Raw genomic sequence first — 54,846 nt, 5'->3', positions numbered from 1 at the left:
TAGCCACCAGCCCAGCCAAATCGGCGATCATATTCGAACCCAGCATTTGCGACGCGATCACGAAGTGAGTCAAATGGAACCATGTGCGGGTCTGGGAGCGTTTCACCAACAACCACGCGACCACCAGGTTTCACCACTCGAGAGAGTTCGCGTAGTGCCGCGTCTTGATCCGGAACCTCGCCGAGCACGGTCACCAAATAAGCAGCATCGAATGAGTCATCGTCGTATGGCAGGCGTCGTGCGTCACCCTGTTGGGCGGTGATATTCGTGATCTCCCGTTCGGTTGCCCGCTGTTCAAGACGAGCAAGCATTTTTCGTTGGATGTCGATTACGTCGAGCGTTCCATCGGGAGTGACCCACTCTGCAACATCAAGGGTATAGTACCCGATTCCTGGTCCGATCTCAAGAATCTGTTCGCCGGGCTGTGGTGCGAGCGCTCGTCGAAGTCGGCGCCGCGTTACGAACGGACGCGGCAATGAGAGAGCCAATCGTGCGTGATATGGGCAGGCTGATGGATTGCGACGAGATCGAACCGTGCGGAGACCAACGATGACGATTGCGAGACCCACAGCCGCAGCGATCAGCCGCGTGACTCGACAATCCGCTGCCCGGTTTTGCTGACCCATGACCGGCTATGTAGTCGGCTCGCATTGTGGGCTTTGTGATAGTAAACTCACATGTTGGTGGAATTTTCTCGGCGACGAGATCGTCGTGGCTGAAGCCGGCTAGGTAGATTCCCCACGCAAAACCATCCGCGACAATTAGACTATTGAGGCAGATTTCGAGGAGAATCGTACAGTAGAAATTCGCTTGCCTGACTTCAGACGAGGACGGCGACGACGCCCCCGCCCACGATCGCGAGCGCGCCCAGCCCGAAACAGACGAGCGGGAACGGAACGCGATCGACGACTCGCATCAGGGCGTCGATCGTCAGGTATCCCACCAGCGCGCTCACGACCAATGCCGTCGCCGCGGCGCCGGGGCTGACCCCGGGGAGGCCGCCGGCGCCGACGACCGTGAGCGCGGCGGCCCCGAGGCTCGCGGGGATCGAGAGCAAGAACGACAGCCGAAACGCGGCGGCCGGATCGTAGCTCCGGAACAACAGCGCGCTCGTCGTGACGCCCGATCGGGAGATCCCGGGCAGGATCGCGACGCCTTGAGCGATGCCGACCAGCGCGGAGTCGAGCAGGGTCGGCTGGTTGCGAAGCTCCGCCGAGACCGACTCGGAGGCGAGCTGGACGGCGCCGGTGAGTAGCAACAGGACGCCGATCGCGGCGATGAAGACGCCGCCGGACACTCGCCCCGCGAGATCGACCGCGAACAGGTAAAGCGGGATTCCGACCAGCCCGGTCAGCAGGCACGCGACGACGACGTACGACGTGACCGCGTTCTCGCCGCGGTACGCGCTGTCCGGTCGCCACCGCGGAAGCGATCGGAGCACGGTCGCGATGTCGTCGCGGTAGTACGTCGCCGCGGAGAGCGTCGTCCCGACCTGAAAGAACAGCGCGAGTTGGAGGGCGATCTCGGGGCTGACGCCCAAGACGGTCAGGGCGAGCGCGACGTTTCCCTGGCTCGAAACCGGCAGCCACTCGACGATCCCCTGGACGACACCAGCGATGACGGCGATGATGTACTCTTTCATCGGCGACCGCTATTGATGCCACGCTCACCGTCCGAACGTATTCGTGTTTATATTGCCTCTCGGGAGCGCTATATAGTCCGATACCGTCGGAGAGCGTCCGCGCCTGCGCGCCGCCCGGCTCGCCGATCCTCGCGTCCGGAAGCGGTCACTCGTCGTCCCACGCGGGCGGCCAGATCCCGGCCGCCCGCATTCCCGGCTCGTAATCCTGCTCCCGAAGCCGCTCTCGGAGGTCGACCTCGTCGATCGGCGGCACGTCGGCCGTCGAGAGTCCCCGTACGAGCAGCGCCGTCAGTATCGCGTGTTCGCGCAGGTTCCGCGGGTCGACTTTGTCTCGCGTGTCCGCGCCGGTGTGCCCCCAGCCGCGGCCGCGCTCGCGTCCCGCCGGCGGCTCGCTGTGCAGTTGCAGCGCGGGCACGCCGGCTCGGAGGGACGGCCAGTGGTCGCTGAACGGGTGCGGGTCGGGGTCGCGACCGAGCGGCTGGCCAGCCTCGTCGGCGACGCGGTCGGCGAGGTCCGCGAGGAACTCGGAGCCGTGCGAGAGCGCTCGCAGGTTTCGGAATCGTCCGGCGCCGTCGACGTTGACCACCGCGCCAATCGAGTCGAGATCGAGGTCATCCGCGAGCGCCTCGGCGCCCATGAGCCCGAGTTCCTCGCAGCCGACGGCGGCGATCCTGACCGGGCGCGCGAGATCGTCCTCGATCGCCGCGAGGATGCGCGCGGCGCCGACGACGGTCGCGACCCCGCAGCCGTTGTCGAGCGCGGCCTCGGAGATGTCGTGGCCGTCGTAGTGGGCTACCACGAGGATTTCTCCGTCGCCGCCGGATGCGTCGGTCCCCTCGTCGGCCGCGTCAGCGTCGCCCTCGTCGCTCGCACCCGCGCTCCGGGTTCGATCGGCCCCGATCGTCCCGATCACGTTCTGGCTCGATCCCTCCCTGGTATCGGCGTCGACGCGAAGCCGCGCGCGCGCGCCGCGATCGGCGTAGTCGGTGAGCCAGTCGTAGGTCTCGGCGCTGACGCCGACGCCGGGAATCGCCGCCTCGGCGTCGAACCGCAGCGCGCCCGTCGGCGGCAGCTGTCCGGGGACGTGGTTCCCGAAGATGAACGCCTTCGCGCCGGCGGCGACGGCGTGGCCGAACTTCTCCATCCGGTGGACGAACCGCTTTTCGGGGGGCGTCGTCGTGTTCGCGACCGCGATGGCGCCCTTGACACTGGTCTCGTCGATCTCTTCCGGCGTCCCGTAGCCGACGTCGACCAGCGGCCCCTCGACGTCACCCGCCGGCGAGTAGGGCAGCGCGATCGCCTCGAACGATCTATCGACGCCTCCGGACGCTGTGCCGGCGGAATCAGCATCCACCGCAGATACGTCGCTCAGGACGGCGAACTCGGCCGTTCCCCGCTCCCAATACTGCATCGGAAACTCCTCGAAGCGGACGTTCGCGACCCCCGCGTCAACGAGAGCGTCGCGAACGAGTTCCGCCGCCTGCCGTTCGAACGGCGAGCCTCCCATCCTGTGGGGGAGTTCGGTCAGGCGCGTCAGGAGGTTCCACGGGCGGTCGTCGGTCCACGCTCGACCGAGCGCGCGCTCGATGCTGACCAGTGATCCGCGGTCGTCCATACGTCCCCATTCACGTCCCGAGCGGCAAAAGCTCCGGTGTGACCGACGATCGGCGAGGCCGTTCCGCGTCGCCATCCCGGGCGACGTGCGCCGTCCGCGGTCAGCCTACGCTTCGTCGTAGAACCGGACGTATTCGACCTCCATGCGCTGGGGGAACGTCGTCGTCTGGTCCGGGTACCCCGGCCACTCGCCGCCGACGGCGACGTTCAGGAGGATGTAGAACGGCTTGTCGAAGACCCACGTGTTGCCGGCCCCTTCGATCTCGGCGCGGGTGACGGTGTGGTACTGCTCGCCGTCGACGAACCACGTGATCTCGTCGGGATCCCAGACGATCGAGAAGTCGTGGAAGCCGTCCGCGAACGTGCCGTTCTGGAGGGTGTAGCTACCGCTGATGCCACCCTCGCCCAGATACTCGGGACCGTGGACGGTGCCGTGGACGATCGAGGGCTCGTGGCCGACGAGTTCCGTGATGTCGATCTCGCCGCTGTCCGGCCACGTACCGGTGCTGCCGAGCGACCAGATCGCGGGCCAGATCCCCTGGCCCTGGGGGAGCCGGGCCCGAACGTCGATGCGGCCGTACTGTTTGTTCACGCCGTCCATCGTCTTCATTCGGGCCGAGGTGTAGTCGTAGCTGCCGTACTCGTCGGTGACGTGTTCCTCCCGGGCTTCGATGACAAGGCGATTATTTTCGATCCACGAGTTCTCGCGCTGGTAGTACTGCGATTCTTCGTTGCCCCACCCGGGGACGCCCACGGCCTGGCCGTTTCCGAGGTCGTACGACCAGACGGAGTCGTCGATGGATCCCTGGTCGAACTCGTCGCTCCACGTCAGGGTCCAAGACCGACCGTCGAGCTCGTCGTCGCCGTCGGCGCGGAACTCGAGCCAGTCGAGGTTCCACCCGGCGGCCTCCGAGTAGACCCGGATCACGTGTTCGCCCGCGGAGAAGTCGACGCTGCCCGCGTCGACCGTCGTCCACGCGTGCCAGTCGCCGGTCGCCCCGAAGCTGACGGGTCCCGTCGCGTTCGCCCCGTCCACCTCGACGTGGAACTGACCGCCCGACTCGAGGGACGCGACGCAGGCCGTGAGGTCGTACGTTCCCGACGACTGGACGTCGACGGTGTACTCGAGCCACTCATCGGGCTGGATCCAGCCGACGTTGTATCCGCCGTCGACCGACGGCTCGATATCGACGTGGTCGTCGCGGTACGCGCCGCCGGCGTTGCCGTCCGTGGTGTCGTAGTGCGTGGCGCCCTGACCGCCGGTGTCGTAGTTTTCGGCCTGGATGCGGCCGGGAATCTCGTTCGGCGCGTAGGGGGCTGCACTCGCGGTCGAAATCGCGAATCCGGTTCCGGCGACCGCGGCCGCCGCGCCCAGGAACCCGCGCCGCTGCAGCGAGTCGGCTGGTGCTCTCGATTCGTCATCGGTTTCGCTCGCCTCTCGATCGAGTCGTGGCATAACCGATCTCTCCCGGCCGCTACTCTCTCAGAAACTATTAATTTCCCTCAGAGATAGTTAATGTTTATATATAACTATACATATAGAACATCTCAGAATACGCGTCTCCGGCCACCGGCCGGTCGGAAACAGCAGTCTCACAGGTTCGGGATCGCCGAGACGAACCGCGATCCGATCGGCCGTCCCTCCGCCAGCACGCGCCTTGATGGCCCGGCCAGGCGGGCAACAACTGGCCGGGCGCTCCGAACGTTCCGCCGGTACGTCGCGCTCTATCGAGGCGTTGGGCCGCTTCGGCAAGCTTTACCACGTGCATTTCTAAACAACGGCCATGAGTTCCGTTCCCGAACGCTCCGAGATCGACGACGAATACACGTGGGATCTCGAGAGCATCTACGCGAGCGACGACGACTGGGAGGAGGCCTACGAGACCGCCGCCGATCGGATCGACGATCTCGCAGCCTTCGAGGGGCAGACGACGGACGACGCCGAGACCCTCCGCTCGGTGCTCGAGTTGCGCGACGAACTCATGCGCGAGGTGTCGACGGTCGTGGCCTACGCCCGGATGCGCAGCGACGAGGATACGACGGATCAGCACTATCAGGCGCTGAGCGCGCGGGCGCAGTCGCTCGCCGCCGACGCCCACTCCGCGGCCTCGTTCATCGAACCGGAGCTCCAGGAGCTGACTCGCGAGCAGTTCGAGGCGATGCTCGAGGCGGATCCTTCCCTCGAAACGTACGACCACTACGTCGACGACGTCCTGCGGATGAAACCCCACACCCGATCGGCCGAGGTCGAGGCGCTGCTCGCCGACCTGAGCGAGGTGACGGGCGCGACGGGCGAGGTGTACAACATGCTCTCCAACGCCGACATGGCGTTCCCGACGGTGGAGGATCCCTCCGGCGAGGCCGTCGAGATCACCCAGAGTAACTTCGTCAACCTGCTCAAACGGCCCGATCGCGACTTCCGGGAGCGAGTCTACGAGGGGTACTTCGACGAGTGGGAGTCAGTCCGGAACACGGTCGCCGCGTCCTACAAGAACAGCGTCAAGGCCGACGTGAAGATGGCCCGAGCGCGCAACTACGATACTGCGCGAGAAGCCGCGCTCGACGGCCCCAACGTTCCCGTCGAGGTGTACGATACCCTCGTCGAGACGGTTCACGACAACCTCGACAAGCTTCACCGCCACGCCGAACTCAAACGGGACGCGCTCGGCGTCGAGGAGCTTCGAATGTGGGACGTGTACATGCCGCTGACCGGTGACGAGGGACCCGAAGTCGAGTACGATCGGGTGACCGAGTACGTCGTCGACTCGCTGGCCCCGCTGGGGGAGGAGTACCAGTCCCGTGTGGCTGAGGGACTCGACTCCCAGTGGGTCGACGTCTACGAGAACGAGGGGAAACAGTCCGGCGCTTACTCCGGCGGCACGTACGACACCCAACCGTTCATCCTGATGAACTATCAGGACGACATCTCCTCGATGTACACGCTGGCCCACGAACTCGGTCACTCGATGCACTCCGAGTTGTCGAGGGAGGAACAGCCCTACGTCTACTCGGGCTACGAGATCTTCGTCGCCGAGGTCGCCAGCACGGTCAACGAGGCGCTGCTGACGAACCACCTCCTCGAGACGGTCGACGATCCGGAGTTCAAGAAACACGTCTTAAACGAGTTCCTCGAACGCGTCCGCTCGACGCTCTACCGCCAGACGCTGTTCGCCGAGTTCGAGCACGAGGCTCACCGTCTCGACGAGAACGGCGAACCGCTGACTGCCGATCGGCTCGACGACCTCTACCGCGGTCTCAAGGAGGACTACTACGAATCCGCCGCCGTCGACGATCGGATCGCCCGCGAGTGGATGCGCATCCCCCACTTCTACCGGGCGTTCTACGTCTATCAGTACGCCACCGGCATCTCGGCCGCGCTCGCGATCGTCGATCGCATCGGCGACGAGGGCGAGAAAGCCGCCGAGGACTACCTCGAGTTCCTCCGGCGCGGCTCCAGGGAGTACCCGCTCGAACTCCTCCGGATCGCCGGCGTCGACGTCAGTACGTCCGAGCCGATCGACCGGGCGCTTGCGACCTACGGCGACCGACTGGAGGAGATGGCGTCCCTGACCGACTGATCGATCGCGTCCCTACCGCGCTCTCCCTGCCCGTCGAGTCGACGAGTTCATCGAGGGGATGAACCGGCTTCCCGGTTCTCCCACCGAAAAAACGATGGTAGTTGGCCCTGAATTAACGGTCAAATGAAAGACGAAATAGTCGATGCGCTGCACCAACCGGAGTACACCGGAGAGAACCGGTGCGAAGCCTGTACGGTCGTCAACCTCGTCATCGCGGGCGTTCTCGGCGCCGTCGTCGCACGAAAGTCGAAACTCTCCGGCGCGATCGCCGTCGCGGCCTCGGTCGCGCTGATCTACCTCCGGGGCTACCTCGTTCCGGGGACGCCGACGCTAACCAAGCGGTATCTGCCGCCGGAGGTGCTGCGCTGGTTCGGCAAGGAACCATCTGAACCCGAGATCCGATCCGGTCTCGGAGCGATCGACTCGCCCGCCGCCGAACCGTCCCCGATCGACGGCGGGTCGGGCGCCGGTCGCCGGCCGGCCGCCGAAGACGATCGCGAACTGGCGTTCGACGAGGGCGGTCGCGAGAGCGGTGCCGACGAAGCCCGCGCCGAGACTGCGGCGGTCCAGATTTCGGACCCCGAGACGTACTTCCTCGATCACGACGTCGTCGAACCCTGCGACGACGTCGACGACCTCTGTCTCACCGAGGCGTTCGAGACGGTCTGGGCCGACGAGATCGACGCCGGCGACGCCGACGCGATCGACGCCGGCGACGCCGCGAGCGCGTTCGGCTTCGACGACTTCGAGGCCGCCGACGGCGAGGACGGCACCGAACCGGACTCGATCGACGACGCCTTCGAGATCGAGCGGTACGACGACGCCCGGGTGCTGAAACGGGACGGCATGGTCGTCGGCAAGTGGCCCTCGCAGGCCGCGCTCGTCGCCGACGTGACCGCCGCCCGAGCCCTCGAAGATCGCGACGACGACTGGGAGTCGTACGGCTCCGAGACGAAGGGGCAACTCCTGAACAGCCTCCGCCTGTTCCTCGAGACGTGCCCGACCTCCGGCGGCGAGGTCGTCATGAGCGAGGAGACGGTCGAATCCTGCTGTCAGTCGCACGACGTCGTCGCCGTCACGTGCGAGGACACGGGCGAGCGACTCTTCGAACACCGCGTCGACGCGATCGAGCAGTAACGTCCAGGTGGACGGCGCGTGGATAGTCGGAACCGGTCGCAATACCGCCGGAGAGCGGTCGAGCAGGCACCGTACCGGCGGCTGGTCTCGCGGATAGTTCTCGGATTTCCTCAGGAGGGAACCCGACCGTCGCCGCTATCGAACGGACGGCTACGAACCATCCGAGAACGGCCAGCAGAAACGTGGCGATTACTACCGCACCGAACGAGGCGGTCAAATCGGCGTCCGGAAGCCGGTCGCTCCAGCGGTAATCGACGAGGACGACTGCGGTAACAGGACACCGACGCCGATCACGAGAGGACGATGGTGGCGACTGCCCCCAGACCCACGCATCCGATCGCGGCGAGCGCGACGACGAGCAGCCGCGTTTTCGAGGGCTCGGCGTCGAGATCGAGGTGCGGCCCGTCGACCAGCGCCTGGTAGCTGAAAAAGAGCAGACTCGACGCGCCGAGAAGCGTCGCGACGCCCAGTCCCGGCGTCGAGTCGATCGTCGGGAGCGTCGTGACGACCAGTCCGATCGCGAGCAGCCCCGTCCCGACGGCGTACAGGTGACGCCAGCGCACCGTTCGACCGGCGATCCGGTACTCGTCGCGGGCGTACGAGGCGACGTCCGCCGCCCCTGCACCGGCGAGGAGAACCGCGCCGCTGATCGTCGACGGCCGAAGGCCATCGATCCCCGCAAACGCGACGAACCCGAAGACGGAGGCGAGAAGGCCGATTCCGAGGATCAGAGTAGCGCGGCGCTGAAACCGAGTCATATTTGTCATGTGTGCCGACGTACTATAATGATTTTCGAAATACACGAACTGGACGGAACCGCGGTTTACGCCGCCGAGGGACGGGTTTCGTCCCCCGCTGGTCGGCCGCTTCCGGTCGACCGATCGCCCGACCGATCGCGGAAAACCAACCGGGACCCAAAGGCACATTTATCGTCGGGGACTTATCCGTGCACGTCAGGATGTCTCGAAGCCCGTCTATCCCCGATCGACCACACCGTGATATCGATCCCGATCTTCCGGACGACGAGCGGCTCGAGGCGCTCCGGGGCCACTACGAGGATCTCGTCGAGATCAACGAGCAGCTGTCCGACCAACTCGACGACGCCACCGAACGCCGAAATCGCCTCCGCGAGCGAGTCGACCGCGTCGAACGCGAAAACGAGACGCTCAAAAGCTCGTCGCTGTACCTCGCGACCGTCGAGGACGTGATGGACGATGACGAGGTCATCGTCAAACAGCACGGCAACAACCAGGAAGTGCTCACCGACGTCTCCCCGCGCATCGTCGAGCGCGTCGACCCCGGCGATCGCGTCGCGGTCAACGATTCGTTCGCGATCCAGTCAGTGCTCTCCACCGAGACCGACGCGCGCGCACAGTCGATGGAGATCACCGAACGGCCCGACGTGAGCTACGAGGACATCGGCGGCATCGACGACCAGGTCCGCGAGGTGCGGGAAGCCGTCGAACAGCCGCTGTCCGAGCCGGAGATGTTCGAGGAGGTCGGCATCGACCCGCCGAGCGGCGTCCTGCTGTACGGCCCGCCGGGGACGGGCAAGACGATGCTCGCGAAGGCCGTCGCCAACCAGACCGACGCCACCTTCATCAAGATGGCCGGCTCCGAACTCGTCCGGAAGTTCATCGGCGAGGGCTCGCGCCTCGTCCGCGATCTCTTCGAGATGGCCCGCGGGCGCGAACCCGCCATCATCTTTATCGACGAGATCGACGCGATCGCGACCACCCGCACCGAATCCAAAACGTCGGGCGACGCAGAGGTTCAGCGGACGATGATGCAACTGCTCTCCGAGATGGACGGCTTCGAGGCCCGGGGCGAGATCCGCATCATCGCCGCGACCAACCGCTTCGACATGCTCGATCGCGCCATCCTCCGACCGGGCCGCTTCGATCGCCTCATCGAGGTGCCCGAACCCGACCGCGACGGCCGCGAGCAGATCCTTCAGATCCACACTCGAAACATGAGCGTCGACGACGACGTCGACTTCGACTCCCTCGCCGACGAAACCGAGGGCTACTCGGGCGCCGACATCGAGAGCCTCGCGACCGAGGCCGGCATGTTCGCCATCCGGAACGATCGAGACGAGGTCACCCACCACGACTTCGTCGATGCAGTGGAGAAACTCGAGGACGACGATTCGAGCGACGTGGTCTCCTCGGCGGGCTACTTCTATCAGTAAGCCAGTTTCCGTTTTCGGTTGTCGATCGCCGGTTCGTCGTCAGAGACCGGGACGACCGGAACCGCGCTCACGATCCGCTCCACGGCGGAATAATTAACCCATTGCAGAGTCGAATGATACCATCGAGTATGCCTCTCGCCTTCGCGTACCGACGAATCGAGGACTGGTTCGACGATCGCCCGTTCGCGCACGTTCTCGCAGTCGCGGCCGCCGTTGGGATGAGCTGGGCGTGTAGCTCGGCGGTAATCGGTGACGAGCCCTTCTCGGCGGCGGCGAAGTACGGTCTCGTCGCCGGGATATCCGGGTTCGTGGCTGCAGGTATCGTCGTGCTCGCCCGCCGATAGTGCGTGTCGCGCTGATTCGCGATCGGTTGCAGACGAATGACCGCGATCGACCGCCCGACTCGGTATCGATGGTCATCGCGTGAACATCGATCTCGTCCAGCCGATGTTTTCGGCGCACGTCGATCGTACGGATCGGCCCCACCGTCCGAAGACGACCGGTAAAATCGCAACCCCTTACGCCCTCCGTCCCCGAAGGCGAGTATGAGCACGATTCGAGTCGTCTGGGGGTCCGCGTCAGCGCCCACGGCGATGGCCTCCTACGACGCGGCCCTCGCCGAAGCCGGCGTCGAGAACTACAACCTCGTCTCCGTCTCTTCCGTGATCCCCGCCGACGTGAACGTCGAAGCCGTTGGCACCGCGCCCGACCTCGGGCCCGCCGGCGAGCGCCTGACGGTCGTCGAGGCCCGCGCCACGACCGCCGAACCCGGCCGCGTCAGCGCGGCGCTGGCCTGGTCGCAGTCGATCGACGGCGGTCCCGGACTGTTCTACGAGACGTCCGGCGAGGTGGACGGCACGGACGTCGAACGCCGCGTTCGCGAGGGACTGGACGCGGGACAGGACCTCAGGGACTGGCGGTTCGACGAGCCGAACGTCGTCGCCGAGAGCGCGCAAGCCGAGTCCGGGACGCACACGACGGCGCTCGTCCTCGCGGTGTACGGCGAGAGCGAACCGCTGCTCTAGCGTCGCCGCCGGTCGATTGCACGCCGATATGCCGATTGGCCCGGTCTTCCCGGTCGGAGATGCGAGCGTTCGGCGCGTTCCCGACCCGTTCCTCCCACGATCGACTCGGAGATTGTGCGATTCTTCTGAACCGAACCCTTTTGATCCGCGGGCGCTTTGGTAGCGGCACACACTTCTCATGAACGGAAATACGCCGTACGCAGGGTTGCCGGGAGAGACGGGCGCTGGGCAGCGTGCCACGGCGGACATTCCGAATATCTCGAGCGCCCAGAAACGGGTGCTCAACCGCGACGTCTCGCGGATCGCCGCCCGCACCCGCGAGTTTCTCCCGGACGAGTACGTCGTCGACGCGGACGTCTCCCGCGGCATCTCAGGCCCCGAGGTCACCGTCGCCGTCCGTCCGCCGATCGGCCACCCCGTCAGCGCCGGGTTTACGCCCGAACTCGAAGACGCGCCGGAGGAGGTCATCTCCGCGGACGAGCGAGACGAAGTCGCCCGCGGACTGGCCGCGAGCGCCGCGTTTCAGGTGAAACAGGCGATCAACGACAACGTGACGCCGACCGGAAAGTAGCGAGGTCGGATCTCGGCGTTCGAGCGGATCGAGTCTCGGAACTGATTTATTTCAGGAAAGTGGTGGTTGTCGTATGTCGACCAGCCAGATCAGCGACCGTTTCTCCACCCACCATGTGATCGCCCTCCTCGTCGTCCTGCTCGCGAGTTTCGCCTACTCCGTCCTACTGGCGCGAATTCTCCTGTGGGTGTGGGCGGTCGTCACGGTGTTCTCGATCATGCTCTCGCTGTTCGTCGTGTATCTCTTCTACCGATTAGTGCTCGCCGTTGAGCGGATGTCGTATCGGCTCTGAGTTCGGTGATCGCGGTCGGCGATCGCGACAGACAGGAGATCGGATCGGCCGGCTCAGTACAGCAGTTGTTCGAGCTGGTGCTGGCGCCGATCGAGGTCCATCGCCGGATCGACGGTTGGATCCGCACGGAGGCGATCGATCGCCAGCAGCGGATCGACGCCCTCGCGTTCGACTGCCTCGAGCAGCGACTCGATCGCGGTCCGGTTCGTGGCGAGCGACGAACACAGGTGGATCGCGAGCGCGAGCGGAATCGCCTGCCCCGTCCGAGTTGGGAAGGCGTCGCTGATGCGCGAAAAGTCGGGTTCGTCGGGGGCGTCGAGGTCGCGTCCGCCGCCCCTGGCGCGATCGACGGTGAGACAGCGCGGACAAATCGCGACCCTATCGGCGCGGTCTGGCGCATACTCGCGGTACTCGTCGGGGACAGCAGTTACGATCGGTGAGTCGGCGCCGCACTCGGAACAGGCCATCGGCTATCGGAATGCGATCGTCGTCAGTCGCCGCCCGGAACGCCACCCGCTGTCGACTGCTCCATCCCCCCTTCGTCCGGGGTCTCGTTCTCGGCGTCCGCCTCGTCGGCTTCCGCCTCCGCTTCCCGCTCGAGGCGTTCTTCCTTCTCCTCCTGTTCTTTCTTGTCCTTGATCTTCTTCAGCCGGAACGTCTCCTCGCGCTCCTGTTCTTCGAGTTTCTGCTCGATGTACTCCTGGCTCTCGTAGAGGTCGGGCAGCAGTTTGAACTCCAGGGCGTTAACGCGGCGCTTGGTGGTCTCGATCTCGCGGAGCATTTTTTTCATCGCCGTCTCGACTTCGGCGGCGAGGATGATGCTTTCGAGGAGGTCTTCGTACGCTTCCGCGGCTTCGTCGATTCGCGCGGAGGTGCCCATGATCCCGTAGCCGCGCTGGTCTAAGCTCTTGGAGACGCGCGAGGACTCGATCTGCGGGACGACGACGCCCATGATGTTCTTCGACTCGGTGGTGATCTCGGGGTGTTCTTGCAGCGCCGCCGCGGCCCCGCGAACCGCGACGTCGCCCTCCATGGCCCGGGCCATATTGATCTTCTTCTGGGCCTCCTCGTAGTCGTCGGCGAGGTCTCCGCGGACGTCCTGGGCCTTGTCCAGGATGTCCATGAACTCCATGATCAGCCCGTCCCGCTTCTTCTCTAAGGTCCCGTGCCCGCGCTCGGAGAGTTCGATGCGATCCTCGATCTCCATCAAATTCTTGCGGGTGGGTTTGACGTCCTTGGCCATCTTGTGGGACGCTTGCGCTCCCAGCCGGATAACTGTTTACAGTTTTGCCGGCCGTCCGGGGCGCGAACGGCGCTGTGTGCCGATTCAACCAAAGAAGAGATCGACCATGTCCCCCTTCGACTGCCCGCGGTAGAGTTCGGAGTAGCCGCAGTTCGTGCAACTGATCACCATGAACCGACGGTTCTGGATGTCGAACAGCTTCGACAGCCCCGTTCCGGTCGTCGAAATCTCATCGATCTCGGTTTCGGTGTGGTCGCACTTCGGGCAGCCGCGATCGTCGTCTTTCATATCTCTCCCTTCGTGTCACGCGATAAATTCTTTGTGCACTCGGACCGATGTATCGCCCACTGATGGCCGAAGCACTCGTCTTCCTGTTCCTCCTGTTCGCCGTCGGGATCCCGCTCGTGTTGTGGCTGGCGATCGAGAACGAAACGTCGGACCCGACCGTCGTCGATCGATCGGAGGCCGAGCGGATCGCGACGGAACGCGGCGGCCGGAGCGCCTCGCGTCGGCCCGGCGGTTCGACCCTCGACGAAACCGGTCGCGACGACCGCTCCGAGCGAACGAGAGGCGACGATCGGCCGCCGGAAACCGGATGGGATCGACGAAGGGAGTGGGGAGACCGGAGCGAAGAACGCGATCGACGGGACGACGAGTGGGGCGATCGCGATCGTCGTTAGCCGTCGACGTCGACGGCGTCTCGTACTCCTCGGCCGTGATCGTGTACCGGTGTTCGCCGACCACGTTGTCGTCCGTCGCCGACAAGTTCCGAAAGCGACCGTCGTACCGCCCGCCGTACTCGTCGACGTACCGTTCGACCGCTCGTCGGGAGTTCTCGTTGTCGTCCCGGTGGGCGATCTCGACGAGTTCGAGGGCCAGCCGATCGAACGCGAGTTTGACCAGCGCGCCCGCTCGCCCGAGTAGCCCCGGCCCCAGAATTTCAGGCGCAACCAGATGCCGAGCGATCCGGTCCGCCGTTCCCGGTCGACCTCGAGTTTCGTGTAGCCGGCGAGTTCTCCGGCTCCCAACTCGGGGTTCCGCGGCCGGATGAGATAGCGTGCAGCGGCGCCCTCCTCCCACTCCCGTTCGGCTCGATCGAGCAGATCGGCGGTCTCCTTCGGCGTCTCGTGGGGTCCCCACGGAAGGTGCTCGGCGATCGTCTCCATCTCGTCGCCCGATCGAATGCGGTAGAGTCCGTCGAGATCGACGCGCTCGCGACAGACCCGTTCGAGCAGGAGTCGATCGGTCACGAGGGTTTCGGGAAAGCGTTCGGCCACGAATCTGTCGGCGGACGGTCAGAATATAGCTGTGTCCAATCCGATTCGGCGGCGAAAACCAGGTTGTGCGTGTACCGGGCACAGAGTGCTGGATACATGCCGCTTTTCGGACGAATTGGGCGTTATACCGAAAGCGGAAAATCCGAAGGAGCGACCCCGATCAGTCGGCCTGGACGGCTTCGACTTCCTCTTCGCGGTAGTGTTCGGCGATCAGGTCCTCGCCGATGCGGTTGAGTTCCTCTTCGGGCAGCATCGAAAGGAGGTCCCAGCCGATTTCGAGGGTTTCCTCGATCGTGCGGTTCGTGTCGAAGCCCTGGTCGACGAACTCGCTCTCGAAGCGGTCGGCGAAGTCCAGGTACTTGTTGTCGCGCTCGGAGAGCGCCTCGCGGCCGACGATGTTCACGAGGTCGCGGAGGTCTTTCCCCTCCGCGTACGCGGCGAACAGCTGGTCGGCGACGTCGCCGTGGTCGCCGCGGGTCAGACCCTCGCCGATCCCGTCGTCCATCAGCCGCGAGAGGCTGGGCGAGACGTTGATCGGCGGCTCGAAGCCCTGCGAGTTGAGCGAGCGGTCCATCACGATCTGCCCCTCCGTGATGTAGCCGGTCAGGTCGGGGATCGGGTGCGTGTCGTCGTCGCCGGGCATCGAGAGGATCGGAATCTGGGTGACCGATCCCTCGCGGCCGTCGATCCGGCCCGCGCGCTCGTAGAGCTGGGCCAAGTCGGTGTACATGTACCCGGGGTAGCCGCGGCGACCCGGCACCTCCTCGCGCGCCGCACCGATCTCGCGCAGCGCTTCACAGTAGTTCGTGATGTCCGTAAGGATGACGAGGACGTGGTAGTCCTTCTCGAAGGCGAGGTACTCGGCCGTGGTGAGCGCGAGTCGCGGTGTGACCGTCCGCTCGACGGCGGGGTCGTCCGCGAGGTTCATGAAGACGACGGAGCGCTCGAGCGCGCCCGTGCGCTCGAAGTCCTGCATGAACTCGTTGGCCTCCTCCTGGGTGATCCCCATCGCGCCGAAGATGACCGCGAACTCCGAGCCCTCCTCGTCGTTGCCTTCCTCCTCTTCCGGCACTGTCGCCTGGCGGGCGATCTGCAGCGCCAGTTCGTTGTGTGGAAGTCCCGATCCAGAGAAGATCGGCAGCTTCTGGCCGCGAACCAGCGTGTTCATGCCGTCGATCGCCGACACGCCGGTCTGGATGAACTCTTCGGGGTACTCCCGGGAGTAGGGGTTGATCGCCTCGCCGACGATGTCGATGCGATCCTCGGGAACGATCTCCGGGCCGCCGTCGATCGGGTTCCCGGAACCGTCGAGGACCCGTCCGAGCAGATCCTCGGTGACGGGCATCTTCATCGTCTCGCCCAGGAAGCGAACGGACGCGTTGCGGTCGATGCCGCCGGTCCCTTCGAAGACCTGGATCGAGACGAGCCCTTCGCTCGATTCAAGCACCTGTCCGCGCAGGGTTCTGCCGTCCGGCGTTTCGATCTCGACGATCTCGTCGTAGCCAACGGGTTCGTCGACCTCGGCGAACACCAGCGGACCGCTGACTTCCGTGATTGTCTGGTACTCTTTCATTGTTAGTACAGCGCTCTGATCTGGTCTTTGAGGTCCGATTCGAGTTCGTCGATGAACTCGTGGTAGTCCTCGGCGGTACCCATCCGGTTGAGCCGCGGCGCGGCGTCGACGTCCGCGATCTCCTCGACCGGGACGCCGGCCTCGAGCGCCTCGAACGCCTCGTCGTTGAACGTCCGGATCGCGCCGAGCATCCGGTAGGTCTTCTCGGGTTCGCAGTAGGTGTCGACGTCGTGGAACGCGTTCTGCTGGAGCCACGCCTCGCGCAGGTAGCGCGCGACTTCGAGCGTGAGCTGCTGGTCCTCCGGCAGCGCGTCCTTGCCGACGAGCTGAACGATCTCCTGGAGTTCGTCCTCCTCGTCTAACACGTCGACCGCCCACTGGCGAACCTCGGGCCAGTCTTCCGCGACGTTCTCGCGGAACCACGGGTCGAGCTGCTGGCGGTACAGCGAGTACGACTCGTTCCAGTTAATCGACGGGAAGTGCCGACGCTCGGCGAGGTCGGCGTCCAGCGCCCAGAACGTCTTGACGATGCGCAGCGTGTTCTGGGTGACCGGCTCGGAGAAGTCGCCGCCCGGCGGCGAGACCGCGCCGATGACCGAGATCGATCCCTGGTCGCCGTTGATCAGCTGGAACAGACCGGCGCGCTCGTAGAATTCGGAGAGCGCGGCCGCCAGATACGCGGGATACCCTTCTTCGCCGGGCATCTCCTCGAGGCGGCTCGAGATCTCGCGCATGGCCTCCGCCCACCGTGAGGTGGAGTCGGCCATCAGTGCGACGTCGTAACCCATGTCGCGGTAGTACTCCGCGATCGTGATGCCCGTGTAAATGCAGGACTCGCGGGCGGCGACGGGCATGTTGGACGTGTTCGCGATGAGGCACGTCCGGGACATGAGCGGCTTCCCGGTCTTGGGGTCTTCCAGTTCCGGGAAGTCCTCGATGACCTCGGTCATCTCGTTGCCGCGCTCGCCGCAGCCGACGTAGACGACGATGTCCGCGTCGGCCCACTTCGCGAGCTGGTGCTGGGTGACCGTCTTCCCCGAGCCGAACGGGCCGGGGATCGCCGCGGTACCGCCCTTGGCGATCGGGAAGAGGCCGTCGAGGATCCGCTGGCCCGACACCAGGGGGATCGTTGGCGTCTCCTTCTCGGCCGCGGGACGGGCCTGGCGAACGGGCCATTCCTGGTACATCGTGATCTCCTCGCCGGAGTCGAGTTCGGTGACGACCTCCTCGACCGTGAACTCGCCTTCCTCGATCGACGTGATCTCGCCGCCCTCGTAGTCCGGCGGCACCATCACCTTGTGGGTGATGCTCTCGGTCTCTGGGACCTCGCCGATGACGTCGCCGGGTTCGACGGCGTCGCCCTCAGACGCGGTCGGGGTGAACTCCCACTCCTTCTCGAGGTCGATGCCCGGCGCGTCGACCCCGCGGTCTAAGAACGCGGACCCCATCTTCTCCTCGAGCTCGTCCAGCGGGCGCTGCACGCCGTCGTAGATGGAGTTCAGCATCCCGGGGCCGAGGTCGACGGAGAGGGGTTCGCCCGTGTTCTCGACGGGCTCGCCCGGGCCGACTCCGGAGGTCTCTTCGTACACCTGAATCGTGGTCAGGTTCCCTTCGATCTCGATGACCTCGCCCATCAGCCCTTCGTCGCCGACGTAGACGACGTCGTTCATCCGGGCGTCGAGGTCCGCGGCGGTCACGACGGGACCGCTCACGCTCTGAATTACACCGTCTCGATCGACGGTTTCGGTTTCTTCTGCCTGGCTCATAGTATCACTCGCTTTCCTCGTCCATCAGGTCGATACCGATCGCACGTTTGATCTGCTCGCGCAGGCCGCCGCCACCGGTGCCGCTGCCGATGGTGACGACGACTGGCTCGACGCTCGTCTCGACGGTCTGGCGCACGTTCCGCGACAGGTAGTCGAGGTCATCGTCGTGCATGATGACGATGCCGACGCCCTCGTCATCGAGCACCTCGGTGACGGCGTCGTCGAGTTCCGCGTCCTTGTCGGCGTCCCCGACGTTCTCGAACCGGCGCACGCCCGCGAGGCGGAAGCCGGTCGTGAACTCCGGACTGCCGACGACTGCGATTTCCTGGCTCATAGGATCACCAGTTCGTCTTCGATTTCGCTCTCCGAGAGCCCGACCTCCCGCCCGCGCGCGATCGCTCGGATGTTCTCGACCTCGCGTTCCTTCGCGAGGATGTACGAGAGCACGGCCGAGACGGAGACCGGGTAGATGTTCGCGAGCCGATCCGAGTACCGAAGCAACGCGGCGTCTAGTGCGTGCTCGAACTGGATAAGGCTGTCAGCTTCGCGGAGGCGATCCAGCGCGCCCGAGAGACGGTCGCCGTAGCGCTTGCTCTCGGCGATGTGGTCGACGAGCTCGTCGTAGTTGTTGACGAGCCGGCTCAGATCCTGCCTGTCGAACAGGACGCCACCCTCGATGTAGTAGGCCGCCGGATCGAGGTCGGCGCCGCTTCGCGCGAGTCGCAGTGCGTTCCGGGCGTTCCGGAAGTCGATCTCCGCCTGCAGGAACTCGATGAAGCGCGCTTCGGGTCCCTCCTGGGGCTCCGCGGCCGGCCCGCTGCTGACGTCCGCGAGCAGCCGTTCGTAGAACTCCCGGTCGAGGGCGTTCTCGAGCGGGACGAGCGCACCCGTTTCCTCGAACTCCTCGAACGCCTCGGTGAGCGGATCGTAGTACATCGTCCGGCCGAGCATGTCGATCGCGTCCTCGATCGTGTCGGCTTCGAGCAGCCGATCGATCGTCCGGTCGTCGAGTTCGCCGGCGCGGATGAGGTCGGTTCGGACGTCCTCGGGATCGGTGTCGGTGTAGATCCCGCGGAAGGCCGTCTTGATGTTCCAGACGTCGAACTTCCGGAGGTAGCGGGCGATGAGGTCGTACAGCCGCCCTTCCGACCAGTCGAGTAAGTCCTGGAAGTGCTTCGCGAGGTTTCGGTTCAGCGCGTGCTCGATCAGGTCGACGCCGGAAAAGCGCGCGCCGAGCGCGTTGATCTCCCGCTCGTACTCCGTCTCCTCCATGAACCGCGCGATCTCGCTCGGCCCCATCCGGACTAGCTTCCGATAGTCTTCGTCGGCGAACAACGAGGCTCGGCGCGATCGGACGCGACCGTTGACGTATTCGGGGTTCGAGGCGCCGAGTGACCCGCCCTCCGGATTTGAGCCACTGTAACTCATTGGTCGAAGAGTCGGTTACTGATCTCCCGGAGGTTGTCTTCCCACACGTCCTCGAGGACGGAGTCAAACGTGTTATTGACCCGGACCCGGGACTGCTCGCTCTCGACGACGACGCCGCCGAGACAGTCGTATTCGCCGGCGTACTCGTAGCCGTTGTAGTCGGCGAGGATCGACTCGAGCAGTTCCTCGTCGCCGGTGCGACCGTAGACGCTGACGTCGTCGCCGGCGTCGAACTCGTCGCTCGCGGCGTCGAGGAGGTCGCGGGTGAGGTCCTCGCGGGTATCTCCGCCGAGGGCCGCGAGTTCGTCCTCGACCTGCTCGCGGACATCGCCGAGGACGTCGCGGCGGGCCTCCAGGCGCTTCTGTTTCGCCTCCAGCTTGGCGCTGGAGAGGCGCTGTTCGCGCAGCTGCTCGATCTCGCGTTCAGCCTCCTGCTCGGCCTCCGCGACGATCTCCTCGGCGTCCTCCTCGGCCGCCGAGACGATCTCTTCGGCGCGCGTTTCGCCCTCGGCGCGGATGTCCTCCGCACGCGCGTGGGCCTCGTCTCGAATGTCTTCTACGACTGTATCCAAACTCATTGGTGAGAGAAGGGGGTGGTTATCCGACGATGAAGACGACGACCAGGGCGAGGATCACGAGCGTCTCCGGAAGGACGGTCATGATCAGGCCCGGGACGAACATGTCGTCGTCTTCGGCGATCGCGCCGACCGCGGCTGCGCCGATACCGCGTTCCGCGTAGCCCGATGCGAGGGCGGCGAGGCCGACCGCAATCGCCGCCGCGCCAGGGTCGTTGAGCGCCGGTCCGCCCGATCCTCCCGATTCTCCTGCTTGCAGTGCAAATTCCGCCAGTTCTGGTGCGAATTCAAGTACCATTGTTATTTAGTCCTCTGAGTGATTTCGATCGTGTCCGAACGGTTCGTAGTTCTCTCCACCGCCTTCATAAAACTTCCCAAAGAACTCGACGTATTCGAGACGCACAGCCTGTAAGCCGGCGCTTGTCACGCCAAGCACTAGCACCAAGAGGTGCCCGACGATGAGGATGACGATGCCGCCCAACAGGGCCGCGGTACCCGAATGCATGAGCCCGTCGAAGACGACGGTGGCTTCGCCGCCGTAGTGTTCGGCGACGTAGCTCGGCTCGTGGTTCCGGAGGAAGTGGAACTCGCCGTGGGGGTCCTCGTACGCTCCGAAGAACAGCAGGTTGACCACGAAGGCCATCCCGGCCTTCGCGAGCAACACCGCCGCCATCCGGGTGTACGAGAAGACGTTGACGACGACGTCGAGCGCCTCGACGACCTCCACGGCGTCCCCGATCGCGAGCAACACGAGCCCGACCAGTGCGACCAGCAGCGGGAGCGTGAACAGCGATCCACCGAGTAGCGGGATCACGTCGGGGAACGTGAACAGCCCCATCTCGGGGAACCCGTTGAATCCGATCGGGAACGGCCCGTCGGATCCGAAGGTCCTGAAGAGGAACTCCGGCTTCTGGCCCTTGGCGTGTTCCGAGAAGATCCAGATCCAGATCCCGTTTAACATCAGGATCCACGAGCCGCTGTGCGTGATGGCGTCTTTGACACCGTGGCTCAGGTTCTCGTAGAAGTCCACGATGTACCCGATGTTGAGGTGGACGATCCCGGCCAACACGCTGATGACCATCCAGCCGAGCGCGAAGTCGCCGGCCGCCGGCTCCAGCCCCTTGTTGAGCGGGAGCAGGTCGACGTGGAACAGGTCGTGCCACAGCACTTCGCCGAGCACGTGCAACCCGAAGATCTCGCCGTAGATCATCCCGAACAGGACCGTGAACGCGCCGGCCCAGATGGCCACGCCGCCGAGGCTGGCGATCCCTTCGCTGTCGAATCGAGAAGCCATGTAGTAACCGACGGCCATGTACATGATCCCGTACCCGACGTCGCCGATCATGAAGCCGAAGAACGCCGGAAACGTCAGGAACAGGAAGATCGTCGGATCCAGTTCGCTGTACTTCGGTCGGCTGACGGCCTTGACCAGCAGTTCGAACGGCTTCATCGACCCGGGGTTGTCCTGGACCGTGGGCGGCTCGTCGCCCATCGTCACCACGGACCCGCCGTCCGTGACGGCTTTCTCCGGCTCCTCGTCGGCTTCAGCGGCGCTCTCGTCCTCTTCGGCCGCCGACGGGGCGCCCTTCTGGATATCCTCGGTGTGGCTGTGTACGCCGTGGCGATCGTAGTCCGCCCGCTCCAGTTCTTCGATCTCGACGCTGTCACCGACGGCGTCGTTCAGCGACGAGACGAGCGCGTCGTAGTCGTCGGACGGAATCCAACCCTCGGCGATGAACGCCCGGTTCGTCGTCGCGAACTGCAGCGGCGCTTCCGCGCGCTGGACCTCGATCGTCAGTTCCTCCTCGACTCGCAGGAGGAACGATCCCTCCGTGCCCTTGATCTGTTCGAGTTCCGCGTCGATCTCGTCGAGCGACGACTCGAGCTCGCGCTTTCGCGACTCGAGTTCGTCCACGTACGCTTTCGGGCTCTTCTCGGTGTCGGGAACCTGGTGACGCGTGAACTCGACGCCGACGAGCGCATCGTCGATGACGCCCGCTTCGGCGCTCTCGGCGGGCGCGGCCACGATCGCCACGACGTCGCCCCCGGTAAAGGTCTCGAAGGCGCGGATGTCGTCCGACGCTTCGAGGGCGTCTTCGACCGCTCCGAGCGGCCCCTCGCCGACGAGCACTTCGACCGAGTCGTACCCCGACAGCAGGTCGAGATCGATCCCGAGCTCCGCGAACGGGGCGACGCGATCGATCCGCTCTCGGACCTGGCGCAGCTGTTCGCGGATCGCGCTTCGGTCGTCGTCGAGCTCGTTGACGCGCGTCCGGATCTCCTCGAGTCGCTCCTCCCAGTCGTCGCCGATCGTTCCCGGCGCCGTGTCGTCTTCGGAGAGATCGAGCGTACTCTCGAGCGCCCGGACGGTCACCAGCTTCTCGGAGGCGTTCTCGGCGCCCTCGATCGGGTTGCCGTTGTCGAACCCCTCCCAGGTGCCGTCGTAGTCGGACAGGTGCACCAGGTTCAGGTCGTGGATCGTCTCGATGACCGCGGGCATCACGCCCTTGGAGCCGGTCACCGAGACCTTGCTCATTCGTTCAGGTCTGAGCATGGACGTCCTCCTGGAACAGTTCGACGACGTACTCCGTCACCTCGTCGACCCGGTCTTGGGCGCGCTCGGCGAGCGCCTCGCGCTCCTGTTCGCCCTGCTCGAGGACGCGTTCACACTCCTCGTCGATCTCCTCGCGCGCCTCCTCGAGGCGGCGTTCCGTGAGATCTCGGGCCTCCTGTTCCGCTTCCGTGCGAATTTCCTCGGCGCGTTTCCGGGCCTCGGCGATTCGCTCGTCGCGGTCGTTCTCCGCCAATGCGACGATCTCGTCGGCCTCCTCTTCCACCGACTGTAGTCGTTCAAGAACCTCTGGCCTCGGCATACTCTAAGCAGTCGAAGTTTGCTAGAGCGCGTATATGGTAGTTGCGAAAGTGTCTCGGCGATCGACGCTCCAGAAGACGGTATTCGCCGATTACCCGCCGTCGGTGCGCCGCCGATAACAGCAGACATATCCCGGTTCAGTCGAAACTCACGTCCAATGGGAATTCTGGAGCACAAGGCTCGGGCCCGACTGTTCTACAAGTACCTCTCGAAGGTCTACGACCAGGTCAACCCCTTCATCTGGACCGAGGAGATGCGCGCCGACGCGCTCGCCCTGCTCGACCTCGAGACGGACATGACGGTGCTCGACGTCGGCTGTGGTACCGGGTTCGCGACCGAGGGACTGCTCGAACGCGTCGACGAGGTGTACGCGATCGACCAGAGCGAACACCAACTCGAGAAGGCCTACTCGAAGTTCGGGAAGCGCGGCCCGCCGGTGCACTTCCACCGCGGCGACGCCGAGCGGCTCCCGTTCGCGACGAACACGTTCGACGTCGTCTGGTCCTCCGGATCGATCGAGTACTGGCCGACCCCGATTCTCGCGTTGCGGGAGTTCCGCCGCGTGCTCAAACCCGGCGGGCAAGTGCTCGTGGTCGGGCCGAACTACCCCGACAGTTACCTCGCGCAGAAACTCGCCGACTCGATAATGCTCTTTTACGACGAGTACGAGGCCGATCGGATGTTCAAGACGGCCGGCTTCGAGGACGTCAAACACATGTTCCAGGGGCCGTCGTACGATCCCGACGTCGCGATCACGACGATCGCCCGCGCCCCGGAATCGGAGTGACGTCCTCGTCCGCCGTCGAGCGTCGATCCTCAGTCCGCGGTCGCCTCGAGCGAAGCCGCCGGCCGCCCGTCGACGCTGAGCGTGACCGCAATCGCGTTTCCCGTCTCGATTTCCGGCGCGTTCGTCTCGGCGACCGTCACGCCGGCCCGCTCGCCGGCCTCCCACGTCGAATCGCTCGCCGCGTTGAAAGGGCCGCGGGGCGCTCCGTCGAACCCGTTCGCGCCGACGAACGGGACCGGCGGCTGGTTCGCCAGTTCGGTCCCGTCGACGGTGATGACGACCGAGAGCGCCTCGACGTCGATCGGGTCGCCGGCGACGTGTTCGATCGTGATCGCCGATCGGTCGCCGTCGACGGTGAGGTCGAACGTCGCCATCGGCGCCCCCGATTCGATCGACCACGATCCGACGCCGACGGCGATGATAGCGCCCAGGCAGACGGTCACCGCGAGTACTGCGATGAGGCCGACGATCGGACTGGTCCCTCGCGGTCCGTCCTCGTTATCCGTCGGCGTCGTCCCGATACCGCTCACGCACGGTGTTGGCCGCTCGTTCCGATATAAAGGGTCGGCCGATCGAATCCGCCGCTTCCGTCTCCCGGCTATCCGGCGAAAATTCGCCTCCGTCAGTAATCCGGGACCGGAACCTCGATGCTACCGGAGTCCGTCTCGACCGTCAGCTGGTACTTGCCCGCGGTGGGAACGAACCGGAGCGTTCCGTCGGCGCGGGTTGTGCCGATTTCGAATCCGTCGACGGTGACGGTCGCCTGCACCGGTTCGCCGGTGTCGGCGTCGACGACGGTTACCTCGACCGGCCCGTCCAGCGGCGTCTCGTTGACCGTCAGATTGAGCCCGTTTTCGGACCAGACCGTCTGGGTTTCGGTCGGCAGTCGTCCGGGGCGCAACACCTGTACTTCGCGGTAGACGCTCCCCGTGCCGCCGTCGAGAAATACCTCGAGTCGACCCTGGTTGTGCGTGGTCTGGATCTGGTAGAGGTTTATCGACCCGCGTCCGGCTGCGCTCACCGGCGGACTGTCTTCGTACACCCGCGGGTACTGCTCTTTGGTGTATTCGAGTGCGTCCGTGACATCGTCGAACTGGCTGACGTGGTTCGGGACCCGGCGATTGTCGAACCGGGTCACCTCTCGGACGTAGTCGCTTCCGAGGTACGAGAGGACGTACCCATCGCTTGACGTTTCGACGACGATCCTGGCGTCGTCGGACTGACCGCGCGCGGCCGATTCCAGATGCGATCGAACCGGCGTCCGGTGCATCTCGAGCAGTGTCTGATTGGCATCGGCCGATAACGAGTACCCCGGGATGCGATTTGCCTGCTCCTCGAGCTCGTCGAGTGCGTCCGAGAGGGTCGCGGCGTCCCTGTGATTTTGCAGGAGCACCTGCAGCAGTTCGGCCGTCGACAGGCTGCCGCTGGCGTGTGCTTTCACGGCTCGCTTTTCTCGACTCTTGAGTTCCTTGATCCGCTCTTGAATCTGCCCGCGCACGCTCTCGACCATCTTCCGTCGCTCGTCGGTGTTCGCGTCCGCGAACTCCCGGTCAAGGTGAACGTACCGCGCGTGATCGGTCCGCAGTTCTACGTCGTGACTCGCCATGAGCGCCCCGAGGTCGTTTCCGTATGTCGCGCGTTCATGGCTCGTGTTCTCGCTATCAACGAGCGAAAGGCGGTTGGGAATCTCTTGAACTGCGGAATCGTCCGTCGTTCGATTCTCGATGACCGGCTGCACCTGATACGCCCCGTCTCCGGGGCCCGCCGCGACCGGAATCGCGACGAGCGAGCAGACGAGAAGTAACGCGAGGAGGGCGGGAGTCGCGTTGTTCATCGATCCACCGTATGAACTCCTGATACAAAAACTGGTCGCACTACTATATTGCAATATTCACGACGTTTTACTCCGACTTCTGCTCGTTTCGTTTCACTTCACAGACGCTCGAATCGGCGTCTGTCAGCCGAAAACCCTTCGAATTCCGCGGTAACGTTTTATTTTCCGATGGAAAGTGTTTTTTCCCCCGGGCTACCATCCTGTTGGTACGTATGCGGGTATCCACCGCTGTTACACTCGCCCTCGCAGCCCTCCTCACGACGTCTTTCGTCGGGGCGGTGGTCGCCGCGCCAGCATCATCGCAGCTCGCGCCCGAGCACGCGAGGATGGAGGACGGCGATCGGTCGATAGCAGAACCGTCTACCGCGACGATCTCACAGCCCTCCGCTGCTACTCCAGATCTCGCGACCGCACAGTCGTCACCCGACGCTGCCGAGCCGAAACAGGTGATCCGGATCTCCGTCGCCGAGAACGGCGACGCGACGTGGTCGATCGAGAGTCGGTTCCTCCTGCGCAATGACGACGAAGAGGACGCCTTTACCGACTACGCCAACGAGGTTCGCAACGGGAAACGGGACGTTCCGTTCGATCTGCAGCAGTTCGAAACGTTTCGACGGGCCGCACAGCAAGAAACCGGACGCGAAATGGCACTCGAAAACGCCAGTTGGGATGAACCGCGTATCGTTTCGCCTGAAGAGGCGGGCATCGAAGGAACTGACGAGGAAACCGACTCCGACCTCCGTGTCGGGATCATCTCCTATTCGTTTACCTGGACGAACTTCGCGGAGGTCGACGACGATCGGATCTACTTCGGTGACGCCTTCCGGAGCGACGATGACAGTTGGCTCTCGTTGACCGACGATCAGCGCCTGGTCATCGAATATCCGTCCGGCTACGCCCTTGAGACGGCGACCACGCTCAAGTGGGACGGCCCCTACCAGTTCAGCGAGGACGAAATCGAGATCGTTTTCGTCCGGAGTGCGTCTCCCTCGCCGCCCCCCGTTTCCGGAATACCGAACTGGTCGATCGCCGCCCTCGTCGCCCTCGTCTTCGCGGTCGGGGCAGTCAGCTACCTCTTCGCGCGACGACGATCGACCGCCGATTCGCCGCCGGCAGATCTCCTCCTGAACCGGTTGCGTCGGTTTCGATCGCGGCGCTTCGCGGAACACGATCAGGATGGCACCGGCGCGGCTGCCGCCGGCACCGATGGCGGTTCGGATCATGCGAGCCCCGCCCCGGCGGTGTCCGACGACGATCTCACGATCGAGTCCGGAACGCGCCTCGAGTTCGAGGAGGAGGAGGAGGTCGATCCCGAACTGCTGAGCGACGAGGAACGCGTCCACCGGCTGCTCGAACACAACGGCGGCCGGATGAAACAGGCGACGATCGTCAAGGAGACCGGCTGGTCGAACGCCAAGGTCTCCCAACTGCTCTCGAAGATGGACGACGACGGCGAGATCGAAAAGCTGCGGATCGGCCGCGAGAACCTGATCACGCTTCCCGAAGTCGATCCGACCGAAGTCGACTGACCGCCACGAGTCCTCGCGGTTCGATCGATCGGGCGACGTCAGGTCTCGTTCGTCTCCGAATCGTTGGTTTTCGAGTCGTCACCGTCGGCGTTCTGTTCTGAGTCGGCGTCCGGGTTGAAGTGGATTTTCGTCCCCACGGAATCGTAGATGTCGTCCCAGTCTTTGTCCTCGTCCATCAGGAATACCTCGACGGTCAGCGGGCCGTCGCCAAACTCTTCGATCCCGGCGGGTCGAACGTCGATGTGAAACGTGCCGTTCTCCGCCATCCGGACGTGTCCCGTGCGCTCGATGATCTTTCGGTTACCCGGCCCCTCGTTGATCTTGACGAAGAAGTACGGCTCGCCGATCACATTGCCGTGTTCCGGCGGATCGACGTTCTTCATGCTGGTGTTGGCGACGACCTCGAGGTTGAAGTTCGAGTACCCTTCGCCGTCCGCCGCCGGCTCCTTGTCGACGAATTCGACGCTCTCGATCCGGTCCTCCCGCTTGTCTTCCAGCGGACGGTTCGGTTCCTCCGGCGGGTACCACGCCGCGTCCGCCGTGTCGTCCTCGGGCTCCGTTTGCGTCTCGTTCTCGGACTCATTGCCGCCCTCGGAGCCCGGATCGTCGGCGTCAGCGTCGCTTCCGTTATCGGTTGCGGCGCCGTCTTCGGCTGCGGATTCGTTGGCGTCCGCCTCGTCGTCAGCGTTCGCGAGTTCGTCCGAATCCGTTTCGGTTTCGTTCGACGGGTCGTCCGCCTGCGATCCCCCCAAGGCGCTGCACCCCGAGGTGATCACGAGCAGTGCCACCGCGACGGCGGCGACGGTTCGGAATTGCATCTGTAGCCGCTCGTTCCGGACGGGACCTCATTACTACAGACTCGATAAGCGTCGCTCCACGATCGCCGCCGGATGACGCGGCGCCGAAACGGCCGTCGACGCACTGTTTCCGGTCTCGCAACGATCGTTATCAGGTCTCCAATCCGGACGGTGCCCGTCGGCCGCGGGTCCGGACTCCGTCGATCGTCGAGTATCTTTCATCGCGTTCACCGGACGCCGCGATCCGATTCCGACACGCCTCGAAGCCGCTCGTCGATCCTCGACGGCCCCGTTTTGGATCGTTTCATACGTTTCATTCCGTGACGCCCGCGGGTGATGCCGTTTCGTTCGCGTTGCTCGCTCGCGGTACGAGCGCGTCACACCAGCGGCGTCCGCTCGACGACCTGCCCGTCGTACGTCGGATACTGCTCGACGATTTCTCCGTCGTCGATATCTCCCTCCTCGATCATCTCCTCCAGGAGCCACCAGGCGACCTCGACGTGGTTGGTCTTGACGGTGTAGAACTCCTCGGGGACGCCGAGTTCCGCGAGCCGTTCCGGATCGGCGTACGTTTTTCCGTAGACGAGGGTGCCGTCGTCGGTAACGTCATCGAACTCCCGGCGGACGTTGCGGGCCATGCGCTTGAGACGGCGACGGTGCTGGGCGGCGTCCTTGAACACGGAGGTACAGAAGTAGACGCGCTCGTGGTCGCCCATCACGTCGAGGATCTCCTCGCGATCGCCGTCGACGGCGCTCATGTGGCCCTCCTTGAGTTCGAACCCCTGCTCTTGCATCCGACGGTAGTTCCCCTGGGACATCTCGAACTCGTTGACGTTACAGAAGTCGGCCGCGCCCTCGTCCAAGAACTCGAGGAACTCCTCTTCGGCGCGGATGCCGGGGATCTCGAACGCGGGGGTGAGCCCCTCCTCGCGGGCGACGTAGAGGATCTCCTCCCATTCGGTGCCGTGGAGGTCGCCCCACAGTTCGAGCGGCGGGTGAAAGCGGATCTCGTCGAGTCCCGCCTCCGAGAGGCGGCGCATGTTCTCGCGGCCGCCCGTGATCCCCGTGTAGAGGTGGGTGTGGTGGTCTTCGCCGAACTCGTCTTTCAGCAGCGAGAGGTAGTGGCAGGTCCGATCGAGCGCCTCCTGGGGCTCGCCGCCGGTGATCGACGTGCCGAGGGCGTCCATCCGCTCGGCCTCGGTGATGACGTCGTCGTCGCTCTCGACGAGGCGCTCGTTGGCGTAGACGTCGGTGACGTTCTTGCGGTTCTCGCCGAGCGGGCAGTAAAAGCAGTCGCGCTGGTCGCAGTAGCCGTAGACGAACAGCACCATCTTGCCGCCTTTCGCGCACTGCTCACAGCCCTTCGAGATCATTCGATGCGAGATAGCCGTCCGAGCCTCAAAAGCCGTGCGAAACGCGACTGCCGGTCTCGCGCCTCGATAGCCGTTCACAGACCGGGTCGCTCGCCGCCTCGACGGCGAGCGATTCTGTCGTCTCCAGAAGATGGAAATACCCCGCGGTCGAAGGTTCGATCGATGCTGTTGGTCCTCTGTGTCGACCTCGACGACGACCTCGGTCGAAAGACCGGCTTTTCGACGCCGGTTATCGGCCGCGATCCCGTCGAGGAGGCGGCCGTCGCGCTCGCGACCGCGGACCCGGAGGACTCCGACGGGAACGTCATCTTCCAGGGGTTGCACATCTACGACGACCTGGACGAGCGCGACGAGAGCGTCGAGGTCGCGGTCGTCACCGGCAACGATCAGGGTGACGTGCAGGCGAACCGGGAGGTCGGTGACGAAGTCGACACCGTTCTCGCGAGCCTCTCGACGGCCGAGGACGTCACCGCGCTCGTGGTCACCGACGGCGCACAGGACGAGTCCGTCATTCCGATCATCCGGTCTCGGGTTCCGATCGACGGTGTTCGACGGGTCGTCGTCAGGCAGGCCCAGAATCTGGAGTCGATGTACTACACGTTCAAACAGGTCCTGAACGACCCCGAGACGCGAGGGACGGTGCTCATCCCGCTCGGCATCCTCCTGTTGATCTATCCGCTCGCGTTGATCGGCACCTTGCTCGAAATGCCGGGCTTTTTCCTCGGCACGACGTCGGCCCTGCTCGGACTCTACCTCATCTCGCGGGGACTCGGTCTCGGCGAACGACTCGACGCGGCCGTCGAGTGGGGTCGCCGATCGCTGTACGCCGGCCGGACGACGCTGCTGGCGTACGTCGTCGCCACCGCCCTGCTCGTCGTCGGCGGAGTCAGCGGCGTGAACACGCTCGACGGCGTCACGGCGTCGACCGACGGCGAGGTCGGCGTCCTCGTCCAGCTCGCGGCGCTCGTCTACGGTTCGATCCACTGGTTCGCCGCCGCCGGGATCACCACCAGCCTCGGCCAGATTACCGACGAGTACATCGCGGGGACGCTGGAGTGGCGGTACCTCAACGCGCCGTTTTACGTGCTCGCGATCGCGGTCGTCCTTCACGCGGTGAGCGCGTACTTCCTCCTCGACGAGGTGGGAATCACCTACCTCGCGGCGGCGCTTACGGCGGGGACGCTGCTCGGTATCGTGAGCACGCTCACGCTCGCCGTCGCCGAATCGCGGTTCTCGGAGACGAATCCGAAACCCGACGGAACGTCTCGGTGAGCGCGAGGGGCCCGGCCGCTGTCAGCGTTCCCGCTCGACGACGAACTCCGCCAGCTCGCGCAGGTAGTCCTTGGCCTGCCGATCGACGACTTCGACCCGATCGAGGGCGTCGATGGCTCGATCGGCTTCCGATCGGGCGCGCTGGTTCGCCTCCTCGGGCGTGAGGTCCGTCACCTGGACGACCGACGGTCGTTCGAGCGCGGCGTCGTGGCCGGTCGGTTTGCCGAGTTCGCGCGGATCGGCGACCGCGTCCAGGACGTCGTCTCTGATCTGGAAGGCGATCCCCATCCGTTCGGCGTACTCGCCAAGCGCTTCGACGGTGAACGGGTCCGAGTCCGCGGCGATCGCGCCGAGTTCGGCCGCGGCCCGAAACAGCGCGCCGGTCTTGCGCCTGGCGAGGGTCATGTACTCCTCCTCGTTGGTCGGCTTGGCCGACAGTTCGGTCGCTTCGCCGACGCCGAGTTCGACCATCGACTCGGCGACGACCTGCGTCGCGTTCGGATCCGACGAGAACAGCGCGAACGCTTCGCCGAGCAGCCCGTCGCTGGTGATGATCGCCGGCCCGTAGCCGAACTCGGCCCAGGCGCTGGTCGTCCCGCGGCGCAGTTCGGAGCGATCGATGATGTCGTCGACGACCAGCGACGCGTTGTGGACGAGTTCGATCCCGACGCCGAAATCCACCGCGTCCTCGGCCGTTCCCCCGACGGTTTCGCAGGCGAGGATCGTCACCATCGGCCGGACTCGCTTGCCCCCCGAGAGCGTCACGTGGCGAACTTCATCGCTGAGCGTCTCGGGTTCGACCCCGTCGACGACCTCGACGAGACGCTCCTCGATCAGCGCCCGACGGCGCTCCAGAAGTTCCATTGGCAGCGTTTAGAACGGGGATAAAAAGTACGTGACGGTTCCGCCGAACCTACGACTCGTCTACCTGATCGAACGTGAACGGATCGTCGCTCTCCGCGGCGTCCGACGTCTCGGTTTCGGCCTCCGTCGCGGTGCCGTCCTCGTCGTCTCCGATGGCCGGTTCGTCGCTCGGCGGCCGCTCCGTTTCGACTCCGTCGAGGGGCTCGGCGGCCGCCCCGCCCTCGTCGAAGGTCAGTTCGGTGTCGGCGTCGGACGCCCAGGACTGCGCCTGCTGGTCGGTCTCGAACCGATCGAGCGCCTCGCTCAGCTGGGCCGCCTGCCCGGCAAGCGAGTTCGCGCTGTCGGACACCTCGGCGAGCGCCGACGTCTGTTCCTCCGCGGCGGCCGCAACGTGTTGGGCCTCCTGGGCCGTCGTCTCGGAGATGTCGGTCGCCGCCGACGTCATCGCGACGACCTCCTGCGTCGACGCCGCCTGCTCTTCGCTGGCCGCGGAGATCTCCTGAACGCCGTCGTTGGTCTGGTTGGCGTACTCCGCGATCTCGTCGAGCGCCGCCGCGGCGTTCTCGACGGAGTCGACGTGCGTCGAGATGCGATCGGCGGTCTTCTGAACCTCCGTCGCCGTGTGATCGGTCCGCTCGTTGATCTGTTCGAGTCGCTTCTCGATGTCTTCGGCGGTTTCCCGCGTGTCCGCCGCGAGCTCTTTGACCTGCGAGGCGACGACAGCGAACCCGTTCCCGCCGTCGTCACCGGCGCCGCCGCGAGAGGCCTCGATGTTGGCGTTCAGCGCGAGCATGTTCGTCTGCTGTGCGACGTCGGAGATGAACTCGACCAGTTCGTCGATCTGTTCCATCTCCGCCTCGAGCGCCTCGATCGCCTCGACCGCTTCGACCGACTCGGATTCGATCTCGTGCATCCCGTCGATCGCCTCCTGTGCCGCCTGGCGGCCGAGCCGGCCCGTTTCGGCCGTCCGCTCAGCCAGGTCGGCGACCTCGTTCGAGGAGGCCGCGATCTGCTCGGTTGTCGTCGAGAGGCCCCCCATCTCGTTTGCGACCGCCTGCAGGTGCTGGTTCTGCTCGTCCGCGCCGTCGGAGATCTCCTGGACGGACTCGGTCACCTGCTCGGACGCCGAGCGGACCTCCTCGGCGCTCGTCGTCACCTCTTCGCTCGCCACCGCGACCTCGTTGGCGAAGCTCTTGACGCTCGCGGTCGTTTCCTCGAGCTCGTCGACCATCGAGTTGAACGAGTGGGCGATGTCGGACATCGCCTCGCTCTCGCTTTCGGGGTCGAGCCGCTGAGTCAGGTCTCCGGCCGCACACTGTTCCATCACGTCGCGGTATTCGTCGGCTTTCGCCTCGAGGTGGCGGTTGATCGCCTCGGTTTCAGCCCGCGCCTGCTCGGCGTCCTCGCGCGCGGCCTCGGCCTCTTCGATCTGATTCCGCAGCGAGGTGCGCATGCTGTCGAAGCCGTTGTACAACCGCCCGATCTCGTCGGTCCGGGAGGTCTCGAGGTCGACGTCGAGGTCCCCCGCCTCCATCGTTTCCGTCCGATCGCGCAACTCGGCCAACGGGATGACCGTCTGCCGTCCCAGCACGACGCCGACGAGCCCGAGTGCGACCAGACTCACGAGCACCATCATCGCGACGTTGGTGCCGACGTCGTTTGCGACGCCGTAGGCCTGGTCGGTCGGGACGCTCGTGACGGCGACCCACTGCGTGTTGCCGACCGGAACGTACGCTCGAACGTGATCCCCGTCGTTGACGCGGGTCAGTCGACCGCCGAGGGCGTCCTCGAGCGCCCCTTCGTCGATCGAGGTCCGTTTGATCGGCGCGTTTACGGGCTGCAGAATCGGCGCTCCGTTGGCGTCGACGATCGCCGTCGACGACGCCGCGCCCTCCTGCTGGAGTTGCTGGACGCGGTACTCGAGCGTGCCGATGACGACGACGACGCGATCGTCGCGTTCGGTAACCGGGCTGGCGAAGGCCATCACCTGGTCGCCGAGCGACGGCGAATTGTAGGCCCGTTCGGAGTTCCAGACCGCGCCGTCGAACGCGAGCTCGCTCGCGAAGTTGGTGTTCGTCCACGGGTCGTCGATGGTGGCGAACGACGCGCCGCGGAGTTGCTCGTCCGTGCTCGTGACGACTTCGCGGTTCTCGGTGTCCACGTAGTGGATCGCCCGCACGTCGACGGACATGCGCGCCTGCGCCTCGACGATCTCGCCCTGGACTTCCTGCGGATCGCCCTCCTGTAACACCGGCGAGGCCGACGCCGACCGCGTCTGGACCCGCATCGATTCGACCCAGTCGCCGATCCCGTCCGCCTGGAGCTCGGCGGTCGACTCGAGTTGTTCGTTCGAATCGGTGCGAACCGTCCGGTCGATCTGTGCGTAACTGACCGTGCCGACGGCGCCGATGACCACGACGACCGCCAGGATCGAGATCACGAACTTCGCGAGGTATCGCCGCCTGACGAACGACGGCACCAGTTTTGCGAGTGGAGACATTACGTACTCACCCTGTCAATCTCAGTAATTCCACCGTCTGCATTCTGATCGAACTCCCAGTACTCGAAGGTCGCGTCCGTCACGTCGCCGTTCTCGTCGAACGACAGCGGGCTCGAGGCGCCCCGATATTCGACGTTTTCACCCTGTGCCGCGCGTTCGATCCCGTCGGCGAGCGTCTTCGGTTCGACCACCTCGCCGGGTCCGTTCGTAACCGCTTGCATGGCGTTCCTGATCGCCGTCCCGTCGTTCTGTCCGGCGTACGCGTTGGCGAGCAGGAGCACGGCCGTCGAATCGTACGCGTGAGCCGTGAAGATCCCCGGATCGTTGCCGTACGTCTTCCGGTAGTGCTCGGAGAAGAACTGCTCGCCGGGGCCGCCGACCAGCGGCGCCGTCCCGCGGATGCCGTCGATCGGGTACTCGACCTCCTCGTGGAGCCCGCCGTCGCGAAGGCCGTCGGTGACGAGGATGTCCACCTCGTCCATCTTCGTTCCCATGTCGGAGAACAGCTGCGTGCCCGTGTCGGGGTAGCCGATCACGACCACCAGCCCCGGATCGTCCGCCAGAGCTTCGTCGATTTCCGCGGCGTAGGAGTCGCTTTCCTCGTCCAGCGGAACCTGCGCCGACACCGTCCCGGCGTGGGCGGTTCGGAACGACTGCGAAAACGCCTGACTCAACTGCCAGCCGTAGTCGTTGTTCACGTACATCGTGGCCGCGGTATCGTGCCCGAGATCGGTCGCGGCCTGCTCGGCGAGGATGACCGCCTGGAGCGAGTCCGACAGCGCCGTCCGGAAGACGAGGCCGGCGTCGTTCAGCGCCGTGATCGTCGGCGACGTCGAGGCCGGCGAGCAGCTGACGACCCGGTGGGGAATGAGCACCTGCTGGGTCGCCTGGAGCGTCACGTCGGAGGCCGAGGGCCCGTTGACCATCGGATACCCGGCTTTGACGAGGGCGGCCGCACCCTTGACGCCCGCCGCCGGCGAGGTCGCGGTGTCCGCGACCTCGTAGTCGATCTCGAGATCGATCTCGCCTTGGACTTGCTCGACCGGGAGTATCGCGGCGTCCCGGATCGGTGCACCAACCGAACCGAGGTTGCCGGTGATCGGTTGCATGACGCCCAGTTTGAGCGTTCGATCGGTACCACCGACGTCTCCGTCGTCGACATCACGAACATCAAGATCGGAGAGAGTTCCGAGACAGCCCGCGAGGGCGCTGCATCCCCCAACGCCAGCGGCTGTCAGTAACTCCCGCCGATTCGGACGAAACGACATAGATTTCGTATCTGATCGATAGTATATAGATGTGTGGGAAACTCTCTTCAGAATGTATTAGACATTCGCAATTTACATCGATAGATGCACTCTGTCATTCGATAATTCTGGAGAATACGATACTCATTGTGGGACGGATCGCTCGAGATCGAGTCCTTCGACTTGGTGATAGATTCACTAGCAATCGGGCGTTTCGGATCGTCGCCGATCGACTAATCTCGACCTGACCCACCGGCCGTCCCTCTCCATCCGCGGACCTGCTCTCCGCCGTGTTCACGGATGCTCGACGTCGTCGTCGTCCGTTCAGAAGTCGGTGTCCCCGAGCGCGGCGCGGTCCGATCGGAAGAGAACCGCGCCGATCGGATCGATACCGCTCGCGTATCGCGGTTCCCGATCGTTCCGATTACAGATCGCCCCGGTTCTCGCTCACTTCGTTCGCTCACGGGTCACTCCGTTCCCCGTTCGCGTAATCTCGGTTCTCGCCCACTTCGTTCGCTCCGAACCGCGCTCGCTCCAAACCGCGTACTTACTGGAATTCTTCGATCAACGCCGGAACCACGTCGAAGAGGTCGTCGACGATCGCGTAGTCGGCGATGTCCATGATCGGCGCGTTGGGGTCGGTGTTGATCGCGACGATCGTGTCCGAGCCCTTCATGCCGGCGACGTGCTGGACCGCCCCCGAGATGCCGATCGCGATGTAGACGTCGGGCGTGACGACCTTTCCGGACTGGCCGACCTGTCGGTTCTTTGGCAGCCAGCCGTTGTCGACGATCGGACGCGAGGAGGAGACCGTCGCGCCGAGCGCGTCGGCGAGGTCCCGGATGAGTTCGAGGTTTTCCTCCTCTTCGATACCCCGTCCGACGGAGACGAGCAGGTCGGCCTCGCTGATGTCGACGTCGCCGCCGCCGACTTCCTCGAAGCCGGTCACGGTCGAACCGACCTCGCTTTCGTCGATCTCGGCAGCGAAGGCCCCGATCGTCGCGTCGCCGGTCCCTTCGGCGGCGGGCCACTCCCCTTCGCGGATCGAGATGACCGCCGGCCCGTCGAGTTCGGTGGTGGTTTCGACCTTCCCGCCGTACATCTCGCGGGTCGCGGTCAGCGTATCGCCGTCGGCGTCCAGCGCGACGGCGTCGGTGACGATCGGCAGGTCGAGTCGGGCCGCCACCGCCGGCGCGTAGTCGAGCCCGTTGACGCTGTTGGGCGTCACCACGTACTGCGGAGCGACGTCGTCGTACAGCTGGATGGTCGCCTGGGCGTAGATGTCGTGGTTGAACTCCTCACCGTGATCGACGGTGTGAATGACGTCGACGCCCTCGCGATCGAGTTTCTCGGCGAAGTCGTCGACGGTGCCGCTGACGACGGCGAGGTGGAGGTCGCCCCCGGTTTCGTCCGCCAGCTGGCGGCCGGCGGTGATGATCTCGTAGCTGACGTCGCGCAGGTCGCCGCGGCGGTGGTCCGCGACCGCGAGGACGTTCGTCATTGTGCCACCCCCTTCTCGCGAAGCAGCTCACCCAGCTGTGTGGCCGTCTCGTCTGCGCTTCCTTCCCAGACGGTCGCATCGCTCTCGCTTTCGGGTTCGTACATGTCGGTCAGCCGCACCTCGCTCTCGACGGCGCTCTCGTCGACGCCGAGCTCGGCGAGGCTCCGAACGGCGAGTTCCTTCCGTTGGGCCTGTCGGATGCCCCGCAGGCTCGCGTAGCGCGGCTCGTTGATCCCGGTCTGGATCGTCAACGCGGCGGGGAGTTCGATCTCGGTGAGCTCCTCGACGCCGCCCTCGAGTTCTCGGCGTACCGAGGCGACGCCGTCGTCGAAGTCGTGTTCGAGGTGATTGACGACGGCTCCCCACTCGTAGCCGAGTTCTTCGGCGAGCGAAACGCCGGTCGCCATCCAGCTGTCGTCGCCGGACTGGACGCCCGTGAGCACGAGGTCCGGGGTCTCCTCCTCGACGACGGCTCGCAGGATTTCCGTTTTCGCGCCGACGTCGAGCAGGTCGACCTCCTCCAGGGCGTCGTCCCAGACGCGAACGGCGCGATCGGCTCCCTTCGCGAGCGCCTGCCGGATCGTCTGTTCGCAGTCTTCGGGGCCGATCGTCACGGCGACGACCTCGTCCGCGATGCCCGCTTCCTGGAGCTGGACGGCCTCTTCGATCGCGTAATCGTCCCATTCGTTGAGATCGGCGCCGAGATACCGATCCGCGATCTCGGTCCCCTCGATTTCGAACTCGTCTTCGACGGTCGCGACTTCTTTGACCGTAACGAGGATTTTCATCGTCGATTACGTCAACGCCCGCCCCGTAAACCTTTTCGAAACGATTTATGGTGTAGCTCGGGTTTATCTACCATAGTTTTTGAATAGTCCCATTATAGGTTACGTGCATAAATATAACCGGGACAAAAACTACCAGCGTTTTGTGATCTTCCCGACTCTCTCTCCGAGACGGAAACGGTTTAACGACGCCACCGGTAGTAACCGCCATGGCAGACTGTCCACTTGCCGACGATTGCCCGAGTTTCTCAGAGCGAATCTCGGGAATGGGATGTGCACACTACGGCGATCGGGGTGGCAAAGAGTGGTGCAATCACTACAGCCAGCCGATCGACGATCTGAAAACCCAGCCGGTCAAGGCGGGTGAAGAGGTCATCATCGACGTCGTCGACATGCACGAGAGCGGCGCCGGCGTCGGTCGCACCGAAGACGGGTTCATCGTGCTCGTCGACGGCGTCCTGCCGGAAGCGCGCGCTCGCGTCGAAATCACGCGGGTTCACAACAACCACGCGCGAGCGGAGGAACTCGAGATGCTGCCGCTAGATGAGGAGGACGAAGACGACGCGGACGACGGCGACGAGTCTACAGCGACGGATGAGACGGAGGACGCGGACGATACTGATAGCAAGCGGAGGCCCCACCGAGAACGGCTCGGAAGCCGGGAGAACTTCTGGGGCTCGTAGGTCCCACGCGGGGAGTGGACAGTCACCGACCGACGGTCGGCGGAGCGGATTTTCGGACCGCCAAGACGCACGTGCCAGTCGCGACACCCGTAATCCGCCGGCCGACCGGTGGATCGGGCGACGTTCGGCGATCGTTCGTGTTGGCACTGGTTCGCGTCCGATCGTCGCACCGATCGCGGTCGTCTCGTGGATACTCGGGTCGAAACGTCTCGAACTGATTCCACGAAGCCGTGAGCGCCACCGCGACCGTCACTGCCGGAATCCAGTCGAGGTCTGGGAGTCGGCGAGTTTCGGGGGTTCTTGGTGTTTTTCTCGCTCTGGACCGATCGAGGCGCTATTCGAACGCGACGCTGAACGCACAAGGATTTTCTCGGTGCCCGCGCCACGGGCGGTATGGAACGGATTCCGCTGTCGAATGCCGCGTTCGAGGGCGACAATAATGCGTACCTCTTCTCGGACGGCGAGGAGACGGTGCTGATCGACACCGGCGACTGGACGGCGACGACGCGCGAGCAACTCGAAGCCGCGTTCGCGGAACGCAGGTTCGCCTTCGCCGACGTCGATCGGATCTTTCTCACGCACTGGCACCACGATCACGCCGGACTGGCCGGCGAGATCCAGGCCGAAAGCGGGGCCGAGGTCCACGTCCACGAGCGGGACGCGCCGCTCGTCGCCGGCGACGAGGACGCGTGGGCCGACCTCCGCGAGTTACACGAGTCGTACTTCGAGCGGTGGGGGATCCCCGAGGACGGACGGGCGATTCTCAGAGAGCGGCAGGTCGACGCCGAGGCGACGGGCGCGCTTCCGACCGTAACGCCGATCGAGGACGGCGAGACGTTTTCGGTCGCGGGTCACGATCTACGGGTGGTCCACGCCCCCGGCCACGCGGCCGGTCTCTGCATCTTCGAAACCGAACTCGACGGGCAATCGGCGGCGTTCACCGGCGACGCCCTGCTCCCGGTGTACACGCCGAACGTCGGTGGCGCCGACGTCCGGGTCGACAATCCGCTGGTGAAGTATCTCCGCACCCTCCAGGGGATCGTCGACGCGGACTACCGCCGGGCGTGGCCTGGCCACCGGGACCCGATCGACGATCCGGCCGATCGGGCCGCGTACATCATCGACCACCACGAGGAACGGGCCTATCGCGTGCTCGCGGCGCTCGATCGACTCGGGCCCTGCGACACCTGGACCGTCAGCGCCGATCTGTTCGGCGATCTCGACGGGATCCACATCCTCCACGGCCCCGGCGAGTCCTACGCCCACCTGGAGCACCTCGAACGGGCCGGCACCGTCGTCCGCGAGGGTGACGAGTATCGACTCGCCGACGGCGTGAGCGACGGACTGGCGGCGCTGGGCGACGACCGCTGGGAGCTGGAGTACTGAACGGACTCTCGCCGTCCCCGAGACCTGAGACCTCAACGCCGGAAAGCGCCGTTCGACGATCGCTCGCCTCGGCCGGCGCTCGGATTCGGCGGACCGTGGAAGCTATCACGTCGGCGTCGTGTAGAATGACGCATGAGCGTGCGAGGTTCCCGGAGGCGATCGCCGTGATCGAGGAGGTCGAGGCGTTGCTCGACGACATCGGGTTCGATCCCGAAACGAGCGCGTTGACCCACCGACAGGCCCAAGTGCTCGCCCTCCGCGAGCGCGACGTCTCGCAGGCTGAGATCGCCGCGGAGCTGGGGACCTCGCGCGCGAACGTCTCCTCGATCGAGGCCAGCGCGCGCGAGAACCTGGCGAAAGCGAAGGAGACGGTCGCCTTCGCGGAGGCGCTCCGCGCGCCGGTTCGCGTTCGCGTGCCTGCGGGAACCGATCTCTACGACGTGCCGCAGATGGTGTACGAGGCCTGCGACGAGGCCGGCGTCAAGGTCGATCACACCGCGCCGGACCTGATGAAGGTGGTCAGCGACGCCGCCGGGAACGCCGTCTCCGGACGGCAGGTCGCGAAACCGCTGATCGTCGGCGTCACCTCCGAGGGAATGGTTCGGGTTCGTCGGCAGGAGTGAGTCCCAGCGGAAGATTTTCATACCCGCACCATATCCGGCCCGTCCGACGGTTGAAACGCTTTTATCACCCTGTACTGCCGGTTCTCGTCGGTGTCAAGGTGCTCGATCTCGCATCTCGGCGGCGGATCGCCCGCGAAGTCGACGACGAGGCGATAGTGACGAAGCGTCGGCGCGGTGAGCACCAGTTCGTCAGTCTCCTTGCGCGTTATCTGCATCGTCACGACGAGCGCGTCCTCCGTCTCCGCTTCGATCGAACCATCTCGTACTGACAGTTCGTCGCGGGAGTCGCCGTTCGCGAGACAGCCGTGGATCACGACCCGATCGGTGCGGCTCTGTTGAGCCCCGTAATAAGTGATAAGCTCGCCGCCCTTGGCGGTAAGTACACCCTCAACGCTGAACGATTGCTGACTTGCTTCGTGGCCGATACGCGCTCCGTATTCAGCACGACTGGTGAGTCCTATCACCGGCTGAGGATTTCAACAAGGCCGGATTTGAGCCACCCAAGTAATACATAAAACTGCTCCATTAGGATGAGTAAGACTGTATATGACTAGTAGATCTCAACTGCATTTCGATACCGTCGTGATTGGCGGCGGTCAAGCTGGTCTATCCATAGGGTACTATTTGGAGGAGCAGGATCGTGACTTCCTCATTCTGGACGCCAGTGATTGTATCGGAGATACGTGGCGCAATCGGTGGGATTCGTTGCGTCTGTTCACCTTGGCCCGGAATAGCAGTTTACCGGGGATGTCGTTCCCCGCATCCGACGACTACTTCCCGACCAAGGACGAGATGGCCGACTACTTACAGACGTACGCTACCGAACTCACCCTCCCAATACGTCTCAATACGCGAGTTAAGGCGCTCATTCGGAACAACGATTACTACGTGCTACAAACCGAATCAAACCGGTTGACTGCAACCAACGTTGTCGTGGCAACAGGTCCGTTCCAACGTCCGTATATTCCCAAATTCGCTGACGAGCTCACCCCGTCAATTACTCAGCTCCACTCAAGTGACTATCAGAATCCTGCCCAGCTTCCTGCTGGTAGTGTCCTCGTCGTCGGTGCCGGGAATTCGGGGGCTGAAATCGCTGTTGAGCTAACTGGTGATGGGCGTAGCACGTGGCTGTCAGGTCGTGATACCGGTCATATCCCTTGTTGGTTATTCAACTCGCGACTCTTCTGGTGGCTATCCGGTACTATATTCACAGTTGATACCTGGCTCGGTCGGAAGATAAAAAAGCGCAGTCTGGGACAAGGAGATCCACTGATTCGTCTTACGCCAGCAGACATCCGCCAAAGTGGTGTCGAACGGGTGGCTCGGACAGAGGGGATGACAGACGGTAAGCCACGTCTTGAAGACGGTCAGGTCCTTGACGTGGATGTCGTGGTCTGGGCAACGGGATTCCGGCCCGGATTCGAGTGGATCGATCTCCCGGGACTAACTCTCGACGAGAACGGGTATCCAATTCACGAGAAGGGTGTGGTAACTGAGGAACCGGGGCTGTACTTCCTTGGTCTCCCCTTCCAGCGAACACCCGTTTCTGCTACCATCCGTGGTGTGGGTCCCGACGCCGAATATATCGCCTTACGACTGAACGCTCACCACTGAATCAGCATCCAAGAGTTGTAATATCTTGAGGGGTTCAACAAAGCCATCGGTGCTTGTGCTCGATCGCCTCCACTTCTCAGTCGACACAAACTGAATGTCCGCCTCGGGAGCCGCTGATCGTCGTAGGAACGATCGCTTCGCCGACTTCGATCCCCGAGAGATTTGTATCCCGCCTTCCTCGAACCCAGTATGGATCTCGAACTCGACGGGAACAGTGCGCTGGTGACCGCGTCTTCGAGCGGTCTCGGCTTCGCGAGCGCGCAGGCGATCGCCGAGGAGGGCGCGAACGTGGCGATCTGCGGGCGCGACGCCGATCGGCTCGACGCGGCGCGCGAGGATCTCGAAGAAACGGCGGAAGGAGACGTGCTCGCCGTCCAGACGGATCTCACCGATCCCGACGACGTCTCGCACCTCGTGAACGAGACGGTCGACGCCTTCGGCGGCCTCGATCACGTCGTCACCTCCTCGGGAGGGCCGCCGAGCACGACGTTCCTCGAGACCGACGAACAGGACTGGTACCAGTCCTACGATCTGCTGGTGATGAGCGTCGTCTGGACGATCGAGGAGGCCCACCCGCACCTGCTCGACTCCGAGTACGGGACGATCACCTGCATCACGTCCCGAACGGTCCGAGAAGTAGCGGACGGACTCCTGCTCTCGAACGCCGTCCGTCGCGGCGTGATCGGCCTCGTGAAGACGATCTCCCGCGAGTTCGCGCCGGAGATCCGGGCCAACGCGGTGCTGCCGGGGACGATCGAGACCGCGCGCATCGAGGAACTCGTCGAGGCTCGCGTCGAACGCGGCACGTATGATGATTACGAGGAGGGACTGGCCGACATGGCGAGCGAGATTCCGATGGACCGCATCGGCGATCCGCGCGAGCTCGGCGAGGTGGTCGCCTTCCTCTCGAGCCCGCGCGCCAGTTTCGTCAACGGCGTCGAGGTGCCGATCGACGGCGGCCTGCTGCGGAGCTAGCCGTTTCGGGAGCGGTCCCGTCGCTCGCGGGTAGTCTCGTCGTCTCGAACGCGGGACTAAATGTCCGCCGAGAGATGCCAAACGTATGGCCGGATCGCTCTGGGTTCGGCGCTGTCGTCGCCGGCTACAACGCGTTTGGAAACACGGTGGGTGCGATGGAGGCGCTCGCGTTCGGCGTCGTGCTCGCGGCGCTGGCGGTCGTCGCCGTCGCGTTCGCCAGGTGGCTGATCCTGCCGCTCGACGCGTTCGGCGGGTGGTACCACGAGCGGACGAAACATGACCGCGGGTGAATCAATCCGCCGACAGCGAACAGGTTCCTTCGTAGGTCGCATCGTCGACGGACTCGATTTCAGGGTCGTCGCCGCAGACCGGACACGCCGGGTTCGATTGGACCGGAACGGTCTCGAAGGTCATGTCCATCGCGTCGTACATCAGGAGCCGTCCTTCGAGCAACTCGCCCTTACCGAGCAGGTACTTCACCACCTCGGTGGCCTGAATGCAGCCCACGGTTCCGGGAAGGACGCCGAGGACGCCCGTGGTGGCGCAGTCGGGGACGGTGCCGGGTTCGGGCGCTTCGGGGAAGACGCACCGGTAGCAGGGCGGGGCGGGCCCACTTCGACCGGTCCCTTCGCGCGAGTCGTCGCTATCCTCATCCGCGCCCTCGCCTCGATCGTTCGTGAACGTCGTGACCTGCCCTTCGAAGCGGTAAATCGCACCGTGGGAGAGCGGCGTCCCGGTGAGCACGCAGTGGTCGTTGAGCAGGTACCGGGTGCCGAAGTTGTCGCTGGCGTCGAGGACGACGTCGTAGTCGTCGACCAGATCGCCGACGTTCTCGGCGGTGAGGCGCGTCTCGTAGGTCTCGACGTCGATGTCGGGATTGAGCCCGGCCGCGTAGTCGGCCGCGCTCTCGACCTTGGGACGGCCGACGTCGTTGTCGCCGTGGACGATCTGTCGCTGGAGGTTCGATCGTTCGACGTCGTCGTCGTCGACGATTCCGAGTCGGCCGACGCCGGCCGCCGCGAGATACTGAATCGCCGGCGATCCCAGCCCGCCCGCGCCAACGACGAGGACGCTCCCGTCGAGCAGCCGCTTCTGTCCCTCGGGACCGATCTCGTCCATGATCACGTGTCTCGAGTAGCGATCGAGTTGGGTCGCGTCGAGGCGCAGGTCGCTCATGCGCGCACGTACGCACGAGACGAGCAAAAAGTCCGCGGGTCACCCGCTCTGTGGGCAGTCGCCGTCCGGATCGACGGCTCGAGTTCGTGACCTGTTCGAAATCATTAGGCAGGATCTATGGCCAACCCAACCATTTAATAGTGTGGTGTGCTTTCACACACCTATGGCAACCTCACCCAACGATGCCGGTGACGATGTCCTCGATCAATTCCTCGCGGATCGCGGTCACACGGTAGAGCGAGTCGGGTGGGAGCACGAGTATAACAAGAAGCAGTGCCCCGAGTGCGGCGGACTTCACGACACGTCCGCCACGTCGTGTACCGTCTGCGGGTGGGAACCAACGCGGTAACCGCGGCTCATCGCTTCTCTCGGTTCGTCGATCCAGCCGCCTCCGGAGCGCGGTGACTGCGTCGTGGCGCTCTGAAACGGTTTTTAATTCCTTACTAGACGATACAATTATAACGTATTTGTTCCCAACGTAGTACTGACGATACCAATGCCCGAATGTCAAAATTGCGGGTCGTTCGTGACCCGCGCCTATGCACGCGTCTTCACGCCGCGTGGCGTCGACGATCCCCGCGTCTGTCCGGATTGCGAAGACAAGATCCGCGACGGGGCCGACGTGCGAACCGCCCGCTCGCCGCGCAACCCCTGATCGACGGTCGATCGACCTCCGGCCGCTCGCGATCGCGAACGACGATCGGCCGACGCGTTTCTATCGGACCGAACCCACGTGACTTATGGGCGTTGCGGCCCTGAACAGGTACAATGGCTACTACGGAGACGAAGGTGACCCGGTTGTTCGGTGGTCCGGGCAGCGGGAAGACGACCGCGTTGCTCGACCACGTCGAAGAGATCCTCGAACAAGAGGGCGTTACGTTCCGGGATATCCTCGTCGTCTCGTACACGCGAGCGGCAGCCCAGGAGGTTCGCGAACGACTGGCCGAGCGACTCGACGAGAGTCCGCGTGCGCTGCAGGGGAACGTCTGTACGATGCACGCGAAGGCGTACGAACTCCTCGATCTCTCTCGGGGCGACGTCATCGGCGAAAAGGACAAAGAGGAGTTCTGCGAGGAGTACGGGCTCGAGTTCGAAGACGAGTACAGCGGCGCCGGCCGTCGAACCGCCCGATCGACGACGATCGGAAACAAGATTATCGCCACGAGTCAGTGGCTCCAGCGGACGAACCGCGACGTCGCGGACTGGTACGACGTCCCCTTCCAGTGGGACGAAGAGGAAGTCCGACTCCCGCCCGAGATCGACCCCAACGCGCAGGAGGGCAACAAGTATACGCCGACCTGGCCCAGCGACGACGACCGCATCGACGTTCCCGAGGCGATCCGCGGCTGGCGCACCTACAAGGGCGAGCAGGGCAAGATCGGCTTCGCGGACATGTTAGAGCGCGTCAAGCAGCGATCGCTGCTTCCGAGCGTCGACTACCTCGTGATCGACGAGTTCCAGGACATCACGACGCTGCAGTACGACGTCTACGAGGAGTGGAAACCCCACATGAAGAGGGTCCTGATCGCCGGCGACGACGACCAGGTCGTCTACTCCTGGCAGGGCGCCGATCCCGCGCTCCTGCTCGACGAGGAGGTCGACGAGGACATCATCCTCCCCAACTCCTATCGGCTACCGTCGAACGTCCTCAACGCGGTCAACAAGGAGATCCGCCACATCGAACACCGCCAGGACAAGGACCTCAAACCGCGCAAGGAAGGCGGTGCTGTCGAGGCCCGCGCGAACGCGTCGATGCTCGACGTCGTTCGCATGGTTCGACGCGCCCTCGTCGAGGACGACGGAACCATCATGGTGCTGTTCCGTGCCCGCTACCAGATGTTCCAGTTCATCGACGAGTTCATCACCGAGGGCGTCCCCTTCACGTCGCTGACCGACCAGCGGATGTGGACCGATCGGCTCACCCAGTACGTCCGCGCGGTCGAGGCCATCGATCGCGGCGCCGACATCGACGGCCTGCAGGCCCGGCGTCTCGCGGACATGCTCCAGGAGTCGGCGTTCGGGACGAACGAGCGCGACGAGTTCTTCGACGCCATCGACGAGCTCCAGGAAGAAGCCGGCGTCGAGGATCTCGAGGAGTTGACCGTGCCGGCCGAGGTCGTCCAGGACCACGTCCCGTTCATGCCCGGTCCCGCCTCGGCCTCGGACATGCTCCGCAAGGTGACCAACTTCCAGAAGAAAAGCGTCCGATCGTACTTCGCGATCGGCGAGTACAGCGGCATGGACACCGACCGCGTCCGCGTCGGGACGATCCACTCCGCGAAGGGTCGCGAGGCCGATCACGTCTTCGTCGCGACCGACCTCACCGAGAAGGTCGTCGAGCAGATGGTTGCGACGGTGGACGACCCCGAGGCTATCCCGGGCTGCGAGGAGTTCACCAAGACCACCTCCCCCGTTCCCGTCCTCACGGACAACGAGCGCCGGGTCTTCTACGTCGGGATGTCCCGCGCCCGCGAACGACTCGTCCTCCTCGAGAACCTCGTCGACGGCGCGCCGACGCTCACGATCGACGTCCTGCTTCGAAACCGGCTGACCGATCGGTCCCTGGAGGACCTGATCGAGGAGGCACAGCAACCCGCGGACGCGGCGGCCGACGAGGTCGAAGCCGAAGCGCCGTGACCGGCCGCGACGGAACGCCGCTCGCGGAAGCGCTGGCGGCGGCGCTCGAATCCCGCGGCGCGGTCGCGTTCGCCCACGCCGGTCCCGATCGCGATCCCGCGATCCGGTACTGTCGATCGGCCGCCGCCGGTTCGCGATCGTTCACCGACGGTTCGGCGTCCCGAGCCGCTGATACCCGCGCGATCGCGTTCGACGGTGCCGAGTGGTACGCAGTTTCGAGCGACCGCGCGTCGGGCCATCCGGCCGACGACCTGGCCGCGAAACTGGCCGAGCGGGTCGGAACGGGGACCGTCCTCACGCCGGCCCGGATCCCGCACGACGCGGCGCTCTACCTCGAACGGGCGGGCTTTTCGCTCGCCTCGACGGACGCCGTCGAGCGCGCGCGATCGAAAAAGATGAGCGACGAGCGCGCTCGAATCGAGGCGGCCCAGTCGGCCGCGGCGGCCGGACTTCGGCGGGGCGGGGCACTGCTCGCCGACGCGACGGTCGAGGACGGCCGGCTCGTGGCCGCCGGACGAGCGGTGACGGCCGACCGGCTGCGACGGACGATCGACGAGGCGATCGTCGCGGCGGGCGGCTTTCCGGACCGAAACACGGCGGTTACGCTCCCGGATCGCGGCGCGGGGCTTCGACCCGGAGAGCCGATCGTCGTCGCCGTCGCACCTCGCGAGTCGACGGGCTACTACGGCGGCCTCGTCCGGACCCTCGTCGTCGACAGCGAGGGCGGCGAGGAGCGACGGGCGCACGTCGGCGTCACGCAGGCGTTCCGCTCGGCGCGGGCGATGCTCACGGCCGACGCCCACTCCGTGACCGCGGTCGAGGCGGATCTCGAAGCCGAAATCCGCGGCTTCGGGTTCGGCGAGCGTCCGATCGAGACGCGAGTGGCGGGCGTCGGCCTCGAATCCGCCGAGCGACCCCGTGATGGGGGCGACCGGATCGAATCCCGATCGGTAGTTCGAATCGAGGCCGCCGTCGAGTTCGCGCCCGACCGCTGGATCCGACTCGCGGACCTGCTCGCGAGGGCTGACGCCGGGGTCGAGTGGCTCGCGGCACCGTCGCGATCGATCGCGCCGTCGGCGTATCCGGAATAGGGTCGGGAGACGGCCCCGCGGTTCGGAGCCGATCGCTCCGGCGTTACATCCGTTCGGCGATGCGCTCGACGGCGCGGACCAGCCGGTAGAACAGGTGAAGGGTAAACGCCGTCAATCCGACTGAGACGAGAATCACGACGAACGCGATGATGTTCGCCGTCAGGAAGGCCCAGGCGAGACCCAGGGCTAAGAGAACGGAGAGACAGATACCGATCCACGTCGGAAGCGCTTCATGCGTTTGTGTCGCTGCCATGGTTTCGAGAACGCCGGTCGAATTTTTCGACGCGGTCGAGGAGAAAGATTACGCGATCGGCGGCGACGCGTCTCGAACATCGGCGTCGGCACTCGTCTCCCGAATTCGCGGTTCGGAACTCGAATTGCCCGATCGCCGGGGCGAGCCGTTTCACTCGTCCGGTTCGGTGTCGGATTCCGGCTCTTTCACGACGGATCCGAAGAGCCGCTTGGCGACGAGTTCGGGCACGTCGCCCGGCGTGGTGAGCCGCTGCTGGACGACGACGAGCAGAACGGCGAGGACGATTAATGCACCGCCGGTGAACGTCTCACCGCGAACCAGCAGCAGATCGAGACCGGCCAGCGCCGCCGGAAGTGCCAGCACGAGGGTCCCCGCGAGTTTGACCGTGTCGATGATGCCTGCCATTGGACGCCGATAGGACGAGTCTCGTCAAAAGCGCGGCGACTGTCGAACGCGTCACCGGACGGTTATCCATCTCGAAATTGTTACTCGTACCGGATTCGGAACGTCTTTATCCGTCCGCTCGCAGCTACGAGTATGTTCACGGGAATCGTCGAGGAGACCGGCGAAATCGTCGCGCGCGATCGAACCGAGGACGGCCTCCGCCTCCGCATCGGAGCCGACGAGGTCGCGACGAGTCTCGAACGCGGACAGAGCGTCAGCGTCAGCGGTGCGTGCCTCACCGTCGAACGATACGAAGAGGACGCGTGGTTCGAGGTCTTCCTCGCGAGCGAGACCGTCGATCGGACGTATCTCGGCGAGCTCGCGGCGGGCGACGCGGTGAACCTGGAGCGAGCGATGCCCGCGTCGGGGCGGTTCGACGGCCACGTCGTGCAGGGGCACGTCGACGCGGTCGCGACCGTCGCGGACGTCGAGTCGGTCGAGGAAGACTGGTACTTCGAGTTCGAACTCCCCGCGGGGTACGATCGGTACGTCGTCGAGAAGGGGTCGATCACCCTCGACGGGATCAGTCTCACCGTCGCGAAGCTAGATCAGGAACGCGGCCGCGTCACCGCGGCGATCGTCCCGACGACGTACGACCTGACGACGCTCTCCGAGAAGGAACCCGGCGATCCCGTCCACCTCGAGGTCGACGTGCTCGCGAAGTACGTCGAGCGGTTGCTCGAAGCCCACCTCGAATGAGCGAGCGATCGACCGCCGGCACCCGCTCGGGTCGATCGGATCGGGGTCGCTCATCAGTCGCGATCGAGCTGCTGCTGGTACCGTTCGAGCAGATCGATCTGCCGCTCGAAGAGGTCCGCGATGCGATCGTCCCCGCGGTCCAGCCGTTCGTTCACCCGGTCTTGTAGCTCTCGAATGTGCTCGCGCCGTTCCTCGAGCGTCCGCGAGCGGCGCTCGCCGTTCGGTTCCGACTCGGCGGCTTCGAGGGATTGGCGTTCCTCCCGAGTGTCGTCCGCGGGCGTCGTCATCGCGGCGACCGTCTCGAAGTAGTTTCGCGTTGTCGCCGATGTGAGTTCGAGCGTTCGACGCTGGACCTGCAGCGGTCCCTCGATCGCCGCCCGCATCGCGGTCCGCTGGGCGGCGAACGCGGCATCGACGGGCGATGATCGGCCGCCCCGTTCGGACGACCGGCTCGACGATCGGCCGCGGTCGGATTCCGATCGGCCTTCGCCGTCCGCAGTCGACGTGCTCTCGTCCGGACCCGACCGGCGGGCCGCCGTTTCGGTCCCCGACTCGAGATCGGCTCCCGGGCCGGCGAGCGTCTCCGGATCGATCTCCAGTTTCGACTCTGAATCGGGTTCCGCGGCCGAAACGGCGTCGACGCCGGGATCGATCTTCGCCGCCGGTTCTTCGTTTCCGCCGCGTTCGGCCGCCAACTCCATCGTCTTCGAGGCGTCCGATTCGTCTGCCTCCGCCTCCGCGACCGACTCGAGATCGGCGCCGCGGTCCAGCGCGTCGGCCAGATCCATCGATTCGATGTCGTTCGCGTCGTCGCCCGCCTCGGCGCCGGGGTCGTCGACCGCGGCTTCGACGTCGACGCCCCGGCTCACATCGTCCGTCAGGTCCCGATCGCCGCTCGCGGCCGCGCGGTCGGACTCCCGATCGTCGTCCGAGCCGCCGACGTCCTCGAGCGAGTCGGCGTCGATCCCGATGTTCAGTTCGTCGGCGAGGTTCAGCTCTTCGGGTTCGCTGGTCTCCGACGCCTCCGACACTTTCACGTCGTCAGTGGCGTCCGGGACGGCCGTCGAATCGCGCTCGCCGCCGCCCGGACCGCTCCCCGCGGAATCGATCGCCGGCTCGCCGATCGGTTCGGGTTCCTCGGCCGCGGTCGTCGCCTCGGCGGCGTCGAACGGTTCGAACTCGTCGGCTTCGTCGGGGTCAGCGCCATCGGACTCGTCCGCGTCGGAGTCTCCGGATCGATCCGCGTCTCGCTCGTCGAGGTCGCTCGTCCCCGCGGGATCGGCCGGCGACGGCTCCGCGTCGGCCGTTTCGCTCGTCGATTCGACGACCGTCGGTCCCTCGGCCTCGCGTTTGTTCCGCGGATCGGGATCGTCGCTTTCCACGTCCGCAGTCGAGTCCGGGGACGCGTCCGTCGACGCGTCGGTTTCTATCATCGATTCCGCCCGGAGGCGGACGGCCTGGCTCGATATTTCGTCGACGGCGTCCGCGTGAATCGTAATGGTGTCCTCATGGGTACCGCTCCAGCCCAAGGCGGCCCTGGTCGAATCCATCACGTCTGATCGCGGTTCGACCCGGGCGACGTCGGCCTTCCCTTCGATCGCCGTGATAACCCCGATTTCCTCGCCGTTGGCGTTTTCGACCCGCTTCTCGACGTCGCCGCTCGAAAACGTCGCGCACATGAGCGCCACTCCGCCGGTTCGCCGCAAGCCTGTGCTGCCTGCAACCGCGCGCGAGACGGCACAGCGGCCGAAGTCGAACTGCTCGGTTCCCGTACGGCCCGATCAGCGCTGCGAGGGCTCGAATTCGGTCAGTTCCGACTCCGGCGGCTCGCCCGTGTCGTCCCTGGCCGCGCGGTAGGCCCGGCGGTACCGGGCGATTTTCCGGTAGAGATAGTAGCCGATCGCGGCGTCGTAGACGACCACGTAGGCGATGAACGCGAGTCCGGGACCGATCGGGACGGCGCTGGCGATCAGGCCGGGAACGATCCCGACGGTGGTGTTGTACGTCGCGTGGACGAACGACGCCACGAGCAGCCCCTTGACCACGAGCGGACCGGCGTACTCCCGGTTGAACTTCGCCAGGCCGAGGTAGTAGCCCGCGATCGCGGAGTAGATCACGTGGCCGGGGCCGACGAGCGCCCGGACGGTCGCGATGCCGGTCGCGGCGGAGACGATCCCGACCTGCGCCTCCGACACCGTTCCCGCGATGTAGATCGCGTTCTCGATCGCGGCGAATCCCAGTCCGGCGACCGCGCCGTAGACTGCTCCGTCGACCACCGCGTCGAAGGAGTCGCTGCGGTAGGCGTACACGCGAACCGCGAGGAGTTTCACCGTCTCCTCGACCGGACCGACGATCAGGTAGAAAAAGAGGATCGGACCGACGATCGCGATCGGCTGGATATACGGCGCCATCACCGAGTTCACGACCGCGGCGAACGTCGCGAAGAGGACCGCCAGCACGAACGTCGCGACGAGCAGGCGGAGCGGCTCGCTCGTCGTGATGTCGGTGTACCAGATGAAGGCCGCGAGCAACGCCGCCGGGACGATCGAGAGGCCGAAGAACGCGCCGAGCCACGGATCGTCGAGGACGAGCACCGCCGGTTGCACGAGCAGGGCGAGCGTGATCCCGAGCGCCACCGCGAGGACGATCGCGCGAAACCCGTAGCTGATGCCGTTGTAGATCGTGTACGCGAGCAGATCGACGATCGATCTGGGCTCCCACGTCGAGACGTCGTACAGATCGGTCGATCCGTCGCTCGCTCTGTCTACCGGGTCGCGCCTGCGCTGCATGCCGACCGGTACGATGGCCTAACCGGTAAGCGTTCGGCGCGGTCGACCTAGTATGATATTGACTCTCGTGATCTGTATAAGGGGGATGCTTATCCTACCACGGACGCGATAGCCGACAATCATGTACAGCCGAAGCCGCGGAATCCTCTACACCGCACCGCCCACATCGGACGACGCCGACGCGGACGATGTCGAGAACGGCGTCTCCGCGGAGTCGCGAGAGACGACACCGACCGCCGTCGGTTCCTCCGAAACGGCCGAGAGTCCCGCCGACGACTAACGCCGATCGGCCGGTGACGACGGATCGCCAACCGATCGACCGTCGACTGACCGACGCGGCGAACTCGGAATCCACAAAGCCCTCCCGTCCGAACCCGCCCGTATGCACTTCGATCAGCGCACGCAGCAGGCGCTTCGCGACGTCGGTCTCGATACCGACGACCTGCGGGCCGCCTCCGAGGCGATCGTCGAGGCCGTCGCCGAGGACGCGGCGGCGCTCGAGGCCTTTTTCGACGGCCGCGAGACGGTCTACTCCGACATGGACATGGCCCACTCGCGAGACGAGTATCCCGAGCACACGGTTGACTCGCTCGACCTCACCACGCACGCCGACGAGATGCGCGGCTGGCTCCGCTTCGACACGTGGGGCGTCTACGTCGAGGGCGGTCGGATCCTGGGGGACGACATCGTCGAACTGACGCTCGGGCCGACGATCCACGATCGGGTTCGGTTCGCGGCCGATCGGGAGACGCTCCGGTGATCGCCGTGGCGGAAGTCAGTCGCCAATCGACGGAGGGACGAGCGTGACGACCGTTCGCGTCCGCGGCATCTACGCGACCGCAGTGACACAGCGCCTGACCGAGAACGGGCTCGACGTCGTCCAGGCCTCCGAACCGATCCGGGAGCGGTTCGACGACGCCTTCGCGACCGCACCGGCGCTCGTCTCGATCGAGACGACCCGTGACAGGCAGGGTCTCGAGGTCTCCGGCGAATCCGACGCCGTCGCGGCCGTCGTCGACGAACTCGGCTCGATCGCGATCGACGCGTTCGCCTGGGACGCCGACGTTCCCCGGGGCGCGGTGTACGACGCCGAAGTGCTCGACGCCGGCGGTGGCGGCGGCGCGGTCGTCGACCTCGGTGGCGGCCGTCGAGGCTATCTCAAGTACGACGACGTGAACGGCTACGTCGACGGCGGGAACCGGTACCGCGTGCAGGTCCGCGAGCCGACGCCGCCGTGGGACGACGATCGGCCGCGGGTCGTGCCGACGCTCGACGTCGGCGACGGACTCTGCACCCTCTCGCGCGATCGCAGCGGCGTCTCGGCCGCCCTGCGGGGCGAGCGCGCGGACGAACTCGTCGGCATGACCGACCTCCTCTCGGCCGACGTCCCCGACGGGTGGGGCCTACGCTGGCAGCACGGCGCGGCCGACGCGGATCTCGAGGCGATGGGCGACGCACTCGGCCGAGCCGTCGACCGCGTCCGATCGCTCGAAGCCGAACTCGACGGCGCGCCGGACGAACCCGACGACCCGGCCGAGTTGGCGACCCCACAGCGGACCGTCTGGCTCTGGTTCGGCCGCGAGTCGCGATTCGCGCTGGACCGCGTCCGCCGGGCGGTCGAGACGACGATGGCGGGCCACCACCGGACCAAGGCGGCCGATCGGGCCGCGAGCGCCGCCGTGGACTTCGCGGAGGCGATCTGCGGGTCGGCGGGGACCGAATCCGCCGACGGAGGGGCCACCGTCGATGCCGACTTCCCGTTCGACGCCGTCGCCCGCCAGTTCGGCCCCGCGCGAGGCGATCGGCTCGAAATCGACCACGGCAAACCCGACGGTCGATTGATCTCGCTCGGCCGCGGTGAGGTCACGGCGCGGGACGCGGACGGTTCGATGACCGTCGAGCGATCGATGCGCGGCGGCGGCACCTACGACGCGCTCGACGTGCCCAAGGAAGACGGCGACGTCGCCGTGACGAAGTTCCGCGAGGGCCGGTGGTGGTACCCGACGACGTACAAGAGCGCGGACGGCGCCGCCAAGGGAACCTACGTCAACGTCTGCACGCCGGTCGAACTGTTCCCCGACTGCGCCCGGTACGTCGACCTCTACGTCGACGTGATCAAGCGCCCGGACGGGTCGGTCGCGATCGTCGACGAGGATGAACTCGAGGACGCCGTCGCCGACGGACTGGTGGCCGAGGATCTGGCCGAAAAGGCGACGACCGTCGCCGCGGCCGTGAAGCGGGCGCTCTCGAAGTGAGCCGAGGCGCCGTCGACACCCGGCGGTCCGCGAGTTCCCCTCGCGCGTGCGGTCGGGCTATCGTCTTCGGTACGCCGTCGGCGAAGACTGAGCGGGAGTCAGTCGGCGGCCTGCGGGGTATCGCCGGCCCGATCGGCGCTCGGCAGGAGCGAGACGTAGTCGTCGAGATCGAGCGCGAACTGGCGGTCGGTCGTCGGGTCGATCCAGTAGAGTTCGAACTCGGAGCCGTGTTCCTCGCCGCCGTCGGCGACGGTGTGGATCCACCGATCGCGGGGTTCGTGGACCATCGCGTGGAAGAAGTGGCGGACGTATCGTTTGGGCGGCGATCGCCGGCGGGTCCAGACGTCGGTCGAGAGGTGGCGGGTCGCGTTCAACGTCCCGAGGCCGCTCTCCTCCATCACCTCCCGGAACAGCGCGTCCCGCGGTGACTCCCCCGGTTCGAGCGTCCCCTTCGGAATCTGCAAGCCGTCGTGACCCGGGCCCTCGAAGACCAGTAACTCGCCCGAGTTGCGCGTGACGTATGCGCAGGCCTTCTCGACGTACGTTACGTTGGTCATGTTATCGTGTGGCACTCCGTTGCGAGATAAAAGCGTATATGCCGTAGCTCCTTTAGGAAACTTAAGAGTTACCAGGGCTGCAAACGGCGCCGACCCGGTCGAAGCCATCAGTCGGCGCCGGCGGCCGGTTCGGACGCGGCGGCCGGTGCGCCGTCGATTCTGGTAAACAGGGTCGCGAGCGCCGGGCCAGTCACGTTGTGCCAGACGCTGAACAGCGCCGGAATCAACGCGGCGATCGGGTCGAAAAACGCCACGGCGATCGTCACGGCCAGGCCGCTGTTCTGGAGTCCCACCTCGAACGCGCACGCCCGGGCGCGGTCTTCCGGCATTCCCGCGAGCCGCCCGACGCCGTAGCCGGCCCCCAGGCCGAGTCCGTTGTGCAGGACGACGG

58 protein-coding genes and 1 pseudogene (2 of these 59 cut by a window edge) are annotated in these 54,846 nt (G+C 65.3%); 25 read left to right on the top strand and 34 right to left on the bottom strand.

The genetic code is table 11. From position 1 onward, the window contains the following. The 4 genes from MUH00_RS05095 to MUH00_RS05080 form a co-directional block, all read right to left on the bottom strand. Positions 1–626, bottom strand: the 5' portion of a protein-coding gene (locus MUH00_RS05095; protein WP_247002702.1) for a class I SAM-dependent methyltransferase. The gene continues 28 nt to the left of window position 1, outside the view; the window shows 626 of its 654 coding nt (coding positions 1–626); its start codon is at positions 624–626; its stop codon lies beyond the left edge, outside the window. Between the two features lie 194 nt (positions 627–820). Continuing rightward, complete coding sequence (locus MUH00_RS05090; protein ID WP_247002700.1) at positions 821–1,642, bottom strand: undecaprenyl-diphosphate phosphatase; 822 nt, start codon at positions 1,640–1,642, stop codon at positions 821–823. Positions 1,643–1,787: 145 nt separating this feature from the next. Continuing rightward, complete coding sequence (locus MUH00_RS05085; RefSeq protein WP_247002699.1) at positions 1,788–3,257, bottom strand: M28 family metallopeptidase; 1,470 nt, start codon at positions 3,255–3,257, stop codon at positions 1,788–1,790. A 105-nt stretch (positions 3,258–3,362) separates the two neighbouring features. Beyond that, positions 3,363–4,712: a family 16 glycosylhydrolase gene (locus MUH00_RS05080; protein WP_247002697.1), complete on the bottom strand. Its 1,350-nt coding sequence runs from the start codon at positions 4,710–4,712 to the stop codon at positions 3,363–3,365. Positions 4,713–5,040: 328 nt separating this feature from the next. Between MUH00_RS05080 and pepF the strand changes: the two genes are divergently transcribed. Together pepF and MUH00_RS05070 are read left to right on the top strand one after the other, a co-directional pair. Continuing rightward, on the top strand, positions 5,041–6,834 hold the full coding sequence (gene pepF / locus MUH00_RS05075; protein WP_247002695.1) for an oligoendopeptidase F: 1,794 nt from the start codon (positions 5,041–5,043) through the stop codon (positions 6,832–6,834). Positions 6,835–6,957: 123 nt separating this feature from the next. Next, positions 6,958–7,971 carry a DUF8054 domain-containing protein gene (locus tag MUH00_RS05070; RefSeq protein ID WP_247002693.1) on the top strand — a complete coding sequence of 338 codons (1,014 nt, stop codon included), beginning with the start codon at positions 6,958–6,960 and terminating at the stop codon, positions 7,969–7,971. A gap of 290 nt (positions 7,972–8,261) precedes the next feature. On the opposite strand, the gene MUH00_RS05065 is transcribed toward MUH00_RS05070, so the two are convergent. Then, entirely contained in the window at positions 8,262–8,729 is a 468-nt protein-coding gene (locus MUH00_RS05065) for a DUF7994 family protein (protein WP_247002691.1), read from the bottom strand. 200 nt (positions 8,730–8,929) lie between these two features. Here MUH00_RS05065 and pan2 point away from each other — a divergent pair, with 200 nt between their 5' ends. The 5 genes from pan2 (at position 8,930) to MUH00_RS05040 (ending at position 12,050) form a co-directional block, all read left to right on the top strand. Next, positions 8,930–10,162, top strand: coding sequence for a proteasome-activating nucleotidase Pan2 (pan2, locus tag MUH00_RS05060; RefSeq protein WP_247002690.1), 1,233 nt, complete (start codon positions 8,930–8,932; stop codon positions 10,160–10,162). Positions 10,163–10,290: 128 nt separating this feature from the next. Then, positions 10,291–10,506, top strand: coding sequence for a hypothetical protein (locus MUH00_RS05055; protein ID WP_247002688.1), 216 nt, complete (start codon positions 10,291–10,293; stop codon positions 10,504–10,506). 201 nt (positions 10,507–10,707) lie between these two features. Continuing rightward, entirely contained in the window at positions 10,708–11,187 is a 480-nt protein-coding gene (locus tag MUH00_RS05050; RefSeq protein ID WP_247002687.1) for a pyruvoyl-dependent arginine decarboxylase, read from the top strand. 178 nt (positions 11,188–11,365) lie between these two features. Beyond that, entirely contained in the window at positions 11,366–11,758 is a 393-nt protein-coding gene (locus MUH00_RS05045; RefSeq protein ID WP_247002685.1) for a DUF5811 family protein, read from the top strand. Positions 11,759–11,831: 73 nt separating this feature from the next. Further along, a complete protein-coding gene (locus tag MUH00_RS05040) occupies positions 11,832–12,050 on the top strand; it encodes a hypothetical protein (protein WP_247002683.1) in 219 nt (72 codons plus the stop codon). A gap of 53 nt (positions 12,051–12,103) precedes the next feature. On the opposite strand, the gene MUH00_RS05035 is transcribed toward MUH00_RS05040, so the two are convergent. The 3 genes from MUH00_RS05035 to MUH00_RS05025 form a co-directional block, all read right to left on the bottom strand. Next, positions 12,104–12,517, bottom strand: a complete 414-nt coding sequence (locus MUH00_RS05035) for a DUF6276 family protein (RefSeq protein WP_247002682.1) — start codon at positions 12,515–12,517, stop codon at positions 12,104–12,106. A 23-nt stretch (positions 12,518–12,540) separates the two neighbouring features. Beyond that, complete coding sequence (locus MUH00_RS05030; RefSeq protein WP_247002680.1) at positions 12,541–13,293, bottom strand: V-type ATP synthase subunit D; 753 nt, start codon at positions 13,291–13,293, stop codon at positions 12,541–12,543. Positions 13,294–13,377: 84 nt separating this feature from the next. Beyond that, on the bottom strand, positions 13,378–13,581 hold the full coding sequence (locus MUH00_RS05025; protein ID WP_247002678.1) for a zinc ribbon domain-containing protein: 204 nt from the start codon (positions 13,579–13,581) through the stop codon (positions 13,378–13,380). Between the two features lie 62 nt (positions 13,582–13,643). Here MUH00_RS05025 and MUH00_RS05020 point away from each other — a divergent pair, with 62 nt between their 5' ends. Then, entirely contained in the window at positions 13,644–13,973 is a 330-nt protein-coding gene (locus MUH00_RS05020) for a DUF8143 family protein (RefSeq protein ID WP_247002676.1), read from the top strand. Between the two features lie 291 nt (positions 13,974–14,264). Here the strand turns inward: MUH00_RS05020 and MUH00_RS05015 are convergent. From MUH00_RS05015 to ahaH, 9 genes and pseudogenes are all read right to left on the bottom strand, one after another. Next, a pseudogene (locus tag MUH00_RS05015) lies at positions 14,265–14,543 on the bottom strand (GNAT family N-acetyltransferase); the annotation flags it as partial. A 187-nt stretch (positions 14,544–14,730) separates the two neighbouring features. Further along, positions 14,731–16,143: an ATP synthase subunit B gene (locus tag MUH00_RS05010; RefSeq protein WP_247002674.1), complete on the bottom strand. Its 1,413-nt coding sequence runs from the start codon at positions 16,141–16,143 to the stop codon at positions 14,731–14,733. A 2-nt stretch (positions 16,144–16,145) separates the two neighbouring features. Next, positions 16,146–17,909: an ATP synthase subunit A gene (locus tag MUH00_RS05005; RefSeq protein WP_247002672.1), complete on the bottom strand. Its 1,764-nt coding sequence runs from the start codon at positions 17,907–17,909 to the stop codon at positions 16,146–16,148. 4 nt (positions 17,910–17,913) lie between these two features. Beyond that, on the bottom strand, positions 17,914–18,243 hold the full coding sequence (locus MUH00_RS05000; RefSeq protein WP_247002671.1) for a V-type ATP synthase subunit F: 330 nt from the start codon (positions 18,241–18,243) through the stop codon (positions 17,914–17,916). After that, entirely contained in the window at positions 18,240–19,337 is a 1,098-nt protein-coding gene (locus MUH00_RS04995; RefSeq protein WP_247002669.1) for a V-type ATP synthase subunit C, read from the bottom strand. Before MUH00_RS04995 ends, MUH00_RS05000 begins: the two co-directional genes overlap by 4 nt. Further along, a complete protein-coding gene (locus MUH00_RS04990; RefSeq protein WP_247002667.1) occupies positions 19,334–19,915 on the bottom strand; it encodes a V-type ATP synthase subunit E in 582 nt (193 codons plus the stop codon). Before MUH00_RS04990 ends, MUH00_RS04995 begins: the two co-directional genes overlap by 4 nt. 19 nt (positions 19,916–19,934) lie before the next feature. Continuing rightward, positions 19,935–20,210, bottom strand: a complete 276-nt coding sequence (locus tag MUH00_RS04985; RefSeq protein ID WP_247002665.1) for a hypothetical protein — start codon at positions 20,208–20,210, stop codon at positions 19,935–19,937. Between the two features lie 6 nt (positions 20,211–20,216). Continuing rightward, positions 20,217–22,466, bottom strand: coding sequence for a V-type ATP synthase subunit I (locus MUH00_RS04980; RefSeq protein ID WP_247002663.1), 2,250 nt, complete (start codon positions 22,464–22,466; stop codon positions 20,217–20,219). After that, positions 22,453–22,785, bottom strand: coding sequence for an ATP synthase archaeal subunit H (gene ahaH / locus MUH00_RS04975; protein ID WP_247002661.1), 333 nt, complete (start codon positions 22,783–22,785; stop codon positions 22,453–22,455). The genes MUH00_RS04980 and ahaH overlap by 14 nt, the downstream gene beginning before the upstream one ends. Before the next feature lie 156 nt (positions 22,786–22,941). On the opposite strand from ahaH, the gene MUH00_RS04970 reads away from it, so the two are divergent. Then, entirely contained in the window at positions 22,942–23,571 is a 630-nt protein-coding gene (locus MUH00_RS04970) for a methyltransferase domain-containing protein (protein WP_247002660.1), read from the top strand. A 29-nt stretch (positions 23,572–23,600) separates the two neighbouring features. On the opposite strand, the gene MUH00_RS04965 is transcribed toward MUH00_RS04970, so the two are convergent. Continuing rightward, on the bottom strand, positions 23,601–24,101 hold the full coding sequence (locus MUH00_RS04965) for a type IV pilin N-terminal domain-containing protein (RefSeq protein WP_247002659.1): 501 nt from the start codon (positions 24,099–24,101) through the stop codon (positions 23,601–23,603). 92 nt (positions 24,102–24,193) lie between these two features. Next, positions 24,194–25,405 (bottom strand): DUF7096 domain-containing protein, encoded by a 1,212-nt coding sequence (locus tag MUH00_RS04960; RefSeq protein WP_247002658.1) that lies wholly within the window; start codon positions 25,403–25,405, stop codon positions 24,194–24,196. Between the two features lie 212 nt (positions 25,406–25,617). On the opposite strand from MUH00_RS04960, the gene MUH00_RS04955 reads away from it, so the two are divergent. Then, complete coding sequence (locus MUH00_RS04955; RefSeq protein WP_247002657.1) at positions 25,618–26,934, top strand: helix-turn-helix transcriptional regulator; 1,317 nt, start codon at positions 25,618–25,620, stop codon at positions 26,932–26,934. Between the two features lie 38 nt (positions 26,935–26,972). On the opposite strand, the gene MUH00_RS04950 is transcribed toward MUH00_RS04955, so the two are convergent. Together MUH00_RS04950 and MUH00_RS04945 are read right to left on the bottom strand one after the other, a co-directional pair. After that, a complete protein-coding gene (locus MUH00_RS04950; RefSeq protein ID WP_247002656.1) occupies positions 26,973–27,752 on the bottom strand; it encodes a prolipoprotein diacylglyceryl transferase in 780 nt (259 codons plus the stop codon). Between the two features lie 356 nt (positions 27,753–28,108). Then, positions 28,109–29,104, bottom strand: a complete 996-nt coding sequence (locus MUH00_RS04945) for a radical SAM protein (RefSeq protein ID WP_247002655.1) — start codon at positions 29,102–29,104, stop codon at positions 28,109–28,111. Positions 29,105–29,266: 162 nt separating this feature from the next. Here MUH00_RS04945 and MUH00_RS04940 point away from each other — a divergent pair, with 162 nt between their 5' ends. Continuing rightward, a complete protein-coding gene (locus tag MUH00_RS04940; protein ID WP_247002654.1) occupies positions 29,267–30,376 on the top strand; it encodes a DUF373 family protein in 1,110 nt (369 codons plus the stop codon). A 21-nt stretch (positions 30,377–30,397) separates the two neighbouring features. Here MUH00_RS04940 and MUH00_RS04935 read toward each other — a convergent pair whose 3' ends face one another. From MUH00_RS04935 to MUH00_RS04915, 5 genes are all read right to left on the bottom strand, one after another. Then, the gene (locus MUH00_RS04935; RefSeq protein WP_247002653.1) at positions 30,398–31,240 is read right to left on the bottom strand and encodes a polyprenyl synthetase family protein; all 843 of its coding nucleotides are present in this window, start codon (positions 31,238–31,240) and stop codon (positions 30,398–30,400) included. A gap of 49 nt (positions 31,241–31,289) precedes the next feature. Next, positions 31,290–33,740, bottom strand: coding sequence for a methyl-accepting chemotaxis protein (locus MUH00_RS04930; protein ID WP_247002652.1), 2,451 nt, complete (start codon positions 33,738–33,740; stop codon positions 31,290–31,292). Beyond that, positions 33,740–35,008 carry an ABC transporter substrate-binding protein gene (locus tag MUH00_RS04925; protein WP_247002651.1) on the bottom strand — a complete coding sequence of 423 codons (1,269 nt, stop codon included), beginning with the start codon at positions 35,006–35,008 and terminating at the stop codon, positions 33,740–33,742. Before MUH00_RS04925 ends, MUH00_RS04930 begins: the two co-directional genes overlap by 1 nt. A 526-nt stretch (positions 35,009–35,534) precedes the next feature. Then, positions 35,535–36,488 carry an electron transfer flavoprotein subunit alpha/FixB family protein gene (locus MUH00_RS04920; protein WP_247002650.1) on the bottom strand — a complete coding sequence of 318 codons (954 nt, stop codon included), beginning with the start codon at positions 36,486–36,488 and terminating at the stop codon, positions 35,535–35,537. Beyond that, on the bottom strand, positions 36,485–37,276 hold the full coding sequence (locus MUH00_RS04915; protein WP_247002649.1) for an electron transfer flavoprotein subunit beta/FixA family protein: 792 nt from the start codon (positions 37,274–37,276) through the stop codon (positions 36,485–36,487). The genes MUH00_RS04920 and MUH00_RS04915 overlap by 4 nt, the downstream gene beginning before the upstream one ends. A gap of 206 nt (positions 37,277–37,482) precedes the next feature. Between MUH00_RS04915 and MUH00_RS04910 the strand changes: the two genes are divergently transcribed. From MUH00_RS04910 to MUH00_RS04900, 3 genes are all read left to right on the top strand, one after another. Continuing rightward, complete coding sequence (locus MUH00_RS04910) at positions 37,483–37,956, top strand: TRAM domain-containing protein (protein WP_247002648.1); 474 nt, start codon at positions 37,483–37,485, stop codon at positions 37,954–37,956. Between the two features lie 393 nt (positions 37,957–38,349). After that, positions 38,350–39,342, top strand: a complete 993-nt coding sequence (locus tag MUH00_RS04905) for an MBL fold metallo-hydrolase (protein ID WP_247002647.1) — start codon at positions 38,350–38,352, stop codon at positions 39,340–39,342. Between the two features lie 164 nt (positions 39,343–39,506). Continuing rightward, the gene (locus MUH00_RS04900) at positions 39,507–39,965 is read left to right on the top strand and encodes a Tfx family DNA-binding protein (protein WP_247004081.1); all 459 of its coding nucleotides are present in this window, start codon (positions 39,507–39,509) and stop codon (positions 39,963–39,965) included. Positions 39,966–39,982: 17 nt separating this feature from the next. Here MUH00_RS04900 and MUH00_RS04895 read toward each other — a convergent pair whose 3' ends face one another. Further along, the gene (locus MUH00_RS04895; RefSeq protein WP_247002646.1) at positions 39,983–40,279 is read right to left on the bottom strand and encodes a hypothetical protein; all 297 of its coding nucleotides are present in this window, start codon (positions 40,277–40,279) and stop codon (positions 39,983–39,985) included. 232 nt (positions 40,280–40,511) lie between these two features. Here MUH00_RS04895 and MUH00_RS04890 point away from each other — a divergent pair, with 232 nt between their 5' ends. From MUH00_RS04890 to MUH00_RS04880, 3 genes are all read left to right on the top strand, one after another. Next, on the top strand, positions 40,512–41,579 hold the full coding sequence (locus tag MUH00_RS04890; protein ID WP_247002645.1) for a flavin-containing monooxygenase: 1,068 nt from the start codon (positions 40,512–40,514) through the stop codon (positions 41,577–41,579). Between the two features lie 189 nt (positions 41,580–41,768). Further along, on the top strand, positions 41,769–42,554 hold the full coding sequence (locus tag MUH00_RS04885) for an SDR family oxidoreductase (RefSeq protein ID WP_247002644.1): 786 nt from the start codon (positions 41,769–41,771) through the stop codon (positions 42,552–42,554). Between the two features lie 74 nt (positions 42,555–42,628). After that, on the top strand, positions 42,629–42,844 hold the full coding sequence (locus MUH00_RS04880) for a hypothetical protein (protein ID WP_247002643.1): 216 nt from the start codon (positions 42,629–42,631) through the stop codon (positions 42,842–42,844). Between the two features lies 1 nt (position 42,845). Here the strand turns inward: MUH00_RS04880 and MUH00_RS04875 are convergent, their stop codons facing one another. Continuing rightward, entirely contained in the window at positions 42,846–43,730 is an 885-nt protein-coding gene (locus tag MUH00_RS04875) for a HesA/MoeB/ThiF family protein (protein WP_247002642.1), read from the bottom strand. A 163-nt stretch (positions 43,731–43,893) separates the two neighbouring features. Between MUH00_RS04875 and MUH00_RS04870 the strand changes: the two genes are divergently transcribed. The 4 genes from MUH00_RS04870 to MUH00_RS04855 all read left to right on the top strand — a co-directional run bounded on the left by MUH00_RS04870 (position 43,894) and on the right by MUH00_RS04855 (position 47,458). Beyond that, complete coding sequence (locus MUH00_RS04870) at positions 43,894–44,079, top strand: HVO_0416 family zinc finger protein (RefSeq protein WP_247002641.1); 186 nt, start codon at positions 43,894–43,896, stop codon at positions 44,077–44,079. A 147-nt stretch (positions 44,080–44,226) separates the two neighbouring features. Continuing rightward, a complete protein-coding gene (locus MUH00_RS04865) occupies positions 44,227–44,385 on the top strand; it encodes a DUF7563 family protein (RefSeq protein ID WP_247002640.1) in 159 nt (52 codons plus the stop codon). Positions 44,386–44,498: 113 nt separating this feature from the next. Continuing rightward, positions 44,499–46,367: a UvrD-helicase domain-containing protein gene (locus MUH00_RS04860; RefSeq protein WP_247002639.1), complete on the top strand. Its 1,869-nt coding sequence runs from the start codon at positions 44,499–44,501 to the stop codon at positions 46,365–46,367. Beyond that, complete coding sequence (locus MUH00_RS04855) at positions 46,364–47,458, top strand: M24 family metallopeptidase (protein ID WP_247002638.1); 1,095 nt, start codon at positions 46,364–46,366, stop codon at positions 47,456–47,458. Before MUH00_RS04860 ends, MUH00_RS04855 begins: the two co-directional genes overlap by 4 nt. Before the next feature lie 43 nt (positions 47,459–47,501). On the opposite strand, the gene MUH00_RS04850 is transcribed toward MUH00_RS04855, so the two are convergent. Next, entirely contained in the window at positions 47,502–47,711 is a 210-nt protein-coding gene (locus MUH00_RS04850) for a DUF8066 domain-containing protein (RefSeq protein ID WP_247002637.1), read from the bottom strand. A 150-nt stretch (positions 47,712–47,861) separates the two neighbouring features. Then, the gene (locus MUH00_RS04845; protein WP_247002636.1) at positions 47,862–48,116 is read right to left on the bottom strand and encodes a DUF7533 family protein; all 255 of its coding nucleotides are present in this window, start codon (positions 48,114–48,116) and stop codon (positions 47,862–47,864) included. A gap of 132 nt (positions 48,117–48,248) precedes the next feature. On the opposite strand from MUH00_RS04845, the gene MUH00_RS04840 reads away from it, so the two are divergent. Continuing rightward, on the top strand, positions 48,249–48,854 hold the full coding sequence (locus MUH00_RS04840) for a riboflavin synthase (RefSeq protein WP_247002635.1): 606 nt from the start codon (positions 48,249–48,251) through the stop codon (positions 48,852–48,854). Between the two features lie 53 nt (positions 48,855–48,907). On the opposite strand, the gene MUH00_RS04835 is transcribed toward MUH00_RS04840, so the two are convergent. After that, complete coding sequence (locus tag MUH00_RS04835; RefSeq protein ID WP_247002634.1) at positions 48,908–50,533, bottom strand: midas domain-containing protein; 1,626 nt, start codon at positions 50,531–50,533, stop codon at positions 48,908–48,910. Between the two features lie 102 nt (positions 50,534–50,635). Then, on the bottom strand, positions 50,636–51,643 hold the full coding sequence (locus tag MUH00_RS04830; RefSeq protein WP_247002633.1) for a PrsW family intramembrane metalloprotease: 1,008 nt from the start codon (positions 51,641–51,643) through the stop codon (positions 50,636–50,638). Positions 51,644–51,764: 121 nt separating this feature from the next. Here MUH00_RS04830 and MUH00_RS04825 point away from each other — a divergent pair, with 121 nt between their 5' ends. From MUH00_RS04825 to MUH00_RS04815, 3 genes are all read left to right on the top strand, one after another. Further along, positions 51,765–51,923 carry a hypothetical protein gene (locus tag MUH00_RS04825; protein WP_247002632.1) on the top strand — a complete coding sequence of 53 codons (159 nt, stop codon included), beginning with the start codon at positions 51,765–51,767 and terminating at the stop codon, positions 51,921–51,923. 102 nt (positions 51,924–52,025) lie between these two features. Continuing rightward, a complete protein-coding gene (locus MUH00_RS04820) occupies positions 52,026–52,403 on the top strand; it encodes a DUF7532 family protein (protein ID WP_247002631.1) in 378 nt (125 codons plus the stop codon). 43 nt (positions 52,404–52,446) lie between these two features. Then, complete coding sequence (locus tag MUH00_RS04815) at positions 52,447–53,898, top strand: ribonuclease FAU-1 family protein (protein ID WP_247002630.1); 1,452 nt, start codon at positions 52,447–52,449, stop codon at positions 53,896–53,898. A 98-nt stretch (positions 53,899–53,996) separates the two neighbouring features. On the opposite strand, the gene MUH00_RS04810 is transcribed toward MUH00_RS04815, so the two are convergent. Further along, the gene (locus tag MUH00_RS04810) at positions 53,997–54,455 is read right to left on the bottom strand and encodes an NUDIX hydrolase (RefSeq protein WP_247002629.1); all 459 of its coding nucleotides are present in this window, start codon (positions 54,453–54,455) and stop codon (positions 53,997–53,999) included. Positions 54,456–54,562: 107 nt separating this feature from the next. Continuing rightward, positions 54,563–54,846: the end of a bile acid:sodium symporter family protein gene (locus tag MUH00_RS04805; RefSeq protein WP_247002628.1), read on the bottom strand. Its footprint extends 703 nt past the window's final position; 284 of the gene's 987 nt are visible here — the last part of the coding sequence; its start codon lies beyond the right edge, outside the window; the stop codon is at positions 54,563–54,565.

This window comes from Halosolutus gelatinilyticus (assembly GCF_023028105.1).
In the GTDB taxonomy this organism is placed as follows: domain Archaea; phylum Halobacteriota; class Halobacteria; order Halobacteriales; family Natrialbaceae; genus Halosolutus; species Halosolutus gelatinilyticus.
This window is presented reverse-complemented; position numbering and strand designations above follow the sequence as displayed.

Excerpts from the sequence above, each read along its gene's own strand:
- MUH00_RS05090 (WP_247002700.1), bottom strand. The coding sequence starts at position 1,642 with ATGAAAGAGTACATCATCGCCGTCATCGCTGGTGTCGTCCAGGGGATC.
- MUH00_RS05085 (WP_247002699.1), bottom strand. The coding sequence starts at position 3,257 with ATGGACGACCGCGGATCACTGGTCAGCATCGAGCGCGCGCTCGGTCGA.
- MUH00_RS05080 (WP_247002697.1), bottom strand. The coding sequence starts at position 4,712 with ATGCCACGACTCGATCGAGAGGCGAGCGAAACCGATGACGAATCGAGA.
- pepF (WP_247002695.1), top strand. The coding sequence starts at position 5,041 with ATGAGTTCCGTTCCCGAACGCTCCGAGATCGACGACGAATACACGTGG.
- MUH00_RS05070 (WP_247002693.1), top strand. The coding sequence starts at position 6,958 with ATGAAAGACGAAATAGTCGATGCGCTGCACCAACCGGAGTACACCGGA.
- MUH00_RS05065 (WP_247002691.1), bottom strand. The coding sequence starts at position 8,729 with ATGACTCGGTTTCAGCGCCGCGCTACTCTGATCCTCGGAATCGGCCTT.
- pan2 (WP_247002690.1), top strand. The coding sequence starts at position 8,930 with ATGTCTCGAAGCCCGTCTATCCCCGATCGACCACACCGTGATATCGAT.
- MUH00_RS05055 (WP_247002688.1), top strand. The coding sequence starts at position 10,291 with ATGCCTCTCGCCTTCGCGTACCGACGAATCGAGGACTGGTTCGACGAT.
- MUH00_RS05050 (WP_247002687.1), top strand. The coding sequence starts at position 10,708 with ATGAGCACGATTCGAGTCGTCTGGGGGTCCGCGTCAGCGCCCACGGCG.
- MUH00_RS05045 (WP_247002685.1), top strand. The coding sequence starts at position 11,366 with ATGAACGGAAATACGCCGTACGCAGGGTTGCCGGGAGAGACGGGCGCT.
- MUH00_RS05040 (WP_247002683.1), top strand. The coding sequence starts at position 11,832 with ATGTCGACCAGCCAGATCAGCGACCGTTTCTCCACCCACCATGTGATC.
- MUH00_RS05035 (WP_247002682.1), bottom strand. The coding sequence starts at position 12,517 with ATGGCCTGTTCCGAGTGCGGCGCCGACTCACCGATCGTAACTGCTGTC.
- MUH00_RS05030 (WP_247002680.1), bottom strand. The coding sequence starts at position 13,293 with ATGGCCAAGGACGTCAAACCCACCCGCAAGAATTTGATGGAGATCGAG.
- MUH00_RS05025 (WP_247002678.1), bottom strand. The coding sequence starts at position 13,581 with ATGAAAGACGACGATCGCGGCTGCCCGAAGTGCGACCACACCGAAACC.
- MUH00_RS05020 (WP_247002676.1), top strand. The coding sequence starts at position 13,644 with ATGGCCGAAGCACTCGTCTTCCTGTTCCTCCTGTTCGCCGTCGGGATC.
- MUH00_RS05010 (WP_247002674.1), bottom strand. The coding sequence starts at position 16,143 with ATGAAAGAGTACCAGACAATCACGGAAGTCAGCGGTCCGCTGGTGTTC.
- MUH00_RS05005 (WP_247002672.1), bottom strand. The coding sequence starts at position 17,909 with ATGAGCCAGGCAGAAGAAACCGAAACCGTCGATCGAGACGGTGTAATT.
- MUH00_RS05000 (WP_247002671.1), bottom strand. The coding sequence starts at position 18,243 with ATGAGCCAGGAAATCGCAGTCGTCGGCAGTCCGGAGTTCACGACCGGC.
- MUH00_RS04995 (WP_247002669.1), bottom strand. The coding sequence starts at position 19,337 with ATGAGTTACAGTGGCTCAAATCCGGAGGGCGGGTCACTCGGCGCCTCG.
- MUH00_RS04990 (WP_247002667.1), bottom strand. The coding sequence starts at position 19,915 with ATGAGTTTGGATACAGTCGTAGAAGACATTCGAGACGAGGCCCACGCG.
- MUH00_RS04985 (WP_247002665.1), bottom strand. The coding sequence starts at position 20,210 with ATGGTACTTGAATTCGCACCAGAACTGGCGGAATTTGCACTGCAAGCA.
- MUH00_RS04980 (WP_247002663.1), bottom strand. The coding sequence starts at position 22,466 with ATGCTCAGACCTGAACGAATGAGCAAGGTCTCGGTGACCGGCTCCAAG.
- ahaH (WP_247002661.1), bottom strand. The coding sequence starts at position 22,785 with ATGCCGAGGCCAGAGGTTCTTGAACGACTACAGTCGGTGGAAGAGGAG.
- MUH00_RS04970 (WP_247002660.1), top strand. The coding sequence starts at position 22,942 with ATGGGAATTCTGGAGCACAAGGCTCGGGCCCGACTGTTCTACAAGTAC.
- MUH00_RS04960 (WP_247002658.1), bottom strand. The coding sequence starts at position 25,405 with ATGAACAACGCGACTCCCGCCCTCCTCGCGTTACTTCTCGTCTGCTCG.
- MUH00_RS04955 (WP_247002657.1), top strand. The coding sequence starts at position 25,618 with ATGCGGGTATCCACCGCTGTTACACTCGCCCTCGCAGCCCTCCTCACG.
- MUH00_RS04950 (WP_247002656.1), bottom strand. The coding sequence starts at position 27,752 with ATGCAATTCCGAACCGTCGCCGCCGTCGCGGTGGCACTGCTCGTGATC.
- MUH00_RS04945 (WP_247002655.1), bottom strand. The coding sequence starts at position 29,104 with ATGATCTCGAAGGGCTGTGAGCAGTGCGCGAAAGGCGGCAAGATGGTG.
- MUH00_RS04940 (WP_247002654.1), top strand. The coding sequence starts at position 29,267 with ATGCTGTTGGTCCTCTGTGTCGACCTCGACGACGACCTCGGTCGAAAG.
- MUH00_RS04935 (WP_247002653.1), bottom strand. The coding sequence starts at position 31,240 with ATGGAACTTCTGGAGCGCCGTCGGGCGCTGATCGAGGAGCGTCTCGTC.
- MUH00_RS04930 (WP_247002652.1), bottom strand. The coding sequence starts at position 33,740 with ATGTCTCCACTCGCAAAACTGGTGCCGTCGTTCGTCAGGCGGCGATAC.
- MUH00_RS04925 (WP_247002651.1), bottom strand. The coding sequence starts at position 35,008 with ATGTCGTTTCGTCCGAATCGGCGGGAGTTACTGACAGCCGCTGGCGTT.
- MUH00_RS04920 (WP_247002650.1), bottom strand. The coding sequence starts at position 36,488 with ATGACGAACGTCCTCGCGGTCGCGGACCACCGCCGCGGCGACCTGCGC.
- MUH00_RS04915 (WP_247002649.1), bottom strand. The coding sequence starts at position 37,276 with ATGAAAATCCTCGTTACGGTCAAAGAAGTCGCGACCGTCGAAGACGAG.
- MUH00_RS04910 (WP_247002648.1), top strand. The coding sequence starts at position 37,483 with ATGGCAGACTGTCCACTTGCCGACGATTGCCCGAGTTTCTCAGAGCGA.
- MUH00_RS04905 (WP_247002647.1), top strand. The coding sequence starts at position 38,350 with ATGGAACGGATTCCGCTGTCGAATGCCGCGTTCGAGGGCGACAATAAT.
- MUH00_RS04890 (WP_247002645.1), top strand. The coding sequence starts at position 40,512 with ATGACTAGTAGATCTCAACTGCATTTCGATACCGTCGTGATTGGCGGC.
- MUH00_RS04885 (WP_247002644.1), top strand. The coding sequence starts at position 41,769 with ATGGATCTCGAACTCGACGGGAACAGTGCGCTGGTGACCGCGTCTTCG.
- MUH00_RS04880 (WP_247002643.1), top strand. The coding sequence starts at position 42,629 with ATGCCAAACGTATGGCCGGATCGCTCTGGGTTCGGCGCTGTCGTCGCC.
- MUH00_RS04875 (WP_247002642.1), bottom strand. The coding sequence starts at position 43,730 with ATGAGCGACCTGCGCCTCGACGCGACCCAACTCGATCGCTACTCGAGA.
- MUH00_RS04870 (WP_247002641.1), top strand. The coding sequence starts at position 43,894 with ATGGCAACCTCACCCAACGATGCCGGTGACGATGTCCTCGATCAATTC.
- MUH00_RS04865 (WP_247002640.1), top strand. The coding sequence starts at position 44,227 with ATGCCCGAATGTCAAAATTGCGGGTCGTTCGTGACCCGCGCCTATGCA.
- MUH00_RS04860 (WP_247002639.1), top strand. The coding sequence starts at position 44,499 with ATGGCTACTACGGAGACGAAGGTGACCCGGTTGTTCGGTGGTCCGGGC.
- MUH00_RS04850 (WP_247002637.1), bottom strand. The coding sequence starts at position 47,711 with ATGGCAGCGACACAAACGCATGAAGCGCTTCCGACGTGGATCGGTATC.
- MUH00_RS04845 (WP_247002636.1), bottom strand. The coding sequence starts at position 48,116 with ATGGCAGGCATCATCGACACGGTCAAACTCGCGGGGACCCTCGTGCTG.
- MUH00_RS04840 (WP_247002635.1), top strand. The coding sequence starts at position 48,249 with ATGTTCACGGGAATCGTCGAGGAGACCGGCGAAATCGTCGCGCGCGAT.
- MUH00_RS04835 (WP_247002634.1), bottom strand. The coding sequence starts at position 50,533 with ATGTGCGCGACGTTTTCGAGCGGCGACGTCGAGAAGCGGGTCGAAAAC.
- MUH00_RS04830 (WP_247002633.1), bottom strand. The coding sequence starts at position 51,643 with ATGCAGCGCAGGCGCGACCCGGTAGACAGAGCGAGCGACGGATCGACC.
- MUH00_RS04825 (WP_247002632.1), top strand. The coding sequence starts at position 51,765 with ATGTACAGCCGAAGCCGCGGAATCCTCTACACCGCACCGCCCACATCG.
- MUH00_RS04820 (WP_247002631.1), top strand. The coding sequence starts at position 52,026 with ATGCACTTCGATCAGCGCACGCAGCAGGCGCTTCGCGACGTCGGTCTC.
- MUH00_RS04810 (WP_247002629.1), bottom strand. The coding sequence starts at position 54,455 with ATGACCAACGTAACGTACGTCGAGAAGGCCTGCGCATACGTCACGCGC.